The organism is Streptomyces sp. NPDC002386 (genome assembly GCF_053593175.1).
In genome coordinates, this window is sequence record NZ_JBSFBX010000008.1 from 338,474 (window position 1) to 389,982 (window position 51,509).

The window sequence follows — 51,509 nt, forward strand, 5'->3', positions numbered from 1 at the left end:
GGTGAGCGGGGTGGCCGCGTTCTCCTCCAGCACGGCCGCCATGGACATCACCTTGGCGGTGGAGCCGGGCTCGTAGGCGTCCTGGACGGCCGCGTTGCCCATGGCCTCCGCGTCGGCCTTCGACAGGTCGTTCGGGTCGAAGCCGGGCGAGTTGGCCATCGCCAGGATCTGGCCGCTGCGGGTGTCCTGGACGATGACGTAGCCGCGGTCCGCCCTGGACTTCTTCACCTGCTCGGAGATGGCGTTCTGGGCGGCCCACTGGATGTCGCGGTCGATGGTGAGTTCGACGTCGCTGCCGGGCACGGCCGGGGTCTCGGTCGATCCCGCCGTGGGCACCTCGCGGCCGCCGGACTGGGCGTAGCGGATCTTGCCGTCCTTGCCGGACAGCTGCTTGTTCAGCTCCTGCTCGATGCCGCCGCCGCCCCGGCCGTCGGCGTTGACCCAGCCCAGTATCCCGGCGGCGAGGTCGCCGTTGGGGTACACGCGCTGGCTGCTGGGGTCGGCGAAGACGCCGGCGAGGACGTTGGGCGCCTTGCCGTCGGAGCCCGCCTTCTTGGTGAGGGCGGCCTTCAGGTCCTTGATCTGCTTCCAGACCTGCGGGGTCTGGCGCACCGCCAGCTTGGCGTAGCGGGACAGCTTGTTCTTGGGCCGCAGCTTCGTGACGATCGCGTCCTGGTCCTGGCCGAGGATCGGCGCGAGCAGGGCGGCGGCCTGCTCGGGTCCGTCGTCGATCTTGAGCTGCTTGCGGCCGAACATCGTGGGGTCGGCCGTGATGTCGTACGCGTCCTCGCTGATCGCGAGGGCCACGCCGTTGCGGTCGGTGATCCCGCCGCGGTCGGCGGCCAGGGTGTGCACGACGTAGCGGTTCTGCTCGGCCTTGGAGGCGTACGCGTGCGCTTCGACGGCCTGGACCTGGAGCAGCCGTACGACGAAGGCGCTCATCACCAGGGTGAGGGCGAGGCCCACCATGCGCAGCCGAGGCCTGGGCCGGCCGAGCCGGAGCGGCGGCGGGGGCATCGGCCGGGCCCCGCCGGGCCCGGGCTGCCGCCGGACGGAGCCCCCCGCCCGGCGGGGCTGGCCCCGGTCCGGACGGGGCCGGGGACTCGGGGAAGGCTTCGCGGGGCCGGGCACACGGCGGCGCGGCGGTTCCCTGTCGGACACTTCCGTCACCTGCCGGAGGTCGGGGTGGGGGCGGGCTGGAGGGGGGAGAGCGGCGCCACCGCCGCTGCCGGGGCGGTGGTCACCGGGGCCGCGGGAGTGGGCGTGGGGCTGGGGGTGGGCGTCGGGGCGCCGGGGGTCGCCGCCGGCGAGGACGGCGGGGCGGCGGACGGTGTGACGGTCTTCGGGGCGGCCGGGCCGTCGAGCGCGGCCGGCTCCGGGCTCGCGGCGCCGGGTACGCCCTTGACGGTTCCGCCGGGCTCCAGGAAGGCGGGGTCCCCGCCGGGGACCATGCCGAGTTCGCGGGCGCGGCGCTGGAGGGCGTCGGGGGACGAGTAGCCGTCGATGTCCCGCTGGAGTGCCTGTTCCTCGTCGGTGAGGTTCTTCGTCTGCTTGCGCAGGGCGTCGAGGCGGAACGAGCCCTCGCTGAGGGCGGAGTTCAGCACCAGCAGCCCGATGAGGCCGCCGCCGAGCAGCAGGACGACGAGCAGGACGAACGGGGCGCGGGCCGCGCGGGCGCGGCCGGCCGGGAGAAGCCGGGCGAGCCGGGCGGCCCTCCCCCTCAGTTCGGGTTTCCTACTCACTGGGCCTCCGGTGGCTCCGGTGCGCCGACGGGTGAGTCCGGGAACCCAGCCGACCCGTTCCGCTCACTCGGCGTCCTCCCTGATGCGCTCGGCGCCGCGCAGCCGGGCGGGGGCGGCCCGGCGGTTCTCGGCGATCTCTTCCTCGGTGGGAAGTTCGGCACCGCGCGTGAGCAGCTTGAGCCGCGGCTGGTAGCGCTCGGGCACGACGGGCAGTCCGGGCGGCGCGGTGGTGGCGGCGCCGGCCGCGAACACCTGTTTCACCAGCCGGTCCTCCAGGGAGTGGTACGACAGCACGGCGACGCGCCCGCCGACGCCGACGGCCTTGACCGCCGCCGGGATCGCCCGCTCCAGGACGGACAGCTCGCCGTTGACCTCGATGCGCAGGGCCTGGAAGGTGCGCTTGGCCGGGTTGCCGCCGGTGCGCTTGGCGGCCTGCGGCAGCGCGTCCCGGATCAGCTCGACGAGCCGCGCGCTGTTGCTGAACGGCTCCTTCTCGCGTTCCCGGACGATCGCCGAGACGATCCGCTTGGCCTGCTTCTCCTCGCCGTAGGCGCGCAGGATCCGCACCAGTTCGCCCGCCGGGTAGGTGTTGAGCACCTCGGCGGCGCTGATGCCGGTCGTCTGGTCCATGCGCATGTCGAGCGGGGCGTCCTGGGCGTAGGCGAAGCCGCGGTCGGCCTCGTCGAGCTGCATGGAGGACACGCCGAGGTCGAACAGGACGCCCTGGACGCGCGCGACGCCGAGCCGGTCCAGGACCTCGGGCAGTTCGTCGTACACCGCGTGCACGAGGGTGGCGCGGTCCCCGTAGGGCGCCAGCCGCTCACCCGACAGGCGCAGCGCCTCCTTGTCGCGGTCGAGGCCGATCAGCCGCACCTGGGGGAACCTGCTCAGCAGCGCCTCGCTGTGGCCGCCGAGGCCGAGGGTGCAGTCGACGACCACCGCTCCCGGCCGCTCCAGGGCGGGCGCCAGCAGGTCCAGGCACCGCTGGAGCATCACCGGGACGTGTCGACTCTCGCTCAAGGGGGCCTCTCGTTTCCGGCGGGCCGTACGCACCGCCGGGTCCCCGCCCGCTCCGTGAAGGGGAGGCCCGCCGGCGCCGGAAGCGTCGGCCGGCCGGGAGCGGGAGGAGGCCGAGCCGTACGTACGCGCCGCGCACGTGGGGAGACCGTCCGGGTGAGGGCCGGGGTCTCCGGGGGATTCACCAGCAGGGAGAGCCGCGCCTCCCGCTTCGCGTCACTTTAGTCGACCGTGTCGCGCGGTCAATCAACCGGCCTGCGCGTCGCCCGACCGGGCACGAATACGGTTCGCGCTGTGTGTGGAGTCGCTCACAACAAGCCACAATGGCGTTCTTTGTCCGCTCTGCACAGCAGGACCGGAACGGGTATGACCAGTACGGTCTTGGGTATGACGACTTCTGCAGCAGCTCAGACCGGGGCCGATGGAACCATAGCGGGTGACGGCACCGTCACGGACCGCCTCTTCGAAGCCAACCAGGAGTACGCCGCCGCGTTCAGCGACCCCGGGATGGACGCCCGGCCCGTCCTGCGCGTGGCCGTCGTGGCCTGCATGGACGCCCGCCTCGACCTGCACAAGGCCCTCGGCCTGCAGCTCGGCGACTGCCACACCATCCGCAACGCCGGCGGGGTCGTCACCGACGACGTGATCCGGTCCCTGACCATCAGCCAGCGCGCCCTCGGCACCCGGAGCGTGGTGCTGATCCACCACACCGGATGCGGCATGGAGTCCATCACCGAGGACTTCCGGCACGACCTGGAGCTGGAGGTGGGCCAGCGTCCCGCGTGGGCGGTGGAGGCCTTCCGGGACGTCGACCAGGACGTACGGCAGTCGATGCAGCGCGTGCGCACCTCGCCGTTCCTGCTGCACACCGACGACGTGCGCGGCTTCGTCTTCGACGTCAAGACGGGCCGGCTGCGCGAGATCGACCCGGCCTGACGAAGCGGCGCCGGCCCGTCACGAACACCCCCGCGTCGCGCGGGCGTTCCGTCACCGCACCCGGAGAACGGCGGCCGAAAAGGCCGTAAGACCGACATAGTGCGGGCAGTTGTCCACAGGCGAGTGACACGAATCGGTAACGGCGGCAAGAATGCGGGGTGTGGCGTCGCCCGGAACCCTTCCGGCGCGAAGTCCGTGTTTCGGGGTGGGCCGGTTTCGCAGCGCAGAGCGTCGGCCCGAGTAAGAACGGGCCGAGGAGGGCCGGGTGACGACCTATGACGATCGGGCGAGCCATGGGGGAGCCCCCGCGCGAGCGCAGCCGAGCGTGGGGGATGATCTGACCGCCACTGTGGAGCGTGTCCGCAGTTCGGTGGAGGGTGTGATCGAGGGCAAGCCCGAGGTCGTACGGCTTTCGCTGACCGTACTGCTCGCCGAGGGACACCTGCTGATCGAGGACGTCCCCGGCGTGGGCAAGACGATGCTGGCCAAGGCACTGGCGCGGTCCATCGACTGCTCGGTGCGGCGCATCCAGTTCACGCCCGACCTGCTGCCCTCGGACATCACGGGCGTGTCCATCTGGGACCAGCAGCGCCGGGACTTCGAGTTCAAGCCGGGCGCCATCTTCGCGCAGATCGTGATCGGTGACGAGATCAACCGCGCCTCGCCGAAGACCCAGTCGGCCCTGCTGGAGTCCATGGAGGAACGGCAGGTCACGATCGACGGGCAGAGCTACGAACTGCCCAGCCCGTTCATGGTGGTGGCCACGCAGAACCCGGTCGAGATGGAGGGCACCTACCCGCTGCCCGAGGCCCAGCGCGACCGCTTCATGGCCCGGGTCTCCGTCGGCTACCCGAGTGTCGAGGCCGAGCTGCGGATGCTCGACGTCCACGGCGGGGTGAGCCCGCTGGAGGACCTGCAGCCGGTGGCGCACGCGCACGAGATCGTGAAGCTCGTCGAGGCCGTGCGCGGGGTGCACGTCTCCGAGGCGGTGCGCCGGTACGCGGTGGAGCTGGTCGCGGCCACGCGCACCCATCCCGACCTCAGACTCGGCGCGTCCCCGCGCGCGACCCTGCATCTGCTGCGCGCCGCCAAGGCGTCCGCCGCCCTCGCCGGCCGGGACTACGCGCTGCCGGACGACGTGCAGGAACTCGCCGTCGCGGTCCTCGCCCACCGGCTGCTGCCCACCGCGCAGGCCCAGCTCAACCGGCGGACGGCCGAACAGGTGGTGCTGGAGATCCTGCAGCACACCGCCGTACCCGCGGCTCCGCAGCAGCACGGCGGCTTCGGCTCGCTGGGCCGGACCATGCCCGCCTATCCCCCGCAGCCCCCTCGGGGTCTTTGATGAGCACCGGGGGGACGGGGCGGGCGGAGCCCGACCGCGGCGACGCGAGCGGCGTCCGTACCGCCCTCGCGGGACTCACCACGCGCGGGCGCTCCTTCCTCGCGGCCGGGATCGCGGCCGCGGTCTGCGCCTACGTGCTGGGCCAGAGCGATCTGCTCCGGGTAGGCCTGCTGCTGGCGGTGCTGCCCCTGCTCTGCGCTGCCGTGCTCTACCGCACGCGCCACCGGGTGACCGGCAGCCGCCGGCTCTCCCCCGCGCGCGTGCCCGCCACCGGCGAGGCGCGCGTGCACCTGCGGATGGACAACGTCTCCCGGCTTCCCACCGGCCTGCTGATGCTCCAGGACCGGGTGCCCTACGTCCTCGGGCCCCGGCCCCGCTTCGTGCTGGACCGGGTGGAGCCGGGCGGGCGCCGCGAGGTGTCGTACCGGGTCCGCTCCGACCTGCGCGGCCGTTATCCGCTCGGCCCGCTGCAGCTGCGCCTGACCGACCCGTTCGGGATGTGCGAGCTGACCCGGTCCTTCTCCACGTACGACACGCTGACCGTGATACCGCGCACGGAGCCGCTGACACCGGTCCGGTTCAGCGGCGAGGCCAAGGGGTACGGCGACGGCCGGCAGCGGTCCCTGGCCCTGGCCGGCGAGGACGACGTGATCCCGCGCGGCTACCGGTACGGCGACGACCTGCGCCGGGTGCACTGGCGCTCCACCGCGCGCTACGGCGAGCTGATGGTGCGCCGCGAGGAGCAGCCGCGGCGTTCGCGCTGCACGGTGCTGCTGGACACCCGGGCCCTCGGCTACGAGGGCGCGGGCCCCGACTCGGCGTTCGAGTGGGCCGTCTCCGGTGCCGCGTCGGTCCTGACGCACCTGCTGGAACGGGGTTTCTCGGTGCGGCTGCTGACGGACGGCGGCACCTCGGTGCCCGGCGAGGGCGCCGACGGGTTCGCGGGCAGCGGCCCGGACAGCGCCGACGCGGCCGGGCTGATGATGGACACCCTCGCGGTGATCGACCACTCCGACGGCACGGGCCTGTCCCGGGCGTACGACTCGCTGCGCGGCGGGAACGAGGGGCTGCTGGTGGCCTTCCTGGGCGACCTGGACGAGGAGCAGGCCGCCGTGGTCGCCAGGATGCGCCAGCGCAGCGGCGGAGCGCTGGCGTTCGTGCTGGACCCCGACGCGTGGGTGCGGGGGACGACCGGGGCGCCGGCCTCCGGCGGCCCGCACGGGGAGCGGCTGCGGATGCTGCGCGACGCGGGCTGGACGGCGCTGGGCGTGCCGCGCGGGGCGTCGCTGAACGATCTGTGGCGGCAGGCGGACCGGGAACGCTCCGGCCTGACCGGCGTCGCCGGGGAGGCACAGTGATGAGCGGGCGGGCCCGGCTGGCCCTGTTCGCCGCCGCGGCCACGCTGATGACCGCGTGCGCGCTGCTGCCCCTGGTGGACCAGCCGACGTGGCTGTTCACGACGATACTGCTGGTCGGCGTGCAGACCGGGGTGGGCGCGGCGGCCCGGCGGGTGCCGCTGGCGAGGCCGCTGACCGTGGCCGCGCAGGCCTTGGTCACGCTGATGCTGCTGACCCTGGTCTTCGCCCGGCGGCAGGCGGTCGGCGGGCTGGTCCCCGGCCCGGACGCGTTCCGCCACTTCGGCGAACTGCTCCAGCAGGGCTCGGACGACGTCAGCCGGTACGCGATACCGGCACCGCTCACCGACGGCATCGAGCTGATGCTGATCGGCGGGGTCCTGGTGATCGGTCTGCTGGTCGACACCCTGGCGGTGACCTTCCGCAGCGCGGCCCCGGCCGGGCTGCCGCTGCTCGCGCTCTACTCGGTGGCCGCGGGGCTGTCCGACAGCGGCACCGACTGGCTGTCCTTCCTGATCGCGGGCGCCGGCTATCTGATGCTGCTGCTCGCCGAGAGCCGGGACCGGCTGGCCCAGTGGGGCCGCGTCTTCGGCGGGGCCTCCCGCGACCCGGGCGGACCGGAGAGCGGGGCGGTGGCGCCGGTGCGCGCCGGGCGCCGGCTCGGCGCGGTGGCTCTCGGTGTCGCCGTGCTGGTGCCGGCCATCCCCCTGTTCTCGATCCAGGGCGGGCTGCTGGACGCCGCGGGGACGGGCGTCGGCGCGGGCAACGGCAGGGGCGGCACGATCTCCGCGGTCAACCCGCTGGTGTCGCTGCGCGACAGTCTCAACGTGGACAACGACCGCCAGGTGCTGTCGCTGAGGACCACGGCGGGCGACCTGTCGGACATGTACCTGCGGATCGTGTCCCTGGACGACTTCGACGGCACGACCTGGAAGCCGTCCCAGCGGCACATCGTGGCGCTGCCGGACGCCCTGCCGACCCCCGCCGGCCTGGACTCGGGCGTCAAGCGCAGCACGGTGCGCACCCGGATCACCGCGGCGGACTGGTACGCCCAGGACTGGCTGCCGATGCCGTACCCGCCGAGCAGGGTGAGCATCGGCGGCAACTGGCGGTACGAGCCCGTCGGCATGACGCTCGTCGGCGACCACGGGCAGAACACCCGCGGTGAGGTCTACGAGGTGCGCAGCCTCGACGTGCAGCCGACCGCCGGCGAGCTGGCCGCCGCACCACAGGCGCCCGCGGCCCTGCGGCGCGAGTACACCAGGGTGCCGTCCAGGCTGCCGAAGGTGGTGGCCAGGACCGCCGAGGAGATCACCGCGGGCTCCTCCAGCCACTACGACGAGGCGGTCAAGCTCCAGGAGTGGTTCGCGGTGAACGGCGGCTTCCAGTACGACACCGAGGTCGAGGTCGGCCAGGGTCCGGACGCCATCGCGAACTTCCTGCGGAAGAAGCAGGGCTTCTGCGTCCACTTCTCCTTCGCGATGGCCGCGATGGCCCGCACGCTGGGGATCCCGGCCCGGGTGGCCGTGGGCTTCGCGCCCGGCACCCCGCAGGCGGACGGCTCGGTCTCGGTGTCGCTGAAGGACGCGCACGCCTGGCCCGAGCTGTACTTCGAGGGCGTGGGCTGGACCCGCTTCGAGCCGACCCCGACCCGGGGCACGGTGCCCTCGTACACCCAGTCGAACACGCCGGGCACGTCGGAGCCGGACGAGGCCCTGCCGTCGCGCGGGGCGTCCCAGGCGCCCTCGGCCGAGGCCTCGCCCAGCGAGAGCTGCTCGGCGCAGCTGCGCAAGCTCGAGGCGTGCGACACCCCGGCCGCGGCCATCGCGCGTCCCGGCGGTGGTGGCGGCGGCTGGGACCTGCTGTGGCTGGGGCTGACCGGGCTCGGTGTCCTGGCCGTGCTGGCGGTGCCCTTCCTGCCGCTGCTGTGGCGGGCCCGGCTGCGGGCCGTCCGGCTGGGCGGGCACGCGCGGACCGCGGAGGGCGCCGCCGCCCACGCGCTGCTGGCCTGGCAGGAGCTGACCGACAGCGCCTGGGACCTCGGCATCCTCCCGGAGGAGTCGCTGACCCCGCGCAACGCGGCGGCCAGGATCGTGCGACTGGGCCGTCTCGACGCGGCCGCCAGGGCCGCGGTGGACCGGGTGGCGGACGCGGTGGAGCAGGTGCTGTACGCGCCCCGGCCGCGACCGGTGGCGGGCCTCGCCGACGACGTGCGCCACGTGGTCGCCGCCCTGCACGGAGGCGTGCGCCGGCGCACCAGGCTGAGGGCGCGGTTCGCGCCGCGTTCGGCCGCGCGGGTGCTGTGGGCGATGTCGGACCGGTGGGCGGCGCTCAGGGCACGCGCGGTGGCGGCCCGGCCGTCGTGGCTGCGGCCGTCGGGGCAGCGGGGCTGAACCTCCGTGACCGCGGACCGGCGGTCCCGGAGCACACGTGAGGGGTGACCACCGTCCGGTGGTCACCCCTCACGGATGTCCGTGGCTCCGAGCGCCCGCGGTGCGAGCCCGGCCCGCTCCGAACAGCGTGCGCTAGTGGCCCTGCTGCTCGTCGCGGCGGCGCTGCCAGCGCTGTTCGATCCGGTCCATCATGGAGCGCTTCTGCCGTACCTGGCGTCGCGGGGCGCCCGCGGGCTGCTCGCCCGGCTTGGGGGCCTTGCGCCAGCCGGTCACGGCGAGCACGGCACAGCCCAGCATCACCAGGAAGCCCACCACGCTGATCCAGATCTGCTTGGCGACCATTCCGGCCATGAGGAGCGCGATACCCACGAGGAAGCCCACGACCGCCTGGTAGACCCGCCGCCGGGTGTACGTCCGCAGCCCACTTCCCTCAAGCGCCGACGCGAACTTGGGATCTTCGGCGTACAGCGCTCGCTCCATCTGCTCGAGCATGCGCTGCTCGTGCTCCGAGAGCGGCACGGAGTCCTCCTCATCGTGCAGTCGCCGGGGCGACCCGGGGGGTCCCTTCAGGATAGGCAGGGAATCGCCCCCGTGAAACCCGCCCCTCTGCGCCAATTGGCCAACCGGAATCCATCCTGGCCGTCCCGGCTCGCTGAGGCTTCCATTCCCCGGCGGCCGACCCGTCATGCCGGACGGCGTACCTCGATCATACGGCGCAAACCGCTCGATCGGGTGTCTTGTGGCGTACTCCATCCACCGCCGAGCCCCTGATCAGCGGCGCGTCTCCGGGAGCACTCAGGCCTCGGTGGCCGCCCGCGTCTCACCGAGCACATGGAGCTGGGTGGCGACCGAGTGGAAGGCGGGCAGCTCGGCCGCCGCCGCCTCGAGCTTCAGCAGGGCGTCCATGGCGCCGGGCTCGGTGTCCACCAGGACGCCGGGCACGAGGTCGGCGAAGACCCGTACGCCGTGCACCGCGCCGACCCGCAGGCCCGCGCCCTCCACCAGCGCGGTGAGCTGCTCGGCGGTGAAGCGGCGCGGCACCGGGTCCCCGGCGCCCCAGCGGCCCTCGGGGTCCTGGAGCGCCTGCTTGGCCTCCTTGAAGTGGCCGGCCAGGGCCCGGGCGAGCACGGCACCGCCGAGACCGGCGGCGAGCAGGCTGAGGACGCCCTCGGGGCGCAGCGCGGCCACCGCGTTGCGCAGGCCCTCGGCCGGGTCGTCCACGTACTCCAGGACGCCGTGGCACAGCACCACGTCGTGGCCGCCGCGCTCGACCACGTCGAACAGGCCGTGGGCGTCGCCCTGGACGCCCCGGACCCGGTCGGCGACACCGGCCTCGGCGGCGCGGCGTTCGAGGGCGAACAGCGCGTTGGGGCTGGGGTCGACGACGGTGACCCGGTGACCGAGGCCGGCGAGGGGTACGGCGAAGTTCCCGCTGCCGCCCCCGGTGTCGAGAACGTCCAGCGACTCCCGCCCCGTGGCCTTGATCCGGCGGTCCAGGGCGTCCTGGAGGACCTCCCAGACCACTGCGGTACGGAGGGAGGAACGGGGGCGCATCGGGTCCGACACGGCAGTTGACTCCTCGGCGCGGCACCACCTGTTGCCCGGCGGCGCGAACGGGGTGCCTCCCCGGCCCGGATGCGGGAGACGGGAAGGCTTCAGGCAACTCCACCCTATTGCCTCCGCCGCCGCACCCGGTCATCGCGGTGGGGTGGGCCGTGTCCGTCTCGCAGGGCGGACGGCCGAGGTCAGCCCGCGTCCGGGAGGCCGCCGCGGGCGGGTGGGCCCGGGGGCTCCCCGGTGTCGTGGCGGGGCTGGGGCAGGACGGGCTGGAGCACCAGCATCCGCTCGACGATGCGGAGGAACATCGCCACGTCGCGTATCAGGTCGTCGGCGTCCCGCCGGCCGGCCGCACCCTGGATGCCCGCCTCGGCGCGGGCGCGGCGGGCGGCGCCGGAGGCGAACAGCGCGCTCCACTCGGTCAGTTCGGGAGCCGTCTCGGGCAGCACCTCCCAGGCGCTGCGGATGCGGGCCCGGCGGCGCGGGGAGGTCTCGGGACGGCCCCGGGCCGCGAGCACCGCGGCGGCGGTGCGCAGGGCGGCGAGGTGGGCGGTCGCGTAGCGCTCGTTCGGTGTCTCCAGGCGGCCGGCCTCCTCGAGTCCGGCGCGGGCCTGGGCGAGCAGGTCGAGGACGGCGGGCGGGGCCGTGGCCCGGCGGAGCACGGGGTGCACGTCGCTCGCCGGGCCGGTCAGTGAGGGGGCAGGGCCGGTGGCGCGGCGCCGGTGGGCGGCGGCTGCGGAGGGATTGGCCATGACGAACCTCCTGTCGTCTGGTGACGGCACGAATGCCGTATGTCCCCATCGTGGGGTATGGCACTGACAATCCGTTCTGACCTGCCGCTTTGCCTCGATCAGGGGTTCGGGAGTATTTTTGTACTGACCAGTCAGTGCAAAAAGAGAACAGGCAAGGGGGAGGCTTGTGGACGGCGCGCATCTCACCGCCGAGGGCCTCGGGCTCAGGGGGCCACGAGGGTGGGTCTTCCGGGACGTCGCGCTCGACGCGGAGCCCGGCTCACTGATCGCGATCGAGGGACCGTCCGGCTCCGGCCGCACGTGTCTGCTGCTCGCGCTCACCGGACGCATGAAGCCCACCGAGGGAGTGGCCACGGTGGCCGGCTTCAAACTCCCCCGGCACATGGCCGCCGTGCGCCGGATCGGCGCCGTGGCCAACGTGGCCGGTGTCACCGACCTGGAACCGGCCCTGACCGTGGGAGAGCACCTGCGCGAACGGGCCCTGCTGCAGAACCGGTTCGGCGACTCCCTGCGGGAGATGCTCCGCCCCCGCCGGGACCGGATCCACGACGCCCGGCTGCGCGTCGACGCGGCCCTGGCCGCCGCCGGACTCGACGTGGAGACGCTCCCCAAGGGCTCGCGGACGGCCGTGCGGGACCTGGAACGGCCCGCGGAACTGCGGCTGTCCCTCGCGCTGGCCCTGCTCGGCCGGCCGCGGCTGATCGGTGTGGACGACATCGACGTGAAGCTCTCGGACGCCGAACGCGAGGAGATCTGGGACCTGCTGCGGTCCCTCACGCGCGCGGGCACGACGGTGATGGCCGTGTGCCGCACCGCCCCCGCGGACTGCCTCACCGTCTCCACCCGGCCGGCCGAGGGGACCGGCGGGGACGGCGGGCCCGGGCCGGACGGCGACAGCGCGCCGAGGACCGGTGAAGACACGTCGCAGGCCGACGACGACGGCACTGCGAAGACCGACGACGGCAACGACCGGAAGGAGGCGGCGGATGCGCACGCCGAGGCTGGCCGCGCTTGAACTGAGGCGCTTCGGACGGGGGAAGCTGCCGCGCGCCGCCCTGGTCGCGCTGCTCGTGCTGCCCCTGCTGTACGGCGCCCTGTACCTGTGGTCCTTCTGGGACCCCTACGGCCGCCTGGACCGCATCCCGGTGGCCCTGGTGAACGACGACAAGGGCGCCACGGCGGGCGGGAAGAAGGTGACCGCCGGCGACGACATCGTGGCCGGGCTGCGCGACAGCCGGACCTTCGAGTGGCACGAGGTGAGCGACGCCGAGGCCCGCCGGGGCGTCGAGGACGGCACCTACTACCTGTCGCTGACCATGCCCGCCGACTTCAGCGGCCGGATCGCGTCCAGCTCCGGCGACTCCCCCGAGACGAGCGCGCTCAGGGTGCGCACCAACGACGCGAACAACTACATCGTCGGCCAGATCTCCCGGACCGTCTTCAACGAGGTCCGCTCGGCCGCGTCCAGCAAGGCGTCCCGTTCCTTCCTGGACCGGATCTTCATCTCCTTCTCCGACATCCACGGCAAGACCGTGACGGCCGCCAAGGGCGCCGACCGCCTCAAGGGCGGCCTCGGCAAGGCGGAGAAGGGTTCCAAAGATCTGGCGGCCGGCCTGAAGGACGCCAAGAGCGGCAGCGGCAAGCTGGCCAAGGGGCTGAAGAAGCTCGACTCGGGCGCGGGCCGGCTGGAGAGCGGCTCCAAGCGGGTCGCGGACGGCACCCAGACCCTCGCGGACAACGTCAACGGCGTCTACAAGCAGGCCGGTCCGTTCCTGAAGGACAACGAGAAGACCATCGGGGACACCGCCCGGCTGGTCGCCGACTCGGCCGCGACCGTCCGGCACAACCTCGGGACCATGGTGAAGCTGGCACCCGGCGCCGCCAGGACCGCCCACGCCTCCTCGGCCGCACTGGACGCGGTCTACGAGGCCCGCTGCGAGAAGGCGGTGATCCCCGACCCGGCCTGTCCCGACCTGAAGAAGGCCAAGCAGGCGGCTGCCGACGTGGCCACCGTCGCCGACGACCTCAACACGCTGATCGCCGACCAGGACGGCTCCCTGAAGACCATGCGGGCCAACCTCGCCACGCTCCAGAAGCAGGCCGAGGCCCTCGCCGCCCGCGCCCCGCACCTCTACGAGGACGTCGACGACGCCGTCAAGAAGATCAACGAGCTGAACGACGGCGCGGCCGAGGTCGCCGCCGGCGCCAAGAAGCTGCACGCCGGGATCGGCACCGCCGGCACCGGGGCGGCGAGGCTCGACAAGGGCATCGGCACCGCCGAGTCGGGCGCGCAGACCCTCAGCGGCGGGATGTACAAGCTGGTCGACGGCTCCGGCAAGCTGGCCGGCGGTCTGCACGACGGCGCCAAGAAGATCCCCGACTACGACGAGCAGGACCGCGACAAGCGCACCGGCGTGATGGCCGACCCGGTCCAGCTCGCCTCCCACGACCTGCACAAGGCGCCCAACTACGGCACCGGCTTCGCCCCGTACTTCATCCCGCTGTCCCTGTGGGTCGGCGCGATGGTGGCGTACATGCTGATCCCGCCGCTCAACCGGCGTGCCCTGGCGGCCGGTTCACCGGCCTGGCGGATCGCGCTGGCCGGCTGGCTGCCGGTGGTCGCGGTGGGCGTGCTGCAGACGGCCGCGCTGATGGCCGTGCTGCACTGGGCGATCGGGCTGCAGATGGCGCGGGCGGCCGGCACGGTCGGGTTCCTGTTCCTGGTGGCGGCGTGCTTCGCGGCGATCGTGCAGTGGCTGAACGCCCGCTTCGGCGCGGCGGGCCGGATCCTGGTGCTGGCGCTGCTGATGCTCCAGCTCACCTCGGCGGGCGGCACCTATCCCGTGCAGACCAGCCCGGGCTTCTTCAACGCCATCCACCCCTTCCTGCCGATGAGCTACATCGTGGCGGCGCTGCGCCGGCTGATCACGGGCGGCGGGCTCGGCCCGGTCTGGCAGGCGTGCGGCGTACTGGCCGCCTTCACCGCGGGCGCCGTCGCGCTGACCGCCCTCGCGGCCCGGCGCCGCCAGGTGTGGACTCTGGACCGGCTGCACCCGGAACTGAGCCTGTGATCCCCGGGACGTCCCCGCACGCGCGCGTACCTGTGACAATCGGGGCCATGGAAAGCAGCAGCGCCACCTCCGGCGGCAGCACGCGCCGCGAGGCCACCCGGCAGAAGCTCTACGAGGCCGCCGTCACGCTCATCGCCGAGCAGGGCTTCTCCGCCACCACCGTGGACGAGATCGCCGAGCGGGCCGGTGTCGCGAAGGGCACGGTCTACTACAACTTCGCGAGCAAGTCGGTCCTCTTCGAGGAACTGCTGCGGCACGGCGTGGGCCTGCTCACCGCGTCCCTCCGGGAGGCGGCCGAGCGGACCGCGGCGGAGGGCGGCGGCAAGGTGGACGCCCTGGACGCGATGGTCCGCGCGGGCCTGGTCTTCATCGACCGCTACCCGGCCTTCACCCAGCTCTACGTGGCCGAGCTGTGGCGCACCAACCGCGCCTGGCAGTCCACGCTGATGGTGGTGCGGCAGGAGGCCGTCGCCGTCGTGGAGGGGGTGCTGCGCGAGGGCGTGGCGGCCGGTGAGTTCAGCGACGAGATCGACGTCCAGCTCACGGCGGCCGCGCTGGTCGGCATGGTGCTGGTGGCCGCCCTGGACTGGAAGTCGTTCCAGCCGGAGCGCTCCCTGGACGACGTCCACGCCGCCCTGTCCCGGCTGCTCCAGGGACGGGTGAGCGGGAAGGGCTGAGGCCACCCGGAGCACGGAGAAGGCGCCGGTCCTCTCGGGCCGGCGCCTTCCCACTCCCCCGTACTTCCCGTACTCCCCCGTGCTCCCCCGTACGGATCTCCCCCCGTGGTCTCCCGCGGCGGTCCGCCGCGGGTCCCCCGTGCCTCGCTTCCGCCGACGGATCGGCGGAAGGAGCGGCCAGGGCGCGGCGCCGTTCCGCCGCCCCGTGCCGGCGGTGCCGGTCCGCGCCCCCTGCCGTGACACCACTCTCCCGTGCCCGGCGGCCGCGGCCCATCCGTGCGCGTACTCATCCGGCCGTCTGAGTACGCGTACTCAGTGCCGCGTACGCGTGCCCGGGACGGCGGCCCGCCGAATGGCTACGATCCCTTGCGTGTCCGTACTCCCTCTGGTCTTCACCAGCGGCTGGGCCAGCGGCATCAACGCCTACGCGGTGGTGCTGCTGCTCGGCCTGTTCGGCAGGGCCGGGGTGAGCGACGACGTCCCGCAGACGCTGCAGCGGCCCGAGGTGCTGATCGCGGCGGGCGTGCTGTTCCTGTGCGAGGCGGTCGCGGACAAGATCCCGTACGTCGACTCGGTGTGGGACACCGCGCACACCGTCGTACGGCCGCTCGCGGGCGCCTGGATCGGGGCACTGCTCGCCGGGCAGAGCGGTTCGCTGTCGGACGTGGCGGCCGGACTGCTCGGCGGTTCGACCGCGCTGGCCAGTCACGGCGTGAAGGCCGGTACCCGGATGGCGGTCAACACCTCGCCGGAACCGTTCAGCAACTTCGTGCTGAGCACCGCCGAGGACCTGGGGGTCGCCGGCATCGTGTCGTTCGCGATGTTCCATCCCGAGGCGGCCGCGATCATCGCGGCGGTGCTGCTGGCCGCCGGGCTGGTCGTGCTGGTGTTCCTCGTCTCCCGCCTCCGGCGCTTCCTGCGGCGCCGGGCGCAGCGGCGGGAGGAACGCCGGCTGGCCTCCCGGGTGCCCGGACCACCGGGCTGACCCGGTCCGGACCGCCCGCCGCCGGTGCTGTCGCCGCCGGTGGATAAAGTCGCGGTCATGGCACGGATTGCGGTGATCGGCGCCGGGATGGGCGCGATGGCGGCCGCTGCCCGGCTGGCCGTCGCGGGCCACCGGGTGGCGGTGTACGAGCGTACCGGGACGTACGGCGGGGCGGTGCGCCGCTTCGAGCGGGACGGATTCGCCTTCGACACCGGGCCGGGGCTGCTGCCGCTGCCCGCCGTGTACCGCGACCTGTTCGTCAAGACGGGCAAGAGGCCGCTGGAGGACGTCGTCGAGCTGGTCCAGGTCGACCCGTCCGCGCGGCACGTCTTCGCGGACGGCACCGGGGTGGCCCTGCCGAACGCCTCCCGCGCGGGCGTGGTCGCGGCTTTGGACGAGGCCCTGGGCGCCGGTGCCGGGCAGCGCTGGGGTGACTTCCTGGTGCGGGCCCGGGAGGCCTGGGACCGCACCCGCCGGCCGCTGCTGGAGGAGCCGCTGTGGCCGAACTGGCGGGTGCTGGCCGAGCGTGAGCCCTATCCGTCGGTGCCGCACAAGCGGCTGCTGCGCACCCGCCGGGCCGGCACCCTGGCCGAGATCGGCGCCTGGGAACTGCGCGACGAGCGTCTGGCGGCCCTGCTCGACGCCCACGCCCTCGCCCACGGCCTCGATCCGCGCACCGCGCCGGCGAGCGCGGCCGTACTGCCCTACATGGACCACGCCTTCGGCACCTGGTACGTGCGCGGCGGCATGCGGGAGCTGGCCCGGGCGGTGTACGAGCGGTGCCTGGAGCGGCGGGTGGAGTTCGTCCTCGGCGCCGAGGTGACCGGGATCGTGGAACGGGACGGCCGGGCGGCGGGGGTGGAGCTGGCCGACGGGACGGTGGCCGGGGCGGACTTCGTGGTGGCCGGGGTGGCGCCCGAGGTGCTCGGCCGGCTCGTGACGGGGACGCCCCTGCGGGGTGACGACGAGGTCGGCGCACAGCGGGGCATGCCGAGCCGGCTGACGGTGCTGCTGGCGCTGCGCGGCGGGCGGCCGGCGCAGGCGGCGCACCGGACCGTGGTGCACGCCGAGGACCGCGAGGCGGAACTGGACCTGCTGTTCGCGGGCCCGGGCGGGGCGGCGGCCCGGCCGACCGTGACCGTGCTGCGCCCCGACGACCCGGCGCTGGTGCCGGACGCCGCCCACGAGTCGGCCGTGCTGGTGTCGACGGTGCCCGCCCGGACCGACGTCGAGGGCCCGGCCGGGCGCCAGGCCCTCGACGAACAGGCCGATCGCATGATCAGCGCGGCCGAGCGCGCCCTGCCCGGGCTGCGCGACCGGATCCTGTGGCGGGAGGTGCGCACCCCCGCCGCGATCGAGGAGGCCACGGGTGCGACGGGCGGCGCGGTGCCGGCCCCGGCGCTCGCGGCCGGCGGCGGGCGGCTGCTGCATCCGGGCAACACCACCGGGCTGCCGGGCCTGTTCACCGTCGGTGGCTGGTCCCACCCCGGCGGCGGGCTGCCGCACGCCGGCATGTCGGGGGCGCTGGTGGCCGGGCTGATCGTGGAGGGTCCCGGGTTCCGCGGCTCCCAGTGAGCCGGGAGCCGGGGGCCGGGCGTCAGAAGCGGTACTGCTCGTCGTACCCGGCTCCGGGCTGCTGCTGCCCGTTGCCCTGGTACGGGTACGGCTGCTCCTGCGGGAGTTCGCCGCCGTAGCCCTCGTCGCTGCGCTGCTGCGGGACCCAGACCCCGCCCGCCGGGGTCTCGCCGTAGCCGCCGGTGGCGTACGGGTCCTGGCCGTAGGCCTGCTGGCCGTACTGCTGCTGGCCGTAGCCGGCGTCGTAGCCGGCGTTGCCGTAGCCCTGGCTGCCGACGTACGGGTCGGAGTAGTTGGCGTAGCCCTGCTGACCGCCGGTGTCGTAGCCGTAGTTCTGCTGGCCGTAGCCCGAGTAGTCGTAGGCGTAGTTCTGGTCGCCGGCCTGGGCCTGCGGCTGGGCCGCGGCCGCGTAGGCGGTCTCGCCGTAGACGCCGTAGGAGCCGGTGTCGTCCGGGAGCGGCTGGGGCTCGTAGACGGCGGTGGTCTCGGCGGCGGACGGCTCGGGCATGGGGGTCCCCCCACTCGAGCCCGGCCGGGAGTGGGGGTGGGCCGGGGTGAAGACGTCGTCGCGGTCGTAGTCGTCGCCGTGGGCGAGCTGATCGTGGCCGTAGCCGGCGTCGGCGTGGCCCTCGCCCGCCTCCAGGTCGGAGACCTCCAGCGTCGGGTCCTGGCGTTCCGCCCGGCCGCGGCGGCGCTTGCTGCCGCCGCTCTCCGCCTCGTCCTCGGGACGCTTGACCGCCCAGCCGGCCGCGAAGCCGCGGCGGAAGGACAGCGTGACGTAGGTCTGGCCGAGCGCGAAGGCGATCGCGCCCGCGCCGATGACGACGACCGAAGGCATCAGCACACCGACGACGACGCCGAGGAAGCCGGCGAAGGCGAGCAGCCGCCAGCGCAGCCGCGCCTTGTACTGCAGCAGCACCTCACCCAGCAGCCACAGTGCGACGACGCCGAACGCGATGTAGAGGACCGTCCAGCCCATGTACGCCCCTCTCCCAGTGGCCGCTACGCAGTGTGTCGTATCGCGGTGCGGCCGGTCTAGGCCTGCGGGGGGTGGTGCAGGCCCAGGTTCTCGTAGATTTCCAGGGTCGCCGTGGAGTTGTTGAGCGTGATGAAGTGCAGTCCGGGCACTCCCTCGGCCAGCAGCCGTGCGCAGAACTCCGTGGCGAACTCGATACCGATGGAGCGTACCGCCGCCGGATCGTCCTTCGCTGTGAGGATGCGCTCTTTCAGGGCGTCCGGGAACAGCGCGGTGCTGAGCTTGGGCACCCGCTCCAGCATCCGCACGCTGGTGACCGGCAGGATCTCGGGGATCACGGGCGTCTCGCAGCCCGCGGCCCCGACCCGGTCGCGCAGCCGCAGATACGACTCCGGCTGGAAGAACATCTGTGTGATGGCGTAGTCGGCGCCCGCGCGGCACTTGTCGACGAAGTGCCGGACGTCGGTGTCCCAGTCGGCGGAGCGCGGGTGCATCTCGGGGAAGGCGGCGACGCCCACGCAGAAGTCGCCGGATTCCTTGATGAGCCGCACGAGTTCGGCCGCGTACTCCAGGCCCTGGGGGTGCGGGACCCAGTCGCCCATCGGGTCGCCGGGCGGGTCGCCGCGCACGGCGAGCATGTTGCGGATGCCGGCGTCCGCGTACTGGCCGATGATGTTGCGCAGCTCGGCGATGGAGTGGTCGACCGCGGTGAGGTGGGCGACCGGGGTGAGCGTCGTGTCGACGACGATCTGCTGGGTCTCCCTGACCGTGGTGGTCCGGGTGGTGCCGCCGGCGCCGTAGGTGACGGACACGAAGTCCGGCGCCACCGCCTCGACCCTGCGCAGCGCGTTCCACAGGTTCCGCTCGCCCTGGGGCGTCTTCGGCGCGTAGAACTCGAACGAGTACGTCGTCTTGCCGGTGGCGAGGATGTCGCGCACGGTGCGTGCGCGATCAGTCCTGGTGGATGCGGTTCCGAGGGCCATACCCGCAGGTTAGTCAGGGGTGGGCGGTACCCCAACCGGACGTCGGTCATTTGCCCGATTTGCCGCCTGTCCGTCCACCCCTTGGACAGAAATCCGGACAGAGTCCGCCCGGAACACGCCCGTCCGCGCTACCGCTGCCGCAGCCGCTTGGCGAACCGCGCGGCGGCGTCGCCCGGGTCGTCGGCCTCGGTGATCGCCCGGACCACGACCACCCGGCGGGCGCCCGCGTCCAGCACCTGCTCCACGTTGCCGTGGTCGATGCCGCCGATGGCGAACCAGGGGCGGTCGGTGCCCAGCTCCGCGGTGTACCGCACCAGGCCGAGGCCGGGGGCGGGCCGGCCGGGCTTGGTCGGGGTGGGCCAGCACGGGCCGGTGCAGAAGTAGTCCACGCCCTGCTGGACGGCGGCGGCCGCGGCCTCGGACTCGGTGTGCGTGGAGCGGCCGATCAGCACGCCGTCGCCGAGGACGGCGCGGGCGGCGGGCACGGGGAGGTCGCCCTGGCCCAGGTGGAGCACGTCGGCGCCGGCGGCGTGCGCGACGTCGGCCCGGTCGTTGACCGCGAGCAGCCTGCCGTGCCGGGCGCAGGCGTCGGCGAACACCTGGAGGTGCTCCAGCTCCTCGGCGGCCTCCATGCCCTTGTCGCGCAGCTGCACGATGTCGACCCCGCCCGCCAGGACCGCGTCCAGGAACTCGGCGAGGTCGCCCTGCCGCCTGCGGGCGTCCGTGCAGAGGTAGAGCCGGGCGTCGGCGAGTCGGTCGCGGGCGGTGTCGGACATGCGTGGGTCCCCCCGGGTCGGTGTCCATGGGCGTGCGCGCGCGGGGCGTACGGGCCGGGCCGGTACGCCACCGCGCGCGGTGCGGTTCGGATCAGAAGGCGAGCGCCTGGGCGCGCCGCTTCACCTCCGTGCCGCGATTCTCGCTCAGGGCCTGCGCGGGGGTGCCGGGCAGGCTGGGGTCCGGGGTGAAGAGCCACTCGATCATTTCCTCGACCGTGAAGCCGTCGTCCCGCAGGAGCGTCAGGGTCCCGGACAGGCCCTTGACGACCTTGTCCCCGTCGATGAAGGCGGCGGGGACGTGCAGCGCCCGGTTCTCACCTCGGCGTACGGCGATGAGCTGGCCCTCCTTGACCAGCTGCCGCACACGCGTCACCTCGACATCGAGCCGTTCGGCGATGTCGGGGAGGGTGAGCCAGCCGGGGACGAGTGCATCGATCTTTGCGTCAATCTCGGTCACGGGATCTAGCCTGCCATCCGCCACCGACAGTCGGAAGCCAGGCCGGTCCGCGCGGGGGGACCCCGCTAGTCGAGCGTGGCGGTCTTCAGGGGCCGGGCCGGGTCGGCCAGGGCCTCGGGGTCCATGCGGCGGCCCGCCTCGATCAGGCGCCGGCCCTGGGCCAGGTCACGCGGGCGGCCCACGGCCAGCAGGGCCACCAGCCGGTCCTCGCGCAGCCAGCAGACGGACCAGGCCGGCCCCTCCGGATCACCGCGCCACACCGTCCGGTCGGCGGCGGCGTGGTGGCCCGCGTACTGGACGAACCGGCCGAACTGCTCCGACCAGAAGTACGGCACCGGGTCGTAGACGGTGGGGATCTCGCCCAGGATGTTCGCGGCGACCGTGCGCGGCCCCTGCAGGGCGTTGTCCCAGTGGTGGACCAGCAGCCGGGCGCCGTAGCGGGCGGACGGGAAGGAGGCGCAGTCGCCGACGGCGTACACGTCCTCGGCGGAGGTGCGCAGCCGGTCGTCGGCCAGGACCTCGCCGTGCGCGCCCAGCTCGATGCCGGAGCCGGCCAGCCAGGCGGTGGCGGGCCGGGCGCCGATGCCGACCACGACGGCGTCCGCGGGCAGCCGGGTGCCGTCGTCGAGCACCACCGAGCCGGGCTCCACGCGGTCCACGCGCGCGCCGGTGCGCAGTTCGGCGCCGCTGTCGGCGTACCAGGCGGTCATGGGCGCGGCGACCTCGGCGGGCAGCGCACCGGCGAGCGGCCGGTCGGCGGCCTCCACGACGGTCACCGCGCAGCCCGCCTCGCGGGCCGCGGTGGCGAACTCGGCGCCGATCCAGCCCGCTCCGACGACCACGATGTCGTGCTGCCGGGCCAGTACCGGCCGCAGCCGTTCGGCGTCGTCCAGGGTGCGCAGCAGATGCACCCCGGGCACGCCCTCGGTGCCGGGCAGCGTGACCGGTTCGGCGCCGGTGGCGAGGACCAGGACGTCGTACGGCACGGGGCCGGCGCCGGTGTCCAGTTCGTGCGCGGCGGGGCGCACGCCCAGCGCCTCGCAGCCGAGCCTGAGTTCGATGCCGAGGGACTCGAAGTCCACGTCGAAGGCGGAGCCCTCGGCCGTGCCGAGGAGTACGGCCTTGGACAGCGGCGGCCGGTCGTAGGGCTGGTGGGGCTCGGCGCCGATCAGGGTGACTGTGCCCGTGAAGCCCTGTTCCCGCAGGGCCACCGCGGTCTGCACCCCGGCCATGCCCGCGCCGGCGACCACCACGCGCCGCGGCGGCGTGCCCTGCTGTGCTGTCTGCTCGCTCACCCGATCACCTTAGACAACTGACGGAACGTCAGTCAGTGGGCGTGCTCGGTGACCTGCTCCACGACGCTGGTCCCGGCGCCCTCCTGCGACTCCCACTCCCAGGTCTCCTCCAGCCGCACCCGCCCGTCGGGCAGCTCCACGACCGTCGAGACGCAGTGCCCGGAGGAGGTGGTCCCGTCCTGCTTGAGCTGTACGTACCGGAAGTCCAGCCGGTCGCCCTCCCGGGTGCCGACCAGGTGGCCGCGCACCACGTCGCCGCCCGCGTAGTCGGCCCAGATCTCGCCGCCCCGCTCGTGGTAGGCGAAGCGGGTGCGCGTACCCACCTGACCCGGAGCCTGGTCCGCCACCGGGGCCAGGTGGAGTCCGTCGAGCGAGGGTGCCATGGGGCGGGGCTCCTTACGGGGTCGGGGCGCCGAGGGCTAGGGTGGCCACCGTACAAGCACTCGCGGGAGCCCGGACGCACCGGGCTGAGAGGGAGGCTGGCGGCCTCCGACCGTACGAACCTGATCCGGGTCATGCCGGCGAAGGGAGGGGCTGGACGCCCATGCCGTCACGTACGTCCGACGTCCTCGTCATCGGGGGCGGGATCATCGGCCTGGTCACGGCCTGGCGTGCCGCGCAGCGCGGGCTCGCCACGGCCGTGGTGGACCCCGAGCCCGGCGGCGGGGCCGCGCGGGTCGCGGCGGGGATGCTGGCCGCGGTCACCGAACTGCACTACGGCGAGGAGCGACTGCTCGCCCTCAACCTGGAATCGGCCCGCCGCTACCCGGACTTCGTGGCCGAGCTGACCGAACTGACCGGTCACGACCTGGGTTACCGGCGCTGCGGCACGCTCGCCGTGGCGCTCGACTCGGACGACCGCGCCCATCTGCGGGAGCTGCACGCCCTGCAGCGGCGCTCGGGACTCGACTCCGAGTGGCTGTCGGGGCGGGAGTGCCGGCGGCTCGAACCCATGCTCGCCCCCGGGGTGCGGGGCGGGCTGCGCGTCGACGGAGACCACCAGATCGACCCCAGGCGGCTGGCCTCCGCCCTGGTGGAGGCGTGCGAGCGGGCCGGGGTGGTGTTCCACCGGTGCTGGGCCGAGCGGCTCGACGTCACCGGGGGCCGGGCCGCCGGGGTGACGGCGGCGGACGGCACCCGGCTGGGCGCGGGCCGGGTGGTGCTCGCCGGCGGCAGCCTCAGCGGGCGCCTCGCGGGCGTCCCGGACGACCTGCTGCCCCCGGTGCGGCCGGTGAAGGGCCAGGTGCTGCGGCTGACCGTGCCCCGGCGGTTCGCGCCGTTCCTGAGCCGCACCGTGCGGGCCGTGGTGCGCGGCAGCCAGGTCTACCTGGTGCCCCGGGAGAACGGCGAGCTGGTCGTCGGCGCGACCAGCGAGGAGCTGGGCTGGGACACCACGGTGACCGCGGGCGGCGTGTACGAGCTGCTGCGCGACGCCCACGAGCTGGTGCCGGGGATCACCGAGCTGCCCCTCACCGAGACCCGGGCCGGGCTGCGGCCCGGCTCCCCCGACAACGCCCCGCTGCTCGGCCCGTCCGGGCTCGACGGCCTGCTGCTGGCCACCGGGCACTACCGCAACGGTGTGCTGCTCACGCCGGTCACCGGGGACGTCATGGCCGAACTGCTGGCCGGTGGCGAGCTGCCGGAGGCGGCCCGTCCGTTCACCCCCGAGCGCTTCGGCGCCGCACTCGTGGAGCAGCCCGCATGAGCATCCGTGTCTCGGTCAACGGCGAAAGCCGGGAGATCGCCCCGGGCACCGCGCTGGACGCGCTGGTGAGAACCCTGACCGCGGCGCCCTCCGGGGTGGCCGCGGCCGTCAACGAGACCGTCGTACCGCGCACGCGGTGGGCGGCCACCGCGCTCCTCGACGGCGACCGGGTCGAGGTCCTCACCGCCGTCCAGGGAGGCTGACCATGACCGACGATCCGTTCCTGGTGGGCGGCGTGCCCTTCGGGTCCCGGCTGATCATGGGCACGGGCGGCGCGCCCAGCCTGGACGTGCTGGAGCGCGCGCTGGTCGCCTCCGGCACGGAGCTGACCACGGTGGCGATGCGGCGGGTCGACCCCGGGGTGCACGGCTCGGTGCTGTCGGTGCTGGAGAGGCTGGGCATCCGGGTGCTGCCGAACACCGCGGGCTGCTTCACCGCCGGGGAGGCCGTGCTGACGGCGCGGCTGGCGCGCGAGGCGCTGGGCACCGACCTGGTGAAGCTGGAGGTCATCGCCGACGAGCGCACCCTGCTGCCGGACCCGGTGGAGCTGCTGGAGGCGGCGGAGACGCTGGTCGACGAGGGGTTCACGGTGCTGCCGTACACCAACGACGATCCCGTGCTCGCGCGGAAGCTGGAGGACGTGGGCTGTGCGGCGGTGATGCCGCTCGGCTCCCCGATCGGCTCCGGGCTGGGGATCCGCAACCCGCACAACTTCCAGCTCATCGTCGAGCACGCGCGCGTGCCGGTGATCCTGGACGCGGGCGCGGGTACGGCCTCGGACGTCGCCCTGGCGATGGAACTGGGCTGCGCCGGTGTGATGCTCGCCTCCGCGGTGACCCGCGCCCAGCGGCCCGAGACCATGGCCGCGGCGATGCGGCACGCGGTGGAGGCGGGACGGCTGGCCCGGCTGGCGGGCCGGATCCCGCGCAGGCACTTCGCCAAGGCCTCTTCCCCCACCGGGGGCCGCGCCGACCTGGACCCGGAGCGGCCCGCGTTCTAGCCCGCCCTCCCGCCTCGCGGGACAGTCACAGGTCTGCTGCAGTACGTCACCGGAACGGCGCAGCGTGCGGCGGTGTCGGTCGCTCCTCGTACACTCGCCTGCGTGGATACGACCCTTCAGGACCCGCTCGTCGGGCAGGTGCTCGACGGACGCTATCGCGTCGAAGCGCGGATCGCTGTCGGCGGGATGGCCACGGTCTACCGGGCCCTGGACACCCGTCTGGACCGCGTGCTCGCGCTCAAGGTGATGCACCCGGCCCTGGCGGCCGACGGGTCGTTCGTGGACCGGTTCATCCGCGAGGCGAAGTCGGTCGCCCGGCTCGCCCACCCCAACGTGGTGCAGGTCTTCGACCAGGGCACCGACGCGTCGTACGTGTATCTGGCGATGGAGTACGTCGCCGGGTGCACGCTGCGGGACGTGCTGCGCGAGCGGGGTGCGCTGCAGCCCCGGGCGACGCTGGACATCCTGGAGCCGGTGCTGGCCGCGCTCGGCGCGGCGCACCGGGCCGGGTTCGTGCACCGGGACATGAAGCCCGAGAACGTGCTGATAGGCGACGACGGCCGGGTGAAGGTCGCCGACTTCGGTCTGGTGCGGTCGGTGGACACGGTGACCAGCACCACGGGCGCCGTCCTCGGGACCGTGTCGTATCTCGCACCCGAGCAGGTGGAGCAGGGCACCGCCGACCCGCGTGTCGACGTGTACGCCTGCGGAGTCGTGCTCTACGAGATGCTGACCGGCGGCAAGCCGCACTCCGGGGACTCCGCCGCGCAGATCCTGTACAAGCACATCCACGAGGACGTGCCACCGCCCTCCGCACTCGTGCCCGGGCTGCCGCCGGAGCTGGACGAGCTGGTCGCCTCGGCGACCGCGCGCACCCCTGACCTCCGGCCGGACGACGCCGCCGCGCTGCTCGGCCAGGTGCTGCGGGCCCGAGCCGGGCTCAGCGCCGGTCAGCTCGACGCGGTGCCGCCGCAGGCCCTGTCCGCGGAGCACGACAACGCCGGGGACCGTACGAGCGTGATCCCGCGCTCGCTGACCGTGCCGCGGCCGCTGCCCGTCAACGAGGACGAGGGCCCGGCGGACGTCCGGCACACCAGCCGGCTGCAGAGCCCGCCGCTGCCCGATCGGCGGGGACCGCTGCGGCCGGGGCGCCGGCTCGCCGCCCTCGTCGCCGCGGTGCTCGTGGTCCTCGGCGTGGGCGCGGGCGTCTGGTACATCAACTCCGGACAGTTCACGAAGGTCCCGCCGCTGCTGGCCAAGACCGAGGAGCAGGCGACGGCGCGGCTGAAGTCGTCCGGGCTCCACGTCAAGGACATCAAGCGCGAGTACAGCGACACGGTCGGCAGCGGCACGGTCATCAGCTCGGATCCGACGGCCGGGGCCCGCATCCGGGGCAACGGCTCGGTGAGCCTCGTCATCTCCCGGGGCCCGGAGATCGTGAAGGTGCCCGACCTGAGCGGGGTGCCGCTGGCCAAGGCACGTGCCCGGCTGAAGTCGGCCGGACTGGAACCGGGGATGGTCAACCGCGCCTTCAGTGACAGCGTGGACCGGGGCTCGGTGATCAGCACCGACCCCGCGCCGGGCGTCCGGCGGCACGCGGGCTCGGCGATCGCGCTCCTGGTGAGCAAGGGCAGCCCGGTCGACGTGCCGGACGTCACCGGTGAGGACCAGGACAGCGCCCGGCAGGACCTGGAGGACGCGGGCCTGAAGGTGCGGATCGCCACGCAGCAGGTCAACTCCGAGTACGACAAGGGCCAGGTGGCCCGGCAGACCCCGGTCGCCGGCGGCCAGGCCGCCGAGGGCGACACGGTGACCCTGACCCTGTCCAAGGGCCCGGTGATGGTGACGGTGCCGGACGTGGTCGGGTCGAGCGTGGACGACGCCGTGCAGCGGCTGGAGGCCGCCGGCTTCGAGGTGAACAAGGACCGGGGCCTGCTCGGGCTGTTCGGCGACACCGTGAAGGAGCAGTCGGTGGACGCGGGCGAGAAGGCGCCCAAGGGGTCGACGATCACGATCACCATCCGCTGACCCGGTGAGCGGGGTCACCGGCGACCGCGGCCCGGCGGCGCGGGACGGCATGACACCCTGAACGGGTGACATCCCAGCCGTCCCCCTCCGCCGCCCCGCCCCTGACCGGTCCCGCCCGCAACCCGATCGGCGGCCACGTCCCGGTCGCCGGCGGCCTGCACTCGGTGGGGCTCTCCTACGCCCGCGAACTGAAGGCCGAGACCGTGCAGGTCTTCGTCGCCAACCCGCGCGGATGGGCCACCCCGGCCGGGAACCCCCGCCAGGACGAGGCGTTCCGCGAGGCGTGCGCCGCGGAGTCGGTCCCGGCGTACGTGCACGCCCCGTATCTGATCAACTTCGGCTCGCACACCGAGGCGACCGTGGAGCGCTCGGTGGAGTCGCTGCGGCACTCGCTGCGGCGCGGGCGGGAGATAGGGGCGCTCGGCGTGGTGGTGCACACGGGCAGCGCGACCGGCGGGCGGACCCGCGAGGTGGCGCTGAAGCAGGTGCGCACCCACCTGCTGCCGCTGCTGGACGAGCTGACCCATGACGACGACCCGTTCCTGCTGCTGGAGTCGACCGCGGGGCAGGGGGCCTCGCTGTGCTCGCGCACCTGGGACTTCGGCCCGTACTTCGAGGCGCTGGACGCCCACCCGAAGCTCGGCGTCTGCCTGGACACCTGCCACATCTTCGCCGCCGGGCACGACCTGACCGGCCCCAGCGGCATGCACCAGACCCTCGACCTGCTGGTCGACACCGTCGGCGAGGGCCGGCTGAAGCTGATCCACGCCAACGACTCCAAGGACGTGGCCGGCGCGCACAAGGACCGGCACGAGAACATCGGCGCGGGTCACATCGGTGAGGACCCGTTCCGCGCGCTGATGAACCACCCGGCGACGGCGGGCGTACCGCTCGTCATCGAGACTCCCGGTGGCAAGGAGGGGCACTCGGCGGACGTGGAGCGGCTGAAGAGGCTCCGGGATTCCTGACCCCGCGGGGAATACCCCCAGGGGGTATGTGGTTCCGCTGGGTACGGAACCGCACGTCCGGCATTGGGGGACCTCATGGACCACACGGCACACACCGAGCACCAGCACCAGCACCAGCACCAGCACCAGCACCACCAGGGTCACGACCACGGCTCCGGGCACGGCCACGGCTCGGCGAGCTGGGCGATGGCCGCGCAGGCCACCCTGCACTGCCTCACCGGCTGCGCCATCGGCGAGGTGCTCGGCATGATCATCGGCACCGCGGCCGGCTGGGGGAACCTGCCGACCACGCTGCTGGCGATCGTCCTGGCCTTCTTCTTCGGCTACTCGCTCACCATGCGCGGGGTCCTGCGGGCCGGTGTCGACCTGCGGACCGCGATCCGCGTGGCCCTCGCCGCCGACACCCTGTCCATCGCGGTGATGGAGCTGATCGACAACGGGGTGATCCTGGTCTGGCCGTCCGCGATGGACGCCACGCTCGCCGACGCCCTGTTCTGGGTCTCGCTGGCCGTCTCGCTGGTCATCGCCTTCGTGGTGACCACGCCGGTCAACAAGTGGACGATCGGCCGGGGCAAGGGGCACGCCGTGGTGCACCAGTACCACCACTGACCCGGCTCGGACGCCAGGATCAGAGCTCGGGGCCCTCCCCGGGCTCTTCCTGGTAGGAGTAGCGCTGCTCCTTCCAGGGGTCGCCGATGTTGTGGTAGCCGCGCTCCTCCCAGAAGCCGCGGCGGTCGGCGGTCATGTACTCCACGCCCCGGACCCACTTGGGACCCTTCCAGGCGTACAGGTGGGGGACGATCAGACGGACCGGGAAGCCGTGTTCGGCGGTGAGGAGTTCGCCGTCCTTGTGGGTGGCGAAGATCGTGCGGTCGGAGGCGAAGTCCGCCAGCCGCAGGTTGGAGCTGAACCCGTACTCCGCCCACACCATCACATGGGTGACGTCCGCGGACGGCGGGGCGAGCTCCAGCACCGCGCTCGCCGGGACCCCGCCCCACTCCGCGCCGGTCATGCTGTACTTCGTCACACAGTGCAGATCGGCCACCACGGTGGTGTAGGGCAGCGCGGTGAACTCCTCGTGGCCCCAGGTGCTCTTGTCGCCGCCGGCGGTCGCGCCGAAGACCCGGAACTCCCAGCGCTCGGGCCGGAACTTCGGTACCGGACCGTAGTGCGTGACCGGCCAGCCACGCTGCAGCCGCTGTCCCGGCGGAAGCTCGGACCCTGACGCTTCTCCAGACGCTCGCTCCACCGGATGACCCATGTATCCATCCTGACAGACCTCGGGCAGTGCCCTTGACCACCCCGTCGCGGATCGGACAAATGGCACGAGACGCCACTTACGTAATTAGTACGCACTTACTGGAAGATCTTCTCGACCGGTGAAATCATGCGGCGCTAGCCACCTGGTTCGACCACGTGAAGGAGTCCATCGCGATGCAGGGCGACCCCGAGGTCATCGAACTGCTCAACGAGCAGCTGACCGCCGAGCTGACCGCGATCAACCAGTACTTCCTGCACGCCAAGCTGCAGGATCACAAGGGATGGACGAAGCTCGCCCAGTACACCCGGGCCGAGTCGTTCGACGAGATGCGGCACGCGGAGGTCCTCACCGACCGCATCCTGCTGCTGGACGGCCTGCCGAACTACCAGCGGCTCTTCCACGTGCAGGTCGGGCAGACGGTGGCCGAGATGTTCCGGGCCGACCGGCAGATCGAGGTCGAGGCCATCGACCGGCTGCGCCGCGGCGTCCAGCTCATGCGCGAGAAGGACGACATCACGTCGGCGAACATCTTCGAGGCGATCCTGGCCGACGAGGAGCACCACATCGACTACCTGGACACCCAGCTCGACCTCGTGGACAAGCTCGGCGAGGCGCTCTACCTGTCGACCTTGATCGAGCAGAGCCAGCCCGACCCGTCCGGACCGGGAACCGGCGGATTCTCCACGCACTGAGCGGTCGCGCGGGGCGCCGCCGGGCGGCGTGTCAGGCGGCGTCGTCCAGCCGGTCGAGGGCCGGTGCGCGCCGTTCGATCAGCTCCCGGCGGGGGCAGGCACCCCGGCCGAGCAGCGCCTGGATGCGCCGTACGCAACCGCCGCAGTCCGTGCCCGCCTTGCAGGCGGAGGCAATCTGGCGGGGGGTGTGGGCACCGTCCTCCGCGTGCTGCTTGACCTGGGCCTCGGTGACGCCGAAGCAGCTGCATACGTACACGCGGATTCACCTCCCGACGGGATCGCTGTTGTCATGCCGTCCCGTTTTCCGGTGAGGCAAACCTAACCTTACCCATCACGTCGAGAGCACAAAAGTGCGTGGGGCGCGGATCCGGTGTGATCCGCGCCCCAGATCACTACTGGTCCCGGTACATCTCCGCGACCAGGAACGCCAGGTCGAGGGACTGGCTGCGGTTCAGCCGCGGGTCGCAGGCCGTCTCGTAGCGCTGGTGCAGGTCGTCGACGAAGATCTCGTCGCCGCCGCCCACGCACTCGGTGACGTCGTCGCCGGTCAGCTCCACGTGGATGCCGCCCGGGTGGGTGCCGAGGCCCTTGTGGACCTCGAAGAAGCCCTTGACCTCGTCGAGCACGTCGTCGAAGCGGCGGGTCTTGTGGCCGGAGGCCGCCTCGAAGGTGTTGCCGTGCATCGGGTCGGTCACCCAGGCCACCGTGGCGCCGGACGCCGTGACCTTCTCGACCAGCTCGGGGAGCCGGTCGCGGATCTTGTCGGCGCCCATGCGGACGATGAAGGTCAGCCGGCCCGGCTCCCGCTCGGGGTCGAGGCGGTCGATGTAGCGCAGCGCCTCCTCGGCCGTGGTGGTCGGGCCGAGCTTGATGCCGATGGGGTTGCGGATGCGCGAGGCGAACTCGATGTGCGCGCCGTCCAGCTGCCGGGTGCGCTCACCGATCCACACCATGTGGCCGGAGACGTCGTACAGCCGGCCGGTGCGGGAGTCGACCCTGGTCAGGGCGGACTCGTAGTCGAGCAGCAGCGCCTCGTGCGAGGAGAAGAACTCGACGGTCTTGAACTCCTCCGGGTCGGTGCCGCAGGCCCGCATGAAGTTCAGCGCGCTGTCGATCTCCCGCGCCAGCTGCTCGTAGCGCTGCCCGGACGGGGAGGACTTCACGAAGTCCTGGTTCCAGGCGTGCACCTGGCGCAGGTCGGCGTACCCGCCGGTGGTGAAGGCGCGCACCAGGTTCAGCGTGGAGGCCGAGGCGTTGTACATGCGCTTCAGCCGCTCGGGGTCCGGGACGCGGGCTTCCTCGGTGAAGTCGAAGCCGTTGACGGAGTCGCCGCGGTAGGTCGGCAGCGTCACGCCGTCGCGGGTCTCGGTCGGCTTGGAGCGGGGCTTGGAGTACTGGCCGGCGATCCGGCCCACCTTGACCACCGGCACGGAGGCCGCGTAGGTGAGGACGGCACCCATCTGGAGCAGCGTCTTGAGCTTGTTGCGGATGTGGTCGGCGGACACCGCGTCGAAGGCCTCGGCGCAGTCGCCGCCCTGGAGGAGGAACGCCTCTCCCTTGGCGACGGCCGCCATCCGGGCGCGCAGCTGGTCGCACTCGCCCGCGAAGACGAGCGGCGGATACGACTCGAGGTCCGCGATCACTGCGCGCAGAGCCTCGGTGTCGGGGTACTCGGGCTGCTGCGCCGCGGGCAGGTCTCGCCAGGTGTTGCCAGCGCTCGCGCTGGTCTTAGCGTTCACGGTCACCCCTCAAACACTACGGGGTCGTGTCGCATGCTCTTCGTTCGGCTCGAAGGATGAGACGGACTGTTTGCCCCGTGGACGGCGGAGCGGTGCGGTAGGGTTCCTGGCATGTTCGCGCTTTCGATCCAGAACTGGTGGTGGACCGCTCATCCGGCGGCCCACTGACTGCGCGTACGCAAGACTTCGCGAAGGCCGCCCGAGGGGCGGCCTTCGGCGTTTCCCGGGGCCGTTCCTCTCCGTCAGACAGACGACCGAGAAGGAGCCCCACCCGTGAACCTGCAGGACCTGCTGTCCGATCCCCGTCCCTTCGCGCTGCTCCGCCGGCGCACCCCGGGCCGGGACGAGCACCCGGTGGAGCTGCTGCTCGGACCCGTCACCGCCCGGGACGAGCTGGCCGACCTGCCCGACGAGGGCCTGGCGCTCATCCCGTTCCGGCAGATCCGCGAGCGCGGCTTCGACGTCCGGGACGACGGCACCCCGCTGCTGGTGCTGACCCCCGAGGAGTCGTACGAGATCCCGCTCGCCGAGGCCCTGCGGTCGCTGCCCGGCCACGAGGTGCGGGTCGAGGGCGGCGGCTTCGACGTCGGCGACGAGGAGTACGGCGAGATCGTCGGGCGGGTGCTGCGCGAGGAGATCGGCCGGGGCGAGGGCGCCAACTTCGTGATCCGGCGGACGTACGAGGGCGAGATCCCCGGCTTCGGGCGGGCGGACGCGCTGGCGCTGTTCCGGCGGCTGCTGGAGGGTGAGCGGGGCGCGTACTGGACGTTCCTGGTGCACACCCCGGAGCGGACCCTGGTCGGTGCCAGCCCCGAGGTGCACGTGCGGATGTCGGGCGGGACCGTCGTGATGAACCCGATCAGCGGGACGTACCGCTATCCGGCCGGGGGGCCGACGCCGGAGCATCTGCTGGACTTCCTCGCCGACGGCAAGGAGATCGAGGAGCTGTCCATGGTCGTCGACGAGGAACTGAAGATGATGTGCACCGTCGGCGACATGGGCGGGGTGGTCGTCGGGCCGCGGCTCAAGGAGATGGCGCACCTCGCGCACACCGAGTACGAGCTGCGCGGGAAGTCCTCCCTGGACGCCCGGGAGGTGCTGCGGGAGACCATGTTCGCGGCCACGGTCACCGGGTCGCCGGTGCAGAACGCCTGCCGGGTGATCGAACGGCACGAGGCCGGCGGGCGCGGCTACTACGGGGGCGCCCTGGCCCTGCTCGGGCGGGACTCCGGCGGCGCCCAGACGCTGGACTCCCCCATCCTGATCCGCACCGCCTACATCGCCGGTGGGGGCACCTCCCGCTCGAGCGGAGCCGAGAGCGGGGGAGGCCGGCTGCGTGTCCCGGTCGGCGCGACGCTGGTGCGCGGCTCGGATCCGGCGAGTGAGGTGGCGGAGACGCACGCGAAGGCGGCGGGGGTGCTCGCGGCCATCGGGGTACGGCCGTCCGCGCCGCGCGCGGAGAGCAGGCCCGCCCGGCTGGCCGACGATCCCCGGGTGCGGGCCGCGCTGGACGGGCGCCGCGCCTCCCTCGCCCCGTTCTGGCTGCGGATGCAGGAGCGCTCCGAGGCCCTCACGGGGCACGCGCTCGTCGTCGACGGCGAGGACACCTTCACGGCGATGCTGGCGCACGTGCTGCGCTCGGCCGGGCTGGAGGTGACCGTCCGGCGCTACGACGAGCCGGGACTGCGGCAGACCGTGCTCGCGCACCCGGGGCCGGTGGTGCTGGGGCCGGGCCCGGGCGACCCGTCCGACCCGTCCGACCCGAAGATGCGCGTCCTGCGGGACCTGGCCGCCGCGGTGATCGGTGAGCACCGGCACGGCGTCCTCGGGGTCTGCCTGGGGCACGAGCTGATCGCGGCGGAGCTGGGCCTGGAGATCGTCCGCAAGGAGGTCCCGTACCAGGGCGCGCAGACCGTGATCGACCTGTTCGGGCGGCCCGAGACGGTCGGCTTCTACAACAGCTTCACGGCCCGCTGCGACGACGACGCCGCCCGGGAGCTGGCCGCGCACCACGTGGAGGTGAGCCGGGCGGAGAACGGGGAGGTGCACGCCGTGCGCGGTCCGGGGTTCGCCGGGGTGCAGTTCCACCCGGAGTCGGTGCTGACCCTGAACGGGGCGGCGGTCGTGCGCGAGCTGATCGGCGCGCTGCGCGGGGTGAGCAGCGCGGGCTGACGGGCCGGGGGCGGGACCCGGGGACCGGACAACGGTTCCCGGGCCCCGCCGAGTGCGGGCCCGGCGCACCGTCAGCCGAAGAACACCCCGGCCTCCTCGTACAGCTTCGGGTCCACGGTCTTCAGCCTGGCCGTGGCCTCGGCGATCGGGACGCGCACGATGTCGGTGCCGCGCAGGGCGACCATCTTGCCGAAGTCGCCGTCGCGCACGCAGTCGATGGCGTGCAGGCCGAAGCGGGTGGCGAGCCAGCGGTCGAAGGCGCTGGGGGTGCCACCGCGCTGGATGTGCCCGAGCACGGTCGTGCGGGCCTCCTTGCCGGTGCGCTTCTCGATCTCCTTGGCCAGCCACTCGCCGACCCCGGACAGCCGGACGTGGCCGAAGGAGTCCAGTGACCCGTCCTTGAGGACCATCTCGCCGTCCTTGGGCATGGCGCCCTCGGCGACGACGACGATCGGGGCGTACGAGGCCGTGAAACGGGAGGTGATCCAGGCGCACACCTGGTCGAGGTCGAAGCGCTGCTCGGGGATGAGGATGACGTTGGCGCCGCCGGCCAGCCCGGAGTGCAAGGCGATCCAGCCGGCGTGACGTCCCATCACCTCGCAGACCAGGACCCGCATGTGGGACTCGGCGGTGGTGTGCAGGCGGTCGATGGCCTCGGTGGCGATGCCGACCGCGGTGTCGAAGCCGAAGGTGTAGTCGGTGGCGGACAGGTCGTTGTCGATGGTCTTCGGCACGCCGACGCAGGGCACGCCGTACTCGTCGGAGAGGCGGGCGGCGACGCCCAGGGTGTCCTCGCCGCCGATCGCGATGAGCGCGTCGACCTCCTGCTTGGCCAGGTTCTCCTTGATGCGGCGGATGCCGCCCTCCACCTTGAGGGGGTTGGTCCGCGAGGAGCCGAGCACGGTGCCCCCGCGGGGCAGGATGCCGCGCACCGCCGGGATGTCGAGGCGGACCGTGTAGTTCTCGAGCGGACCGCGCCAGCCGTCCCGGAAGCCGACGAAGTCGTATCCGTACTCCTGCACGCCCTTGCGGACGACGCCCCGGATGACGGCGTTGAGCCCGGGGCAGTCGCCGCCACCGGTCAGTACTCCCACCCGCATGCCACACGTCCCTTCACCGCGGTTACCTGACGATCACTCACAGTAATGGTGATGTGTGTCACACGGCGAGAGGCGGGGAGGGCGATTCCGGTGAATTGCCGGGAGACCGTTCGACCGGCCGGTGTCACTCCTCGTCGAGGCCGCGTTCGATCGCGTACCGCACCAGCTCGACCCGGTTGTGGAGCTGGAGCTTGCCGAGGGTGTTCTGGACGTGGTTCTGGACGGTGCGGTGGGAGATGACGAGACGCTCGGCGATCTGCTTGTAGCTGAGGCCCTTGGCGACCAGCCGCAGCACCTCGGTCTCCCGCTCGGTCAGCCGGGGCGCCCCCGGAGTGTCGGTGTCCGGGGCGGGCGCGGGCTCGGCGGCGAGGCGCCGGTACTCGCCGAGGACCAGTCCGGCGAGGCCCGGGGTGAACACCGGGTCGCCGACGGCGGTGCGGCGCACCGCGTCGAGCAGTTCCCCGGTGGAGGCCGACTTCAGCAGATAGCCCGTCGCGCCGGACTTCACCGCCTCCAGCACGTCGGCGTGCTCACCGCTGGCCGAGAGCACCAGAACGCGCAGCGCGGGGTTGTGGGCCACCAGTTCCTTGCACACCGTCACGCCGGGCTTGGCGGGCAGGTTGAGGTCCAGCACGAGGACGTCCGGGGCCACGGCCTTGGCGCGCCGGACCGCCTGTTCGCCGTCGCCCGCGGTGGCGACCACCTCGAAGCCGGACTCGGCGAGGTCCCGGGCGACCGCGTCGCGCCACATGGGGTGGTCGTCGACCACCATGACTCTGATCGGACCCTGTGCCTGCGTCATCGCCGCTCCGCCTTCCCCCGCGCCCTAGCGGCGCCCTTCGGTACCTTCAGTTCGACCTCCGTGCCCTGTCCGGGCACCGAGATCAGCTCGGCGCTGCCGCCGAGGTCGCGCAACCGGCCGCGGATCGACTGGGCCACGCCCAGCCGGCCCTCGCCCTCGGCCTGGGCCAGCCGTCCCTCGGGGATGCCGGGGCCGTCGTCCCGCACGGTCACCACGATCCCGTCCGGTTCGTCCTCGACCAGGATCCAGGCCCGGGCCTCGGCTCCGGCGTGCTCGCGCACGTTGTCCAGGGCCGCCCCGACCGCCGCCGCCAGCTCCCGCGCGGCCGGCCGCGGCAGTTCGACCGGGGCGCCGGGCTCGGCGAGGCTGGTGCGGGCGCCCGCGTGGCGGGCGAGCAGGGCGCGCAGGTCGACCGGGCCGTCCGGATCGTCGTCGTACGGCTCGTCGACCGCGCGGACGACGGCTCCGGCGGCGGCGTCCTCCGAGACCCGGGACACCGGCAGCAGACCGCCGGAGACCAGCGTGCGCAGCGCCACCTCCTGCTCGCCGGCCAGCCGCCCCAGCTCGGCGGCCTCGCCGCCGATGACCGCGCCGCGCCGCTGCACCATCGCCAGCACCTGGAGCACGCCGTCGTGGATGTCCCGGGCCAGCCGCTCGCGCTCGCGGGTCGCCGCCTCGATCTCCAGGGCGCGGGCGAGGGTGCGTTCGGAGGCGCGGGCGACCTCCACCACGTAGCCGATGGCGATGGACGCGACCCACACCAGGATCACGTTGTGCACGGTGTCCCGGGCCGGGCTGCCGCGCTCCACGAGGTTGACGGCGGCGACGGCCGTGGAGGCCACGGCGGCCCAGCGCCAGCCGCCCTTGATGGCGAAGGCCAGCACCGCGCCCGCGGTCCATATCGACGGCAGGGTCGGGCCGCCGCCCGCGATCCGCTCGTGGTTGTCGGCGAGCGGGGTGAGCAGGATGCCGGTGAGCGCGACGGCCAGGTCGGCGGCCAGGAAGCCCCTGGTGCAGCTCGCGGCGTTCGCCACCCTCGGCAGGGTGGCGAGGGTCCACACGACCAGGACCGCGTAGTAGCCGACGGCGACCCAGGGACGCACGAAGTGGTCGTACGCGGTGGCGCACAGGCCGATCGCGTACAGCATCGTCAGCACCCGGTAGCCGGCGAGCGCGCGCCACAGCGGCAGCTCGACCGACATCCTCATGACCCGCTCACGCCTGGGCATGGCCCCGCCCCCCGATCCCCCGGTCCCCCGCTAGCTCCCGCTCTGCTTCTTCTCCGCCTTCTCGGCCTTCTCGGCCTCCTTGGCGGCCTTCGCCGCGTCCGCGATCTGCCGCTTGGCGGCGGTCGCGTACATGTCGACGTATTCCTGGCCGGAGAGCTTCATGATCTCGTACATGACCTCGTCGGTCACCGCGCGCAGCACGAAGCGGTCGTGCTCCATGCCGTGGTAGCGGCTGAAGTCCAGGGGCTTTCCGATGCGGATGCCCGGGCGCATCAGCTTGGGCATCACCTGGCCGGGCGGCTGGATCTTCTCGGTGTCGATCATCGCGACCGGGATGACCGGCGCGCCGGTGGCGAGCGCCACGCGCGCGAGGCCGCCGGGCTTGCCCCGGTACAGCCGGCCGTCGGGCGAGCGGGTGCCCTCGGGGTAGATGCCGAACAGCTCCCCGCGTTCCAGCACCTCTATCCCGCTCTTGATCGCCGCCTCGCCGGCGCCGCGTGCCCCGGAGCGGTCCACCGGGAGCTGTCCGACGCCCTTGAAGAAGGCAGCGGTGAGGCGGCCCTTGACGCCGGGGGTGGTGAAGTACTCGGCCTTCGCGATGAAGGTGACCTTGCGGTCGAGGACCGCGGGCAGGAAGAACGAGTCCGAGAACGAGAGGTGATTGCTCGCCAGAATGGCGGCGCCCTCGGGCGGAATGTTCTCCATGCCCTCCACCCAGGGCCTGAAGGCGACCTTCAGCGGCCCTCCGATGGCGACCTTCATCGTGCCGTACAACACCCGCGTGCCTCCTGTTTCCGTCGGTCAGACCATAACCCGGAGTGCCGCCAATGGGCCCGACGACCCTGGTCGGTGTCAGTGCGGTCGCGTACGGTGAACCACATCCGCCAGTTCTTCACGCCTTTCTCAGGAACAGGAGCCCGAAAGGTGCCGGTTCTTCCCGGAGCCGAGCCGTACCGCCACGAGGGCGGGGAGGTGGGTGTCCTCCTCTGTCACGGCTTCACCGGCTCGCCCCAGTCGCTGCGCCCCTGGGCGGAGCACCACGCGGCACACGGTCTGACCGTGTCGCTGCCGCTGCTGCCCGGGCACGGCACCCGCTGGGAGGACCTCCAGGTCACGGGCTGGGAGGACTGGTACGCGGAGGTGGACCGCGAGCTGCGGCTGCTGGCCGGCCGCTGCTCACGGGTGTTCGTCGGCGGGCTCTCGACGGGCGCGGCGCTGGCGCTGCGGCTGGCCGCGAAGCACGGGGACGGCGTCGCGGGCGTGGTGGTCGTCAACCCGGTGAACCGGGTGCACGGCCTGTCGGGGTACGCCCTTCCGGTGGCCCGGCACCTGGCGCGCTCGACGAGGGGCATCACCGGCGACATCGCCAAGGAGGGCGCCGCGGAGCTGGGTTACGACCGGGTGCCGCTGCACGCGGCGCACTCCCTGCGGGGGTTCCTGCGCCGGCTGGACGGCGAGCTGCCCCAGGTGACCCAGCCGTTGCTGCTGCTGCGCGGCGCCCACGACCATGTGGTCCCGGCGGCCGACTCGGCGCGCGTGCTGAGCCGGGTGTCCTCCCGGGACGTCACCGAGACCGTGCTGGAACAGAGCCGCCATGTGGCGACGTTGGACTACGACGCGGACCGGATCTTCGAGGAGAGCCTCGCCTTCATCGGCCGGCTCGCACCCATGACCGGCAAGGAAGGGACGGCCGCAGTTGGCTGAGCACGACTCCGACCGCGGGGACCGCGAGCCGGACGAGAAGGGGGTCCCCTTCGACGAGGAGGCCGCCTGGCAGGCGATCGTCGCGGGCTACGGCGCCGAGCCGCCGGACCCGCCGGGCACCCGGCCCTACAAGCCGGTCGAGGATCTCGCGCTGCTCGAGAAGGAGACCCCGGGCGAGGAGGCCGAGAGCCCAGGTGAGCCGCGGTCCGGCCGCCCGCTGGGCAGCTCGGTGTCGTTCGCGCCGGGGGTGGGACCGCGCGACTACCGGGTGGCCGAGCCCTCGGAGGACGACCTCGGCGAGGACGACGAGGGCCACTTCGTGCCCCCGGAGCCGCCGCCGCTGCCGACCGCCGACACGACCTCCAGGTTCGCCTGGCTGGGGGTGGTCGGCGGACCTCTCCTGCTCCTGCTCGCCGTGCTGCTCGGCTGGGAGATGACCTGGTATCTGGCGACCCTGGGCATCGGCGGGTTCCTCGGCGGGTTCGTCACGCTGGTGACGCGCATGCGGACGGACGAGGACGGGGACGATCCGGGGCGCGGGGCGGTGGTCTGACCCGCCGGTCCGCGAGCCCGCCGGCCCGCGCTACGACGCCGGGATCCTGAGGGCGGCCAGGACCGGAAGGTGGTCCGTGGCCGCCCTCAGGTCGGCCTCGCTCACGCCCGGCAGGCCGAGCGGCACCCCGCAGCCGAGGATCTCGATGCCCTCGGTGGCGAAGACGGCGTCGATGCGCTGGTGGGGGTCGGTGGCGGTGGAGGTGAACTCGCCGCCCCAGGGACTGACGGCCCGGCAGTCCCGCAGGGCGGCGGCCAGGCGGCGGAAGGTGCGCCCGCCGGGACGCTCGTTGAGGTCACCGCCCGCCACGGCGTGCTCCACGCCCAGCGCGGCGAGGCGGTCCAGGAGCATCCCGCCCTGCTCGTGCCGCTCGTCCTGCCGCAGGCTCAGATGGCAGCTCAGGACGCCGAGGCGGGCGCCGCCGAACCGTACGACGGCGGTGGCGAAGCCGCGCCGGTGCAGTCCCGGGGTGAGCGGCAGGAGCACGTCCTCCGTGCGCTCGACCGTGGCCCGCAGCGAGCACAGGATCGCGGGGCCGGCCGCCGTCGCGCCCCCGGTGAGGACGGTCTGGCCGGAGGCCGCCGCGAGCCGGGCCAGCTTCTTGCGCCAGCGGAAGAAGCGCGGGGCCTCCTGGACGAGGACCAGGTCGGGGGCGCAGGCGGTGATCACCCGGGCGAGCGCGTCGGTGTCGTCGCGCATCGAGCGGACGTTGTAGGCGAGGACCCGGACGACGGCGGAACCGTCCGGTTCGGTACGGGAGTTGGGAAGCGTCGGGGTTGCCATGACGATCAACATACGACGGTGCCCGCCGTCCCGGGACCGGACTCGGCGGGCACTGCCGTACGTGGCTCGTCACATGATCGGGTCGGGCTCGCGGGCCAGGTCCGCCGCGCCCACCAGGCCCGCCTTGTTGCCGAGCTGGGCGGCGATCACGTCGGCGACCGGGCGCCAGTTGCCGCCCACCAGCCAGCGCTTGTAGGACTTGCGGATCGGGTCCAGGACCAGGTCGCCCTCGTCGGAGAGGCCGCCGCCGACGATGAACGCGGAGGGGTCGAAGAGAGAGGCGAGGTCGGCGAGGCCGGCGCCGGCCCAGCGGGCCAGCTCACGGTAGGAGTCGACGGCGACCGGGTCGCCCTGGCGGGCGGCCATGGAGATGTGCTTGCCCTCGATGCCGTCGGGGGTGCCGTCGCCGAGGGAGAGCAGCACCTCCGCGCGCTCGGGGGTGGCGTTGGCGCGCTGCGTGGCGTAGCGCACCAGGGCGCGGCCGGAGGCGTACTGCTCCCAGCAGCCCTGCGAGCCGCAGCCGCACAGCAGGCCGTCCGGCACCATCCGGATGTGGCCGAACTCGGCGGCCACGCCGAAGTGGCCGCGGCGCAGCTTGTTGCCGATGATGATGCCGCCGCCGAGTCCGGTGCCCAGGGTGATGCAGATGACGTTGCGGTGGCCCTTGCCGGCGCCGAACTTGTACTCGCCCCAGGCCGCGGCGTTGGCGTCGTTCTCGACCACGACGGGGAGGCCCACGCGGGCCTCGACCTTCTCCTTGAGCGGTTCGTTGCGCCAGTCGATGTTGGGCGCGAAGTAGACCGTCGAGCGCTGCCGGTTCACGTAACCGGCCGCACCGATGCCCACGCCGACGATCTCGTGCCCGGCACGCGCGCCCTCCACCGCCGAGGCGATGGCGTCCACGATGGCCTCGGGCGTGGTGGGGGTCGGCACCTTGAAGGTCGAGAGGATGTTGCCTTCCTCGTCGACCACGCCGGCCGCGATCTTGGTGCCGCCGATGTCGACGCCGATGGTGAGTCCCATGAATCCCTCAGTTCGGTCGAGCCCCGCTACGGCCAACCGTACCCGAGGCCCTGCCGTGGGAGGGCTTCAGTCCAGGTCGATGCGTTCCCCCGGACCGCCGTCCTCGCCCCGGCCGGGACCGTCGGGCCACTCGTCCCCGGGGCCGGCCGAGCCGGTGGTCCAGCGCCGTTCCTGGTTCTGGACGGCGGACCGGTAGGCGGCGAGCAGCTCGTTGCCGGCCGCGGCGAGGTGGTCGAAGACGTCCGGGTTGCGTTCGAGGACGGGCTCCACGGCGGCCTTGGCCTGCTGGACGACCTGCCGCACGGCCTGCTGGGCGGCGGGTCCGGCGAGGCCGCCGAGCAGCGGGGACTGCAGGCCGGACAGTTTGTCGGCCACGGTGTCCACGAGTCTGCGCAGTTCCTCGGCGGCGGAGCCCGGGGGCGGGCCCTCCTCGGACCGGCGACGGGCCTTCTCGGCGGCGAGGTCCTCGGCGCAGGCCGTGGACCAGGCGTCGGCGTCGGTCGCCCTCCCCCGAGCCTCCGACTGCGCTCCGGCAGGGGGGACCCCCGCCTCGTGGCCCTCCGCGGCGGGGTCGGGTGCGGGGCGCTCTTCGCTCATGGCGGACTCCTGACTACGGTTCGCCCCTACGACGTTACCCGAACGGCCCATCCGGTTCACCGGCCCGCCGCGGGCCACAGCCCGGGGTCGGGGGCGAACCGGACGCGCAGCTCGTTCTCTCGCAGCCCGGCGCCCGCGACGGTGCAGCGGCGCAGGGCGGAGGGCAGCGGGACGATCCGGCGGAAGGGACCCGCGGTCACCACGAGTTCGTCGCCGCGCCGGATCAGGTCGAGGTCGTCCCGGACGGCGCCGGGCAGCGGGATGTGCCAGACCAGCACCCCGTCGGTGGCGAGGGCGTCGGTGACGGGCCACTCGACCGGGGCGGGCGCCGGGTTGACGGCGGGCACGGCGAGGGCGTCGAGGTCGTCGGCGCCGTGCGGGTCGCGGCCGAGATGCGGGACGGGGTGGACGTCGTGCTCCGTCTGCCATTCGGCGAGCGTCTTGCGCTGCTGGGCGAGGAGTCCGGCGAGCCAGCTGTCGGGCGCGGTGTCGGGCAGCACGCGGTTGGCGACCAGGGACTCGGTGCGCAGGCCGCGCAGGGCGAGTCCGAGGCCGGCGGCGCGGACGGCGTCGGCGCCGGCCGGGCCGGGTTCGGCGACCAGGCGTACGGAGGTGTGGCGGTCGGTGAGCACCGCCTCCACGGCGGCCAGTTCCATGTCCCAGCGGGCCGCGGTCTCGTAGAGCCACTCGGCGGGCATCGGCACGCCGGCGAGCCGGCCGAGGACCGGCCGCAGGGCGCGGGCCGCCTGCCGCTCGGGCGGGAGCAGCCGGCGCAGGTAGCGGCGCAGTTCCTCGGGGAGGGCCAGCAGGGGCAGGGCCTGCGCGAGGGGCGGGAGGTCGACGACGAGGAGGTCGTAGCGCTCGGAGAGGGCGGCGTCCCGCAGGGCCCGCAGGAAGGAGAGTTCCTGGGCGCCGGGCAGCGGGGTGACCTCCTCGGCGTCCAGCCGGGCGGCGCCGAGGAGGTCCAGGACGTTCGCGGCGCGGGACTGGAAGGCGGTGAGGTCCTGCCGGAAGCGGTCGGCCGCGTCGGGACGCCAGACGGTCAGCCGCTCGGCGGCCTCGGTGGGGGCCGGTCCTGTTCCGGTGCCCAGCGCCGCGCCGAGGGTGTCGGTGTGGTCGGCGCCGAGCAGCAGGGTCCGGGTACCGGCGGCCGCGGCGCGCCGTGCGGTGGCGGCGGCGACGGTCGTACGGCCGCTGCCGCCCGGGCCCGTGATCAGGAGGGTGCGCATGAAGGTGAACGGTAACGGAGTGGGAGTGCGCCCCGTGCCGCCGCCGGGGCCCCGGCCGCCGTCGGGCGGTGTCCGCGGGGCACCCGCCCCGCCGGCCGGGGGGACGGTCCTAGTGGTCCGACTCCACGCGCTTCTTCAGGCCGGCGAGGGCGCGGTCGATGATGACCTTCTCGGCCTTGCGCTTGATCATGCCGAGCATGGGGATCTTGACGTCGACGGTGAGCAGGTAGGTCACCTCGGTGGCGCCCTGCCCAGCCGGCTTCAGGAGGTAGGAGCCGTCCAGGGAACGCAGCATCTGGGACTTCACCAGCGTCCAGGAGACCTCGTTCTCCCCGGACCAGGTGTACGCCAGGGTCTGGTCGTCCTTGATGGCGCCGGCGTCCATGACGAGGCGGACCTGCTCGGCGCGGCCCCGCTCGTCGGCCGCGAGCACCTCGGCCTCCTTGACCTCGCCGGTCCAGTCCGGATAGCGGGCGAAGTCGGCGATCACCGCCATGACGTCGGCCGGAGCCGCCTCGATCGTGATGCTCGAACTGGTGTGTTCCGCCATCGCCGTGGCTCCTCCAGATACGGACCGAAGAGACTCCTGCCGTGCGCGGGCCGCGCACGTGGGTGCAGCGTGAAGGCTACCGCGCCCCCGACCTGCCGCCTTCACCCCGTCCGCATCGGCGTTCCGGTCACCATTCCAGCGCCCACGGCCGGCCCGTCCCCGCGAAGTGCCCCACGTTCACGCACTCGGTCGCGCCGATCCGCATCCGGCGCGCCAGCGGCTGGTGGACGTGGCCGAACAGGGCGAAGCGCGGTCTGGTGCGGCGGATGGCGTCCAGCAGCGCCCGGCTGCCCCGCTCGAAGCGGCGCGCGACCGTGTCGTAGACCAGCTCCGGCACCTCCGGCGGGATGTGGGTGCAGAGCACGTCCACCTCGCCGACGGCCTCGATCTTCGCCGCGTACTCCTCGTCGTCGATCTCGTACGGGGTGCGCATCGGCGTCCGCAGTCCGCCGCCGACGAAGCCGAAGGTCCGGCCGCCGATCTCCACCCGCTCGCCGTCCAGCACCGTGGTGCCGGGCCTGGCGTACTCCCGCCACAGGGGCGGCATGTCGACATTGCCGTAGGTGGCGTACGTCGGTGTCGGGAACGCGGCGAACAGCTCGGCGTACTGCTTGCGCACCGCGCGCTCGATCGCGGCGGCCCGGTCGGTTCCGATGCCGGCCCACAGCCGGGCGCCGAAGGCGCGCGCCTCCTCGAAGCGGCGGGCGGTGCGCAGCTCGACGATCCGGTCCGCGTTCTCCTCGCCGAACAGGTCGGGGAAGATCCCGCGCGAGTGGTCGGCGTAGTCGAGGAAGAGGACGAGGTCGCCGAGGCAGATCAGGGCGTCCGCACCCTCGCCGGCCCGGGCGAGATCACGGGCGTTGCCGTGCACGTCGCTGACGACGTGGACACGTGTCCTCCGGCTGCCGGTCGGTGTGGGTGCCATGGTGATCAAGCGTAGGTGGCGCGCGGCACTTGTGAACAGTGGCGGTCCGGCCTGCGGTTACTCGCCGGTCGGTTGTGCCGTGGACTACTGTGCGCGAAGGAACGCCAACCTGTGTGACGCAGCGAACATCTCACCGGGACCCCCTGTCGTAGAAGCCATACCGGCGGGTAACGTCCGGGCCGTCCAGTCGTGCTCTGGATTTCAACATGTGAATCCGCATGTGATTTCCGGAGCACTCCCGAGCCTTGGACCGCACCGTCGCATCACACAGAGTCGTGGCGCCGGCGCCCTATGAGGAGCAGCAGTCTTGCGCGAGTTCAGCCTTCCGGCTTTGTACGAGGTCCCTGCCGACGGCAACCTGACCGACATCGTCCGCAGAAACGCCGCGCAGCATCCCGACGTCGCCGTCATCGCCCGCAAGGTGGACGGTGTCTGGCAGGACGTGACGGCGACCCGCTTCCTCGCCGAGGTGCACACGGCCGCCAAGGGCCTCATCGCCGCCGGTGTGCAGCCGGGCGACCGGGTGGGACTGATGTCCCGCACCCGGTACGAGTGGACGCTGATGGACTTCGCGATCTGGAGCGCGGGCGCGGTGACCGTGCCGGTGTACGAGACCAGCTCGCCGGAGCAGGTGCAGTGGATCCTGTCCGACTCGGGCGCGACCGCCTGTGTCGTGGAGCTGGACACCCACACGCAGGCCGTGGAGTCGGTGCGGGCCTCGCTGCCCGCGCTGAAGCACGTCTGGCAGATCGAGGCCGGCGGCCTGGAGGAACTGGCCCGGCTCGGCCAGGGCGTCGCGGACGCGACCGTGGAGGAGCGCGGCTCGCTCGCCCGGGCCGACGACCCGGCGACGATCGTCTACACCTCCGGCACGACGGGCCGCCCCAAGGGCTGTGTGCTCACCCACCGCAGCTTCTTCGCCGAGTGCGGGAACATCGTCGAGCGGCTGCGTCCGCTGTTCCGCACCGGCGAGTGCTCGGTGCTGCTCTTCCTGCCGCTCGCGCACGTCTTCGGCCGGCTGGTGCAGATCGCCCCGATGATGGCGCCGATCAAGCTCGGCTGCGTCCCGGACATCAAGAACCTCACCGACGAGCTGGCCGCGTTCCGGCCGACCCTGGTCCTCGGTGTGCCGCGCGTCTTCGAGAAGGTCTACAACACGGCCCGCGCCAAGGCGCAGGCGGACGGCAAGGGCGCGATCTTCGACAAGGCGGCGGACACCGCGATCGCCTACAGCAAGGCGCTGGACGCCCCGTCGGGCCCGGCACTCGGCCTGAAGATCAAGCACAAGGTCTTCGACCGGCTGGTCTACGGCAAGCTGCGCGCGGTCCTCGGCGGCCGGGGCGAGTACGCGATCTCCGGCGGTGCCCCGCTCGGCGAGCGGCTCGGCCACTTCTTCCGGGGCATCGGCTTCACGGTGCTGGAGGGCTACGGCCTGACCGAGTCCTGCGCGGCCACCGCGTTCAACCCCTGGGACCGGCAGAAGATCGGCACGGTCGGCCAGCCGCTGCCCGGCTCGGTGGTCCGGATAGCGGACGACGGCGAGGTGCTGCTGCACGGCGAGCACCTGTTCAAGGAGTACTGGAACAACCCGGGCGCGACCGCCGAGGCGCTGGCGGACGGCTGGTTCCACACCGGTGACATAGGCACCCTCGACGAGGACGGCTACCTGCGGATCACCGGTCGCAAGAAGGAGATCATCGTCACGGCGGGCGGCAAGAACGTGGCCCCGGCCGTGATCGAGGACCGGATCCGGGCGCACGCGCTGGTCGCCGAGTGCATGGTGGTGGGCGACGGGCGCCCGTTCGTCGGCGCGCTGGTCACCATCGACGAGGAGTTCCTGGGCCGCTGGGCGGAGGAGCACGGCAAGCCGGCCGGCTGCACCGCGGCCTCGCTGCGCGAGGACCCGGAACTGCGGGCGGCCATCCAGGCGGCGATCGACGACGGCAACGCCGCCGTGTCGAAGGCGGAGTCGGTGCGCAAGTTCCGCATCCTCCCGGCGCAGTTCACGGAGGAGTCGGGCCACCTCACCCCGTCGCTGAAGCTGAAGCGGAACGTGGTGGCGAAGGACTACGCGGACGAGATCGAGGCGATCTACGCCAAGTAGGCCGCCCGCCGAGAACGCGTCACGGCGCGGGTCCCCGACGGGGATCCGCGCCGTCGCGCGTCGCCGGGCGTCCCCCGTGCGTGCGTCGCGCGTCGTGCGTCGCCGTGCGTGCGTCGCGCGTCGTGCGTCGCCGTGCGTACGTCGCGGGCGCGCCTAGAGCAGGGCCTTGAGCTTCTCCGCCAGCAGGTCCCAGCGCCACCTCTCCTCGACCCACTGGCGGCCGCGCTCACCCATCCGGCGGCGCAGCCCGGCGTCGCCGAGCAGGGCGGTGATCCGCTCGGCCGCCTCGGCCGGCTCGCCGCCCCGGACGACCCAGCCGGTCTCACCGTCCAGCACCGCGTCCGGCGCGCCGCCCGAGTCGCCGGCGACCACCGGCAGCCCGGTGGCGGAGGCCTCCAGGTAGACGATGCCGAGGCCCTCGACGTCCAGCCCGCCGCGCCGGGTGCGGCACGGCATGGCGAAGACGTCACCGGCGCCGTAGTGCGCGGGCAGCTCGGCCCAGGGCACGGCGCCGGTGAAGCGGACCGAGGCCTCGACGCCGGTCTCCCGCGCCATCCGGCGCAGGTCCCGCTCGTAGGGCCCGCCGCCGACGATCAGCAGCACGGCGTCCGGCTCGGCGGCCAGGATCCGCGGCATGGCCCGGATGAGCGTGTCCTGGCCCTTGCGCGGCACCAGCCGGGAGACGCACACCACCACCGGACGCTCGGTGAGCCCGAGCCGCGCCCGCACCTCGTCGCCGCCCGAGTCCGGGTGGAAGGTCTTCTCGTCGACCCCGGGCGGAAGCTGCGTCATGCGCCGGGCCGCGTCCTCGGTGAGGGCGGTGGCGATCCGGGAGCGGGTGTACTCGCCGAGGTAGGTGAGGGTGTCCGTGGACTCGCCGATCCGGCGCAGCAGTTGCCGGGCGGCGGGAAGCTGCGCCCAGCCGGCCTCGTGCCCGTGGGTGGTCGCCACCAGCCGCTCGGCGCCCGCCCTCCTGAGGGACGGTGCCATCAGACCGAGCGGCGCCGCCGCCCCGAACCACACCGAGGTGCAGCCGTGCTCCCGCAGCAGCCCGGTCGCCCGCCGTGTCGCCGCGGGCGTCGGCAGCAGCATGGTCGTACGGTCGCGTACGACGGTGAAGGGCTGTTCGTCGTCGAAGGCGGCCGTGGCCCGGGCGCCCTCCTGGCCGCGCTTCCAGGTGGAGGCGTAGACGACGAGCCGCTCGGGGTCCAGCCGGAGGGCCATGTTGTGCAGGAAGGCCTGGATGCCGCCCGGCCGGGGCGGGAAGTCGTTGGTCACGATGAGGGTCTTGTGCATCGCCGCCGACCCTACCGCGCGCCTGCGGCGGGCCGGGGAACCATGGTTCCCTGGCCGTGCACGGGCGGACGGAGGGGAGCACGGGTGAACTGGACGGGCGGGTGGCCGGCGGCGCCGGCGTGGACCTGGTGCGCCACCCGGCTGGTGCTGCTGCTCCTGGTCTTCCGGGTGGTCTCCCTCCCCGGCGCGGACGTCACCACCGACGTGTCGGTGATCTACCAGGGCTGGTCCGGGGTGCTGCGCCAGGGCTCGTTCCCGCTCCACGACGTGACCTGGCAGTACCCGCCCGCGGCCGCGCTGGCGATACTCTCCCCCGGCCTGCTGCCGTTCCTCGGCTACGCGCCCGCGTTCTTCGTCCTGAGCTGCCTCGCCGACCTGGCCGTGTTCGGGCTGCTGACGTACGCCGGCCGGCGGCCCGGGCGGTCGTCGCGCGGCGCGTGGACCTGGGTGGCGGGTCTGCCGCTGCTCGGCCCGACCGCGTACGCCCGGTACGACCTGATGGTGACCGCGGTGGCCGTGGCAGCCCTGCTGGCGGGGGCCCGGTATCCCCGGGTGATGGGCGCGCTGGCGGCTTTCGGGGCGCTGCTGAAGGTGTGGCCCGCGCTGCTGCTGGTGGGCGCCACACGGCTGCGGGCCTGGCTCTCGGCGGCGGTGACCGGGGCCGGGGTCGCGGCACTGTTCGCGGTGGCCATGCCCGGCGCGTTCGCGTTCCTGGCCTTCCAGCGCGACCGGGGCACCGAGGTGGAGTCGCTGGGCGGCCTGGTCCTCCATGTGGCCCGGCGCTTCGGCTGGCCGGGCGAGGTGGTGCTGAACTACGGCTCGGTGGAGTTCCTCGGCCCGTACGCCGGGACCGTCGGCAGGGCCGCGGTGGCACTGAGCGTCGGCGCCTGCTGCTGGCTGCTGCTGTGGCGGCTGCGGGCGGCCCGGTTCGAGCCGCACACGCTCGCGGACGCCGCGTTCACCGCGGTGCTGCTCCTCACCGTCACCAGCCGGGTGATCAGCCCGCAGTACCTGGTGTGGCTGATCGGCCTGGCCGCCGTCCGCGGGTGCTTCCGGGCGAGCCGGACGGACACGCCCGCCGCACTGGTCCTGGCGGCCGCCTTCGTCACCCTGCTGGAGTTCCCCGTCGGCTTCGCGCACGTCATCGTGAGCGACACCTACGGCGTCGCCCTGCTCCTGCTGCGCAACGCCCTCCTCGTCGCCGCGGCCCTCACCGCGGCCCGCGCCCTGTGGCGGGCCACCGTCCCGGCGGCCACCGAGCCGGTACCGGTCACCCCAGCTGACCGCGTACGTAGTCGCGCCACCGGGCGGTGAACTCCTCCGGGGTGGTGCCCAGGGTCTCGCGCAGGGCCTCGTCGAGGGCTCCCGCGCGGCTGTCGTGGGCACCGACGGCGCGGTAGAAGGCGCCGAGCCGGCTCTCGCCCCAGTGCTCGGCGATCATCCGGCAGGCCAGCCAGCCGCCCTCGTAGGCCTGTGCGAGGTGGTCGGGGTCGCCGCTGAAGGCGAAGTCCCCGTCGGCGGGCAGGGCCGCCGGCACCTTGCCGTCCCGGACCGCGCGGCTCAGTTCCGGTGCGGCCTCGGACGGTGTGCGGCCGGTGCCGAGGTAGCCGATCCAGTCGGCGTACCCCTCGGACAGCCAGAGCGGGGTGGCGGCGGTGGTGTGCGCCCGGGTGGCCACATGGGTGGTCTCGTGGGTGAGCACCACCTGCCTGCCGGTCTCGCCCAGCACCGCGTACGCGTCCGGGTTGACCACCACCCGGTCCGCCGGCGTGCTCCCCGGGCTCCCGGCCTCGCCGGTGGTGACCGCGGCGATGCCCCGGTAGCCGGAGGCGGGTGAGCCGAGCAGTCCGGCCATGCCCGCGAGGCTCCGCGGGACGAGGACGACGATCCGCCGGGTCCACGCCGTCCCCCACGCCGCGGAGACGGCCGGTACGGCGCGGTCGGCGAGCCGGGCGTAGCGGCGCAGCTCGGCGGCGTCCTGGCCGGTCCCGAGGACCAGGCTGTGCGCGCCCCGGACGGCGGTGACCGGGCCCTGGTCCCACAGCTGCTGCCCGGACTTCCCGGCGGGCCGGTCACCGGTGACGTACCACCGGCCGCCGCCGGTGCGGCGCAGGGTGAGCGTGCGGCGGACGCTGACCGGTGCCCGGTCGTAGCCGGCGACCCGGTAGCGCAGCTCGGCGTCGGCGGTGGCGGCGGAGCCGCCCCGGCGCAGGGCCGTCACCCGGTACGCCCAGGAGGCCAGGGGCAGGGCGCGCAGCCGGACGTAGGCGGTGCGGACGCCGGTGGTGCCGAAGGCGGTCTCGTCGTGTCCGAGCAGGGCCGCCGACCGCCGGTCGAGGACCCGCTGCACCTCGGCGGTGGCCGGGTCGGCGGCGGTCCGCCCGGCGCATCCGGCCAGGGGCGGCAGGAGCAGCAGGCAGAGCCCGGCCGCCGCGGCGCGCCACGTCCGCCGCGCCCGTCCACGAACAGTCACCCGCCGATCGTACGGCGCCCGGCCCGGGGCCCGTCCGCCGTACCGGCGCCTGAGGTCAGGGACGGGTGACGGAGGAGATCGGCATCATCCCGACCGGGTCGTAGCGCACCGGCGCGCCCGGGTAGGGCGCGTGGATCACCCGGCCGTTGCCGACGTACATCCCCACGTGGCTGGCGTCGGAGCGGTAGACGACCAGGTCACCCGGACGTGCCTGGGACAGCGGGATCTGCCGGCCGGCGTGCCGCTGGTCCTGGGAGGTGCGCGGCAGATGGACGCCGGCCCGGGCGTACGACCACTGCATCAGCCCCGAGCAGTCGAAGCCGGACGGTCCGCTGGCGCCCCACACGTAGGGGCGGCCCAGGGCGGACCGGGCGGCGGCGACGGCGGCCGCGGCGCGGGCGTCGGGGGCGACCGCGCCGGCCAGGTCCGGCAGCCCGGGCAGATCGGCGCGGCCGCCGCGGGAGGCGCGGTCGTAGGCGGCGCGTTCGCCGGCGGGCAGGGAGTTGAGCAGCTGCCGGGCCCGGGCGAGCTTGCGTTCCACGATCCGCTTGTGGACGTCGACGGCCTTGCGGCCGCGCTCCAGCTCGGCGAGCTTCCCCGCGGCCTCGGCCCGCTCCTGGGCGAGTCGCCGCATCTCCACGCGCAACTCCCGGAGTTGGCCCGCCTGCTGGACGCCGATGCGGTCGAGGGTGGCGGCCCTGGCCAGGTAGTCGTCCGGATCGTCGGACAGGAGCAGGGCGACGGCGGGGTCGAGGCCGCCGGAGCGGTACTGGGCGCCGGCCAGTGAACCCAGCCGCTCGCGCATGGTGTTGACGCGCTGCTGGCGGCGCGCGATGTGCTCCTGCGCGTCGCGGACTTCGCGGCGCAGCGCGTCGGCCCGCTCGTCGGCCTTGTCGTAGGCCTGGGTCGCCTTCTCGGCCTCCTCGTAGAGACGGTCCACCTCGGCCCGGGTGTTCGGGTGCGGTGCGGCGTCGGCCGGTACGGCCCCCAGGGCGGCGGCCGCCGCCGACAACGCGCACAGGGCGGCCGAGGCGCCCCGGTCGAACCCGGACGGTGCGAGACGGCGATGGGAACCCACGGGAGTCCTTCCGCTGGCGGACGGGAACGGTCTCCCCGGCGCGAGGGACGGGGAGACCCCCGCGCCGGGGAAACGCGGCAGACAGTAACCGTGCGGAAGGACGGCGGCCAAAGGCCGTCAACGGCCCCACAACCAGCACGCCCCGCCGCTGACGCAGGTCAGGGCGGGGCGGGGAGTCAGTCGGGGTATCCGGGATTCGCTCGTTCGGGCGCCCCGGATCCGGTGAGGGACGGGGTCAGACGCGGACGCCGAACTGGAACGGCATGTTGCCGATCGCCTCGTAGCGGACCACGGCGCCGGTGTGCGGGGCGTGCAGCACCTGGCCGTTGCCGGCGTAGAGGCCGACGTGGTGCAGGTCGCCGTAGAAGAACACCAGGTCGCCGACCTGGAGCTGGCTCTGCGACAGGTGGGCGCCGTAGTTCGCCTGGGCCTCGGAGGTGCGCGGTATGGAGACGCCGGCCTGGGCGTAGGCCCAGGAGGTCAGGCCCGAGCAGTCGAAGGAGGACGGACCGGAGGCGCCGTAGACGTACGGCGAGCCGATCTTGCTCTGCGCGGCGGAGAACGCGGCGGCGGCCCGGCCGGAGGCGGAGGAGTCGTTGCCGAGGTCCA

General features: G+C 73.5%; 51 protein-coding genes and 1 riboswitch (1 of these 52 cut by a window edge). Of the genes, 22 read left to right on the forward strand and 29 right to left on the reverse strand.

The genetic code is table 11. The annotated features are described in order from the left end of the window. The 3 genes from ACWCPN_RS18815 to rsmH form a co-directional block, all read right to left on the reverse strand. Positions 1 to 1,161 carry the 5' portion of a peptidoglycan D,D-transpeptidase FtsI family protein gene (locus ACWCPN_RS18815; protein ID WP_451207313.1) on the reverse strand. Its footprint begins 819 nt before the window's first position, so the window shows 1,161 of its 1,980 coding nt (coding positions 1-1,161); it begins with the start codon at positions 1,159 to 1,161; the stop codon falls past the left edge of the window. A 5-nt stretch (positions 1,162 to 1,166) separates the two neighbouring features. After that, a complete protein-coding gene (locus tag ACWCPN_RS18820) occupies positions 1,167 to 1,742 on the reverse strand; it encodes a septum formation initiator family protein (RefSeq protein ID WP_451207316.1) in 576 nt (191 codons plus the stop codon). 63 nt (positions 1,743 to 1,805) lie between these two features. Next, positions 1,806 to 2,762 (reverse strand): 16S rRNA (cytosine(1402)-N(4))-methyltransferase RsmH, encoded by a 957-nt coding sequence (rsmH, locus tag ACWCPN_RS18825; RefSeq protein WP_392295030.1) that lies wholly within the window; start codon positions 2,760 to 2,762, stop codon positions 1,806 to 1,808. Between the two features lie 384 nt (positions 2,763 to 3,146). Here rsmH and ACWCPN_RS18830 point away from each other — a divergent pair, with 384 nt between their 5' ends. The 4 genes from ACWCPN_RS18830 (at position 3,147) to ACWCPN_RS18845 (ending at position 8,785) form a co-directional block, all read left to right on the forward strand. Continuing rightward, complete coding sequence (locus ACWCPN_RS18830; RefSeq protein WP_451207319.1) at positions 3,147 to 3,695, forward strand: beta-class carbonic anhydrase; 549 nt, start codon at positions 3,147 to 3,149, stop codon at positions 3,693 to 3,695. A gap of 265 nt (positions 3,696 to 3,960) precedes the next feature. After that, complete coding sequence (locus ACWCPN_RS18835; protein ID WP_451207322.1) at positions 3,961 to 5,037, forward strand: AAA family ATPase; 1,077 nt, start codon at positions 3,961 to 3,963, stop codon at positions 5,035 to 5,037. Further along, complete coding sequence (locus ACWCPN_RS18840; protein WP_451207324.1) at positions 5,037 to 6,395, forward strand: DUF58 domain-containing protein; 1,359 nt, start codon at positions 5,037 to 5,039, stop codon at positions 6,393 to 6,395. The genes ACWCPN_RS18835 and ACWCPN_RS18840 overlap by 1 nt, the downstream gene beginning before the upstream one ends. Beyond that, positions 6,395 to 8,785, forward strand: a complete 2,391-nt coding sequence (locus tag ACWCPN_RS18845) for a transglutaminase family protein (RefSeq protein WP_451207327.1) — start codon at positions 6,395 to 6,397, stop codon at positions 8,783 to 8,785. The genes ACWCPN_RS18840 and ACWCPN_RS18845 overlap by 1 nt, the downstream gene beginning before the upstream one ends. Positions 8,786 to 8,917: 132 nt before the next feature. On the opposite strand, the gene ACWCPN_RS18850 is transcribed toward ACWCPN_RS18845, so the two are convergent. The 3 genes from ACWCPN_RS18850 to ACWCPN_RS18860 all read right to left on the reverse strand — a co-directional run bounded on the left by ACWCPN_RS18850 (position 8,918) and on the right by ACWCPN_RS18860 (position 11,094). Further along, positions 8,918 to 9,304, reverse strand: a complete 387-nt coding sequence (locus tag ACWCPN_RS18850) for a DUF3040 domain-containing protein (RefSeq protein ID WP_199210215.1) — start codon at positions 9,302 to 9,304, stop codon at positions 8,918 to 8,920. A gap of 276 nt (positions 9,305 to 9,580) precedes the next feature. Continuing rightward, positions 9,581 to 10,351 carry a methyltransferase gene (locus ACWCPN_RS18855; RefSeq protein ID WP_199210216.1) on the reverse strand — a complete coding sequence of 257 codons (771 nt, stop codon included), beginning with the start codon at positions 10,349 to 10,351 and terminating at the stop codon, positions 9,581 to 9,583. A gap of 179 nt (positions 10,352 to 10,530) precedes the next feature. Next, positions 10,531 to 11,094, reverse strand: coding sequence for an SAV_6107 family HEPN domain-containing protein (locus ACWCPN_RS18860; RefSeq protein ID WP_365126654.1), 564 nt, complete (start codon positions 11,092 to 11,094; stop codon positions 10,531 to 10,533). A 166-nt stretch (positions 11,095 to 11,260) separates the two neighbouring features. On the opposite strand from ACWCPN_RS18860, the gene ACWCPN_RS18865 reads away from it, so the two are divergent. The 5 genes from ACWCPN_RS18865 (at position 11,261) to ACWCPN_RS18885 (ending at position 17,402) form a co-directional block, all read left to right on the forward strand. Further along, positions 11,261 to 12,109 carry an ATP-binding cassette domain-containing protein gene (locus tag ACWCPN_RS18865; protein WP_451207331.1) on the forward strand — a complete coding sequence of 283 codons (849 nt, stop codon included), beginning with the start codon at positions 11,261 to 11,263 and terminating at the stop codon, positions 12,107 to 12,109. Further along, positions 12,081 to 14,165 carry a YhgE/Pip family protein gene (locus ACWCPN_RS18870; protein WP_451207334.1) on the forward strand — a complete coding sequence of 695 codons (2,085 nt, stop codon included), beginning with the start codon at positions 12,081 to 12,083 and terminating at the stop codon, positions 14,163 to 14,165. Before ACWCPN_RS18865 ends, ACWCPN_RS18870 begins: the two co-directional genes overlap by 29 nt. 47 nt (positions 14,166 to 14,212) lie before the next feature. Next, positions 14,213 to 14,842: a TetR/AcrR family transcriptional regulator gene (locus ACWCPN_RS18875; protein WP_143636475.1), complete on the forward strand. Its 630-nt coding sequence runs from the start codon at positions 14,213 to 14,215 to the stop codon at positions 14,840 to 14,842. A 370-nt stretch (positions 14,843 to 15,212) separates the two neighbouring features. After that, positions 15,213 to 15,827, forward strand: coding sequence for a DUF4126 domain-containing protein (locus ACWCPN_RS18880; RefSeq protein WP_451207337.1), 615 nt, complete (start codon positions 15,213 to 15,215; stop codon positions 15,825 to 15,827). A 57-nt stretch (positions 15,828 to 15,884) separates the two neighbouring features. Then, complete coding sequence (locus ACWCPN_RS18885; protein WP_451207340.1) at positions 15,885 to 17,402, forward strand: phytoene desaturase family protein; 1,518 nt, start codon at positions 15,885 to 15,887, stop codon at positions 17,400 to 17,402. A gap of 22 nt (positions 17,403 to 17,424) precedes the next feature. Here ACWCPN_RS18885 and ACWCPN_RS18890 read toward each other — a convergent pair whose 3' ends face one another. The 6 genes from ACWCPN_RS18890 to ACWCPN_RS18915 all read right to left on the reverse strand — a co-directional run bounded on the left by ACWCPN_RS18890 (position 17,425) and on the right by ACWCPN_RS18915 (position 22,272). Then, positions 17,425 to 18,381, reverse strand: coding sequence for an SCO2102 family sporulation regulator (locus ACWCPN_RS18890; protein ID WP_451207343.1), 957 nt, complete (start codon positions 18,379 to 18,381; stop codon positions 17,425 to 17,427). 56 nt (positions 18,382 to 18,437) lie between these two features. After that, entirely contained in the window at positions 18,438 to 19,361 is a 924-nt protein-coding gene (gene metF / locus ACWCPN_RS18895; RefSeq protein WP_392295037.1) for a methylenetetrahydrofolate reductase [NAD(P)H], read from the reverse strand. A 128-nt stretch (positions 19,362 to 19,489) separates the two neighbouring features. Next, positions 19,490 to 20,137, reverse strand: a complete 648-nt coding sequence (thiE, locus tag ACWCPN_RS18900; protein ID WP_199210219.1) for a thiamine phosphate synthase — start codon at positions 20,135 to 20,137, stop codon at positions 19,490 to 19,492. Positions 20,138 to 20,228: 91 nt separating this feature from the next. Beyond that, entirely contained in the window at positions 20,229 to 20,594 is a 366-nt protein-coding gene (locus ACWCPN_RS18905; RefSeq protein ID WP_451207347.1) for an Rv2175c family DNA-binding protein, read from the reverse strand. Between the two features lie 65 nt (positions 20,595 to 20,659). Then, positions 20,660 to 21,889, reverse strand: coding sequence for an NAD(P)/FAD-dependent oxidoreductase (locus ACWCPN_RS18910; protein ID WP_451207350.1), 1,230 nt, complete (start codon positions 21,887 to 21,889; stop codon positions 20,660 to 20,662). Between the two features lie 32 nt (positions 21,890 to 21,921). Then, positions 21,922 to 22,272: a hypothetical protein gene (locus ACWCPN_RS18915; RefSeq protein WP_451207352.1), complete on the reverse strand. Its 351-nt coding sequence runs from the start codon at positions 22,270 to 22,272 to the stop codon at positions 21,922 to 21,924. 52 nt (positions 22,273 to 22,324) lie between these two features. Then, positions 22,325 to 22,436, forward strand: a riboswitch (TPP riboswitch). On the opposite strand from ACWCPN_RS18915, the gene thiO reads away from it, so the two are divergent. From thiO to ACWCPN_RS18945, 6 genes are all read left to right on the forward strand, one after another. Next, positions 22,434 to 23,594: a glycine oxidase ThiO gene (gene thiO, locus ACWCPN_RS18920; RefSeq protein WP_365126681.1), complete on the forward strand. Its 1,161-nt coding sequence runs from the start codon at positions 22,434 to 22,436 to the stop codon at positions 23,592 to 23,594. (Overlaps the previous riboswitch by 3 nt.) A 2-nt stretch (positions 23,595 to 23,596) precedes the next feature. Then, positions 23,597 to 23,797, forward strand: a complete 201-nt coding sequence (gene thiS, locus ACWCPN_RS18925; protein WP_199213496.1) for a sulfur carrier protein ThiS — start codon at positions 23,597 to 23,599, stop codon at positions 23,795 to 23,797. Positions 23,798 to 23,799: 2 nt separating this feature from the next. Next, the gene (locus tag ACWCPN_RS18930) at positions 23,800 to 24,594 is read left to right on the forward strand and encodes a thiazole synthase (protein WP_451207355.1); all 795 of its coding nucleotides are present in this window, start codon (positions 23,800 to 23,802) and stop codon (positions 24,592 to 24,594) included. A 102-nt stretch (positions 24,595 to 24,696) separates the two neighbouring features. Further along, entirely contained in the window at positions 24,697 to 26,622 is a 1,926-nt protein-coding gene (gene pknB, locus ACWCPN_RS18935; RefSeq protein WP_451207358.1) for a Stk1 family PASTA domain-containing Ser/Thr kinase, read from the forward strand. 65 nt (positions 26,623 to 26,687) lie between these two features. Continuing rightward, positions 26,688 to 27,590 carry a deoxyribonuclease IV gene (locus ACWCPN_RS18940; protein WP_451207360.1) on the forward strand — a complete coding sequence of 301 codons (903 nt, stop codon included), beginning with the start codon at positions 26,688 to 26,690 and terminating at the stop codon, positions 27,588 to 27,590. A 75-nt stretch (positions 27,591 to 27,665) separates the two neighbouring features. Next, positions 27,666 to 28,199 carry a DUF4396 domain-containing protein gene (locus ACWCPN_RS18945; RefSeq protein WP_451207363.1) on the forward strand — a complete coding sequence of 178 codons (534 nt, stop codon included), beginning with the start codon at positions 27,666 to 27,668 and terminating at the stop codon, positions 28,197 to 28,199. A 19-nt stretch (positions 28,200 to 28,218) separates the two neighbouring features. Here the strand turns inward: ACWCPN_RS18945 and ACWCPN_RS18950 are convergent, their stop codons facing one another. Further along, on the reverse strand, positions 28,219 to 28,851 hold the full coding sequence (locus ACWCPN_RS18950; RefSeq protein ID WP_365126688.1) for a sulfite oxidase-like oxidoreductase: 633 nt from the start codon (positions 28,849 to 28,851) through the stop codon (positions 28,219 to 28,221). Between the two features lie 173 nt (positions 28,852 to 29,024). Between ACWCPN_RS18950 and bfr the strand changes: the two genes are divergently transcribed. Next, positions 29,025 to 29,543 carry a bacterioferritin gene (gene bfr, locus ACWCPN_RS18955; protein ID WP_199213497.1) on the forward strand — a complete coding sequence of 173 codons (519 nt, stop codon included), beginning with the start codon at positions 29,025 to 29,027 and terminating at the stop codon, positions 29,541 to 29,543. Between the two features lie 31 nt (positions 29,544 to 29,574). Here bfr and ACWCPN_RS18960 read toward each other — a convergent pair whose 3' ends face one another. Beyond that, positions 29,575 to 29,799, reverse strand: a complete 225-nt coding sequence (locus ACWCPN_RS18960) for a (2Fe-2S)-binding protein (RefSeq protein ID WP_365126691.1) — start codon at positions 29,797 to 29,799, stop codon at positions 29,575 to 29,577. Between the two features lie 136 nt (positions 29,800 to 29,935). After that, on the reverse strand, positions 29,936 to 31,288 hold the full coding sequence (locus ACWCPN_RS18965) for a class II 3-deoxy-7-phosphoheptulonate synthase (RefSeq protein WP_199210223.1): 1,353 nt from the start codon (positions 31,286 to 31,288) through the stop codon (positions 29,936 to 29,938). Positions 31,289 to 31,393: 105 nt separating this feature from the next. On the opposite strand from ACWCPN_RS18965, the gene ACWCPN_RS18970 reads away from it, so the two are divergent. Further along, positions 31,394 to 31,450, forward strand: a complete 57-nt coding sequence (locus ACWCPN_RS18970; protein WP_115913573.1) for a trp operon leader peptide — start codon at positions 31,394 to 31,396, stop codon at positions 31,448 to 31,450. Positions 31,451 to 31,555: 105 nt separating this feature from the next. After that, a complete protein-coding gene (locus ACWCPN_RS18975) occupies positions 31,556 to 33,454 on the forward strand; it encodes an anthranilate synthase family protein (protein WP_451207367.1) in 1,899 nt (632 codons plus the stop codon). Positions 33,455 to 33,525: 71 nt separating this feature from the next. Here the strand turns inward: ACWCPN_RS18975 and ACWCPN_RS18980 are convergent, their stop codons facing one another. The 4 genes from ACWCPN_RS18980 to ACWCPN_RS18995 all read right to left on the reverse strand — a co-directional run bounded on the left by ACWCPN_RS18980 (position 33,526) and on the right by ACWCPN_RS18995 (position 37,359). Further along, on the reverse strand, positions 33,526 to 34,554 hold the full coding sequence (locus ACWCPN_RS18980; RefSeq protein ID WP_451207370.1) for a 6-phosphofructokinase: 1,029 nt from the start codon (positions 34,552 to 34,554) through the stop codon (positions 33,526 to 33,528). 124 nt (positions 34,555 to 34,678) lie between these two features. Continuing rightward, positions 34,679 to 35,356, reverse strand: a complete 678-nt coding sequence (locus tag ACWCPN_RS18985; RefSeq protein ID WP_451207372.1) for a response regulator — start codon at positions 35,354 to 35,356, stop codon at positions 34,679 to 34,681. Further along, complete coding sequence (gene macS, locus ACWCPN_RS18990) at positions 35,353 to 36,585, reverse strand: MacS family sensor histidine kinase (protein WP_451207375.1); 1,233 nt, start codon at positions 36,583 to 36,585, stop codon at positions 35,353 to 35,355. The genes ACWCPN_RS18985 and macS overlap by 4 nt, the downstream gene beginning before the upstream one ends. Before the next feature lie 30 nt (positions 36,586 to 36,615). After that, on the reverse strand, positions 36,616 to 37,359 hold the full coding sequence (locus ACWCPN_RS18995; RefSeq protein WP_365126731.1) for a lysophospholipid acyltransferase family protein: 744 nt from the start codon (positions 37,357 to 37,359) through the stop codon (positions 36,616 to 36,618). A gap of 150 nt (positions 37,360 to 37,509) precedes the next feature. On the opposite strand from ACWCPN_RS18995, the gene ACWCPN_RS19000 reads away from it, so the two are divergent. Continuing rightward, positions 37,510 to 38,289 carry an alpha/beta hydrolase gene (locus ACWCPN_RS19000; protein ID WP_451207378.1) on the forward strand — a complete coding sequence of 260 codons (780 nt, stop codon included), beginning with the start codon at positions 37,510 to 37,512 and terminating at the stop codon, positions 38,287 to 38,289. Next, on the forward strand, positions 38,282 to 38,842 hold the full coding sequence (locus ACWCPN_RS19005; protein WP_451207382.1) for a hypothetical protein: 561 nt from the start codon (positions 38,282 to 38,284) through the stop codon (positions 38,840 to 38,842). The genes ACWCPN_RS19000 and ACWCPN_RS19005 overlap by 8 nt, the downstream gene beginning before the upstream one ends. A 30-nt stretch (positions 38,843 to 38,872) precedes the next feature. Here ACWCPN_RS19005 and ACWCPN_RS19010 read toward each other — a convergent pair whose 3' ends face one another. From ACWCPN_RS19010 to ACWCPN_RS19035, 6 genes are all read right to left on the reverse strand, one after another. Beyond that, complete coding sequence (locus ACWCPN_RS19010) at positions 38,873 to 39,625, reverse strand: endonuclease/exonuclease/phosphatase family protein (RefSeq protein ID WP_451207385.1); 753 nt, start codon at positions 39,623 to 39,625, stop codon at positions 38,873 to 38,875. A 69-nt stretch (positions 39,626 to 39,694) separates the two neighbouring features. Further along, positions 39,695 to 40,648 (reverse strand): ROK family glucokinase, encoded by a 954-nt coding sequence (locus tag ACWCPN_RS19015; protein WP_199210230.1) that lies wholly within the window; start codon positions 40,646 to 40,648, stop codon positions 39,695 to 39,697. Positions 40,649 to 40,714: 66 nt separating this feature from the next. Beyond that, positions 40,715 to 41,245, reverse strand: coding sequence for a DUF5304 domain-containing protein (locus tag ACWCPN_RS19020; RefSeq protein ID WP_451207388.1), 531 nt, complete (start codon positions 41,243 to 41,245; stop codon positions 40,715 to 40,717). Between the two features lie 56 nt (positions 41,246 to 41,301). After that, complete coding sequence (locus tag ACWCPN_RS19025; protein WP_451207391.1) at positions 41,302 to 42,474, reverse strand: ArsA family ATPase; 1,173 nt, start codon at positions 42,472 to 42,474, stop codon at positions 41,302 to 41,304. Between the two features lie 109 nt (positions 42,475 to 42,583). Continuing rightward, entirely contained in the window at positions 42,584 to 43,024 is a 441-nt protein-coding gene (locus ACWCPN_RS19030) for an SRPBCC family protein (RefSeq protein WP_199210232.1), read from the reverse strand. A gap of 127 nt (positions 43,025 to 43,151) precedes the next feature. Next, a complete protein-coding gene (locus tag ACWCPN_RS19035) occupies positions 43,152 to 43,949 on the reverse strand; it encodes a metallophosphoesterase family protein (protein ID WP_199210233.1) in 798 nt (265 codons plus the stop codon). A 307-nt stretch (positions 43,950 to 44,256) separates the two neighbouring features. Between ACWCPN_RS19035 and ACWCPN_RS19040 the strand changes: the two genes are divergently transcribed. Further along, positions 44,257 to 46,053, forward strand: coding sequence for an AMP-dependent synthetase/ligase (locus ACWCPN_RS19040; protein WP_451207395.1), 1,797 nt, complete (start codon positions 44,257 to 44,259; stop codon positions 46,051 to 46,053). A 153-nt stretch (positions 46,054 to 46,206) separates the two neighbouring features. On the opposite strand, the gene ACWCPN_RS19045 is transcribed toward ACWCPN_RS19040, so the two are convergent. Then, entirely contained in the window at positions 46,207 to 47,349 is a 1,143-nt protein-coding gene (locus ACWCPN_RS19045) for a glycosyltransferase family 4 protein (protein WP_451207398.1), read from the reverse strand. Positions 47,350 to 47,433: 84 nt separating this feature from the next. Here ACWCPN_RS19045 and ACWCPN_RS19050 point away from each other — a divergent pair, with 84 nt between their 5' ends. Further along, positions 47,434 to 48,663 (forward strand): glycosyltransferase 87 family protein, encoded by a 1,230-nt coding sequence (locus ACWCPN_RS19050; RefSeq protein ID WP_451207400.1) that lies wholly within the window; start codon positions 47,434 to 47,436, stop codon positions 48,661 to 48,663. Here the strand turns inward: ACWCPN_RS19050 and ACWCPN_RS19055 are convergent. The 3 genes from ACWCPN_RS19055 to ACWCPN_RS19065 form a co-directional block, all read right to left on the reverse strand. After that, positions 48,620 to 49,822, reverse strand: a complete 1,203-nt coding sequence (locus ACWCPN_RS19055) for a hypothetical protein (RefSeq protein WP_451207403.1) — start codon at positions 49,820 to 49,822, stop codon at positions 48,620 to 48,622. The genes ACWCPN_RS19050 and ACWCPN_RS19055 overlap by 44 nt on opposite strands. 55 nt (positions 49,823 to 49,877) lie before the next feature. Further along, the gene (locus tag ACWCPN_RS19060; protein WP_199210237.1) at positions 49,878 to 50,900 is read right to left on the reverse strand and encodes a C40 family peptidase; all 1,023 of its coding nucleotides are present in this window, start codon (positions 50,898 to 50,900) and stop codon (positions 49,878 to 49,880) included. A gap of 235 nt (positions 50,901 to 51,135) precedes the next feature. Next, positions 51,136 to 51,509: C40 family peptidase (locus ACWCPN_RS19065; protein WP_392295051.1), on the reverse strand; the 374-nt coding region annotated here is incomplete at its 5' end.

What these genes read in the sequence shown, in the direction of transcription:
- ACWCPN_RS18830 (WP_451207319.1), top strand. Translation starts at nt 3,147, where the DNA reads ATGACGACTTCTGCAGCAGCTCAGACCGGGGCCGATGGAACCATAGCG.
- ACWCPN_RS18945 (WP_451207363.1), top strand. Translation starts at nt 27,666, where the DNA reads ATGGACCACACGGCACACACCGAGCACCAGCACCAGCACCAGCACCAG.
- thiO (WP_365126681.1), top strand. Translation starts at nt 22,434, where the DNA reads ATGCCGTCACGTACGTCCGACGTCCTCGTCATCGGGGGCGGGATCATC.
- ACWCPN_RS18930 (WP_451207355.1), top strand. Translation starts at nt 23,800, where the DNA reads ATGACCGACGATCCGTTCCTGGTGGGCGGCGTGCCCTTCGGGTCCCGG.
- ACWCPN_RS18980 (WP_451207370.1), bottom strand. Translation starts at nt 34,554, where the DNA reads ATGCGGGTGGGAGTACTGACCGGTGGCGGCGACTGCCCCGGGCTCAAC.
- ACWCPN_RS19035 (WP_199210233.1), bottom strand. Translation starts at nt 43,949, where the DNA reads ATGGCACCCACACCGACCGGCAGCCGGAGGACACGTGTCCACGTCGTC.
- bfr (WP_199213497.1), top strand. Translation starts at nt 29,025, where the DNA reads ATGCAGGGCGACCCCGAGGTCATCGAACTGCTCAACGAGCAGCTGACC.
- ACWCPN_RS19030 (WP_199210232.1), bottom strand. Translation starts at nt 43,024, where the DNA reads ATGGCGGAACACACCAGTTCGAGCATCACGATCGAGGCGGCTCCGGCC.
- ACWCPN_RS18840 (WP_451207324.1), top strand. Translation starts at nt 5,037, where the DNA reads ATGAGCACCGGGGGGACGGGGCGGGCGGAGCCCGACCGCGGCGACGCG.
- ACWCPN_RS19020 (WP_451207388.1), bottom strand. Translation starts at nt 41,245, where the DNA reads ATGAGCGAAGAGCGCCCCGCACCCGACCCCGCCGCGGAGGGCCACGAG.
- macS (WP_451207375.1), bottom strand. Translation starts at nt 36,585, where the DNA reads ATGCCCAGGCGTGAGCGGGTCATGAGGATGTCGGTCGAGCTGCCGCTG.
- ACWCPN_RS18915 (WP_451207352.1), bottom strand. Translation starts at nt 22,272, where the DNA reads ATGGCACCCTCGCTCGACGGACTCCACCTGGCCCCGGTGGCGGACCAG.
- ACWCPN_RS18885 (WP_451207340.1), top strand. Translation starts at nt 15,885, where the DNA reads ATGGCACGGATTGCGGTGATCGGCGCCGGGATGGGCGCGATGGCGGCC.
- ACWCPN_RS19015 (WP_199210230.1), bottom strand. Translation starts at nt 40,648, where the DNA reads ATGGGACTCACCATCGGCGTCGACATCGGCGGCACCAAGATCGCGGCC.
- ACWCPN_RS19045 (WP_451207398.1), bottom strand. Translation starts at nt 47,349, where the DNA reads ATGCACAAGACCCTCATCGTGACCAACGACTTCCCGCCCCGGCCGGGC.
- metF (WP_392295037.1), bottom strand. Translation starts at nt 19,361, where the DNA reads ATGGCCCTCGGAACCGCATCCACCAGGACTGATCGCGCACGCACCGTG.
- thiE (WP_199210219.1), bottom strand. Translation starts at nt 20,137, where the DNA reads ATGTCCGACACCGCCCGCGACCGACTCGCCGACGCCCGGCTCTACCTC.
- ACWCPN_RS18985 (WP_451207372.1), bottom strand. Translation starts at nt 35,356, where the DNA reads ATGACGCAGGCACAGGGTCCGATCAGAGTCATGGTGGTCGACGACCAC.
- ACWCPN_RS18890 (WP_451207343.1), bottom strand. Translation starts at nt 18,381, where the DNA reads ATGGGCTGGACGGTCCTCTACATCGCGTTCGGCGTCGTCGCACTGTGG.
- ACWCPN_RS19025 (WP_451207391.1), bottom strand. Translation starts at nt 42,474, where the DNA reads ATGCGCACCCTCCTGATCACGGGCCCGGGCGGCAGCGGCCGTACGACC.
- ACWCPN_RS18845 (WP_451207327.1), top strand. Translation starts at nt 6,395, where the DNA reads ATGAGCGGGCGGGCCCGGCTGGCCCTGTTCGCCGCCGCGGCCACGCTG.
- ACWCPN_RS18950 (WP_365126688.1), bottom strand. Translation starts at nt 28,851, where the DNA reads ATGGGTCATCCGGTGGAGCGAGCGTCTGGAGAAGCGTCAGGGTCCGAG.
- ACWCPN_RS19010 (WP_451207385.1), bottom strand. Translation starts at nt 39,625, where the DNA reads ATGGCAACCCCGACGCTTCCCAACTCCCGTACCGAACCGGACGGTTCC.
- ACWCPN_RS18875 (WP_143636475.1), top strand. Translation starts at nt 14,213, where the DNA reads ATGGAAAGCAGCAGCGCCACCTCCGGCGGCAGCACGCGCCGCGAGGCC.
- ACWCPN_RS18870 (WP_451207334.1), top strand. Translation starts at nt 12,081, where the DNA reads ATGCGCACGCCGAGGCTGGCCGCGCTTGAACTGAGGCGCTTCGGACGG.
- ACWCPN_RS18860 (WP_365126654.1), bottom strand. Translation starts at nt 11,094, where the DNA reads ATGGCCAATCCCTCCGCAGCCGCCGCCCACCGGCGCCGCGCCACCGGC.